The sequence below is a fragment of the Pectobacterium versatile genome, from assembly GCF_020166435.1.
GTDB classification, from domain to species: Bacteria; Pseudomonadota; Gammaproteobacteria; order Enterobacterales; family Enterobacteriaceae; genus Pectobacterium; species Pectobacterium versatile.
In genome coordinates this window covers 288,358-346,028 of the sequence record NZ_JAINZP010000003.1, presented here as the reverse complement: position 1 = coordinate 346,028, position 57,671 = coordinate 288,358, and the positions used below count along the sequence as shown (strand labels likewise).

Sequence of the window (57,671 nt, the reverse complement as noted above, 5' to 3'; positions counted from 1 at the left end):
CAAGGCGATAAAGAAATTTTTTCCCAGCGTGAAAACGAAATTCTCTACTGGGCAAGCATGGGGAAAACCTATCCGGAAATTGCACTGATTCTGGATATCAAAATCAGCACCGTGAAATTTCATATTGGCAATGTGGTAAAAAAATTGGGTGTGCTGAATGCCAAGCATGCCATAAGGCTGGGTGTGGAATTACAGCTCATCAAACCTGAACCCTTGTAATCGTCATCGTGTCTATTCCATCTTATATACCCGTCATCTTTCAAGCGCCTCGGGCGCCTGCCGGAGACCCGTCATGAAACGTAACACGATCCTGATCTTCACGATTTCTGCCATCATTTTACTCGCAGCAGCCACAACAATATGGTGGAAGGTTGGTCGAGGAAACAGCAATGCGCTGTGGGAGATCGTCAGCGAACAGTGCGTGCCCAACCAACAGCGCAACGGTAAACCCGCCCCCTGTCTGGACGTCAATCTGGCGAATGGCTATGTGCTTTTTGACGACAGAAACGGCCCTTATCACGACCTGCTACTCCCAATCGATAAAATCAGCGGCATCGAGAGTCCAACGCTGTTGCAGCAAGGCACGCCCAATTTCTTCGAACAGGCATGGACGAACCGCAGCCATCTGTCGCGCGAAGTCGGTAAGCCGATCAGAGATGATTATCTCTCGCTGGCGATTAACTCACGCTATGGCCGTACGCAAAACCAGCTGCATATCCACATTGCCTGCCTGCGCCCAGAGATTTATCAAACGTTGAACCAGCAGTTCCCGACGCTCTCTGGCGACTGGAAAACGCTGCCGGTAAAAATTAACGGGCACGTCTATCTGGCAAAAACGCTCGCGGTGAACGAACTGGCGCAAAGCGATCCGTTCAAAACGCTCGATCGCTACGCACAGCAGCAGAATGAATCTATCGGCAAATACGGCCTTGCAATGGTCTCCATGCCGACGGGCGAAAAGGTGCTGCTCGCCAGCAGTTTGGACGTGTTCAATATGAGTCTCGGATCCGTGGAAGAAATTCAGGATTTTTCCTGCGCGCTGGCGAAATAGCCACTGACCGCGCCAGACAGCGGCCTAAAGGTCGATATACCCTAAAGAATTCAAGTTTCAGGAAGGCGGCAATTGAGGGAGTCCCGATGAGCTTACTCAAGTAAGTGATTCGGGTGACCGAGTGAAGCCAACGCACATGCAACTTGAAGTATGACGGGTATAGTAATCAGTTCGCTATAACTTATAACGTTTTGTTCATTGCGTTGCTAGCCGACCTCCGCCTAAAAAGTGGGGAAAATCGATAGGGTAGGTAGCTGCAATATGCATCTGGATTTACGGCAATTACGCAATTTTCTTGCACTGGCCGAACATGGGAGTTTTGTACAGGCCGCTGAGGCCGTCTGCCTGTCACAATCGGCGTTCAGCCGCAGCATTCAGGCGCTGGAGCAAACGATGGGGCATCCGCTTATTGATCGCCAGAGCCGCCGCTTTGCGCTGACGTGGCAGGGCAATACGCTGCTGCCGTTTGCGCGGCGTATGCAGGAGCTGTCCTGGGAACTGATGACCGACATGCGGCAGATCAGCGAGGCACAGGAAGGCGAACTGACGTTTGGCTGCGGCCCGGCACCGTCTACCACGCTGATCCCCAAGGCGGTGGCGCATTTCCACGCCCTTCGTCCGCGAGCCAGAGTCACCTACAGCGTGGATAACTGGCAATCCCTGCGTGAACGGCTGCTAGCCGATGAGTGGCCTTTTATCGTTGCCGATACCTGGCAGGCCGAAATGGAAACCAACCTTCATGTCCAGCCATTAAGCCAGCAGCGCTGCTTTTTTATCTGCCACTCTTCGCACCCGCTGGTGCAGCAGGCAAACGTCACGCCGGACGATCTCCTGCGCTTTCCGCTCGCCTCCCCTTTTATGCCCGTCGGCATGCGCAAGGTGTTGGCCGCCTTAACGCGCCAGCCCGATTATCGGCCACAGATTCAGTGTGACCATATCTATTCTGTTTTCAGCATCCTACGGCATACGCAGGCCATCAGCTTTGCCAGCGAGGATGGCTTTGCGCTGGGTCGATTAAGCCATCAACTGGTAGAAATTCCGCTGACTGGCACGCCACCGGAATGGGCAAATATGCAAACCCGCTTCGGTATTGTCACCTGTTTGCAGAGAACGCTACCACCGCTGGCCGAGCTGATGATCGAAAGCATACTGGCGCAGGACAGGCTGCGCTCACCAGCTCCGGCACTGCCGACCCTGTGAGCGCATTCGTGATTATTTCGCAGGATTACCGCTGGCGTCATAGACTGCCCAGTTCGATTCCAACCCTTTGGCTTTCAGCGCCCGGTCAACAAATTGGCTGGCAAACCAGTCGCTGGCTGAGAACGTGCTGCGAATCAGCCCGGCGGCTTTCGCCCGCTCGATGCTGTCCTGCAAGCTGCTGAGCAGGAACGGATCGAGACGCGGCGAGCTTTGGAAAGGGAGATCCTCCGCTTTCAATTCTTCCTGAAAAATCGTCTGCGGAATCTGACTCTGCTCGGCCATCAGCGCGGTGTATTCTGGCAGGTGCTGCGCATCGCCAATCCACTGCGCATTGTCCACCAGCACATTCACCAGCTGCTGCGTCGTGCCCGGGTAGCGGTCGATAAAGTCCTGCGTCGCCAACACCGCGGCCTGTGTGGTATTCGGCCAGCCCAGCGCCCGACTGGTGGTCACAATATTGATGCCCTGCTTACGCAACGCCAGCAGAGAGACGCCGCCCCACACCGCATCCACGCGTCTGGCCGCCAGTGCGGCCTTGCCTGCCGTCCAGTCCAGATTGATGACTCGCACATCGCGCTCGTTTAGCCCGACGCTTTTAATCGCGCGCTCAAACGACAGCTGATCGGCCGTTCCCTTATAGACCGCAATCCGCTTGCCGCGTAAATCTTCAATGCGTTGAATACCGGATTCCGGCGTCGCCGCCAGATAAGAATTAGAGCCGCGCGACCCCACGAGCACCCGCGTTGGCAGACTACCCGCACGGCCGATAATAGCCGCCAGATCGCCCAGATACACTACATCCAGCTGTTTGTTTGCCAGCGCCTCATTCACCGCTGGTCCCGCCCCTTTAAAGAACGACCAGCGAATGTTGATGCCCTGCGGCTCAAATTCTTTCTCTAACTGTTGGCGAATATGCGCCAGCCCCAGCGGCCCACGAATAAAGGGTTTACTGCCTGCACTCTGATCCGGCAAACCAATACGAATCTCCGTCGGCTTCTGTGCATCCTGCGGGGCGGCGTCGTTTGCCTGAACGGTGGAAACGAGCGCGGCGCCCATCAACAAGGCCGTACTTAATACCTTCATCCCCCTGCGCCAGCGGGAAGATGCCGTTATCGGCGAGGCGGTGATCAACAGGGTGGCGTGCTGCATACGGTTTTTCCTTAATAATTCGTTTCATCTGTCATGAAACTAGCGAACCGTCGGCGTCAGTCTTAAATAACATTTACAGGTTTGTTCAGCGGAAAAAAGCATAAATCAGGGCTGGCGGGCTTGGGCTACGCGTATGCATTTATTGCACAACGACCATCGCTTTATTGCATTGGCGTTCAACGTCGAAACCTGTTTTTTATTCCCTATTCATCCAGCTGCGATGGTTTTCGGGAATAAAATGAATAAGTCGATACTGCTGAAAAAAAACGCGATCGTCTGGCCTGCTCTGCCGATAGCGCGGGTTTATTCTCTTGTCGTGTCAATAGTGGTGCCACTAATCGTGCCGCTGGCGCTGCTGGCGTTGTGGTCTATCAGCACCCATTACGGCTGGATGCCCGCCCAGATTCTCCCGGCTCCCGACATCGTCGCTAAAACCGCCGTCGAACTCTGGCACAACGATCTCCTGCCACAACTCTTTATCAGCCTGCAACGGTTAGCTAGCGGCCTGCTGGCAGGCGTACTGGCGGGGACGCTGCTTGGTGCGCTGATGGGAACCTCACGCCGTGCCGAACACCTGCTGCACCCGACGGTCTACGCACTGGCACAGATTCCAACGCTGGGCTGGATTCCGCTGTTTATGGTGCTGTTCGGCATCGATGACGGCCTGAAGCTCGCCGTCATCATCAAGGCCGTGATTATCCCCGTGACGCTGCATACGCAAACAGGCGTGCGCAACGTGCCGCATGCACTACAGGAAGTCGCTCGCACTCTGCGCCTGCCGTGGCATCAGCGCCTCATCAAATTGACGCTGCCCGCCGCGCTACCCACCTGGTTAACCGGCTTACGGCTGGCGCTCTCGCAGGCGTGGGTGTCGCTGATCGTGGTCGAACTGCTGGCATCATCGCAGGGCATTGGCTACCTGCTGGTATGGGGACGCCAGCTGTTTCAGTTGGATATTGTGTTTGTCTGTATCGCCATCATTGGGCTGGCAGGGCTGACGATGGAGTGGGCAATCAATCAACTGGAACGCCGTCTGGTTTTCTGGCCACATCTGCCGCTCAGCCGCTTAACCGCCGCACCGTCTCGTCGCTTATCGGCGTTGGTTTTGCCTTTTCTGCTTCTGCTGCTCTGGCAACAGGCCAGCCGTTTCGGCTGGATCGATCCGCTACTGCTGCCACCGCCCGCCGACGTGTGGCACATGCTGTTGCAAGGCGTGCGTGACGGCTCGCTCACCGAGGCGATGCAGGCCAGTCTGACCCGCGCGCTCGCCGGTGCGGTATGCGGGATTGTCGCGGGCCTCGTGTGCGGCGTGCTGCTGGGGCTGAATGCCACCAGCGACGCGCTCTTCACGCCTACGGTCGCGACGCTGCGTCAGATCGCGCTGTTTGCCTGGCTGCCGCTGCTGACCGCCTGGGTCGGCAACGATGAAACCGGGAAAATCACGTTTGTCGCGCTGGCCTCGTTCTTCCCCATGCTGGTGGCCAGCCATCGCGGTATTCGCCAGCGTTCACAAGCCTTACAAGAGATCGCGCAGGTGTTGCAGCTGCGTTTATCAACCCGTCTGCGGGTGCTGATCCTGCCGGGGGCCGCGCCCGCGATCTTCGCCGGTTTACGTCTGTCACTGATTTACGCCTGGCTTGGCACCATCGGTGCAGAATATTTCATGTCATCCGGCACCGGGATCGGCAGCCTGATGATCAACGCCCAACAGCTATTGGATATGCCCGTGATTATCAGCGGCATGCTGTTGATTGGATTAACGGGCGCGGTGCTCGACCGCGTCGGATTAGGTCTGGAACAGCGGATGACGCGCTGGCGTTCCGCAGGAGAAATCGCATGACGTCCACAACCCTTGAGGTATCACCGCCAGTCGTACAGTTCGATCAGCTGCGTAAACAGTTTCGTGTACAGGGCGAGTCGTTGACGGTAATCGATGATTTTTCACTGTCGATTCACAGCGGTGAACTGGTGGCGATTGTCGGCAGCAGCGGCTGCGGCAAATCCACGCTGTTGCGTATGCTGGTCGGGTTGGACAACGACTATCAGGGACGCGTGCTGGTTGAAGGAAAAACCGTGCGCGGCATCGGGCGTGAGCGTGGCATGGTGTTTCAGGAACCGCGCCTGTTTCCGTGGCTGACGGTGCGGCAAAACATCGCACTTGGACTGGCGAATGAAGCCATCGATAGCAAAGAGCGGAAGCGCCTGATCGATCATTTTATTCAGCTCGTCCATTTGCAGGATTTTGCCGATGCCCTGCCCGCCCAGCTTTCCGGCGGTATGGCGCAGCGTGTGGCTATCGCACGCGGGCTCGTCGCCAATCCACGCATCCTGATGCTGGATGAACCTTTTGGCGCACTGGATGCGTTGACCCGCCAGCAGATGCAGCAGGAGCTGCGCCGCATTCATCAGGCAGAAGGCACGACCACGCTGCTGGTCACTCACGACGTCGAGGAAGCCGTCTATCTCGCCGATCGCGTCGTCGTGCTGGCACCACGACCGGGACGTATCCGCCAGATTGCGACCATTTCGCTGCCGCATCCACGCCAGCGTGACAGTCAGGCCTTTCACCAGCAGTGCAGCGACTTGCTCGCACTGCTGACGCAGCCTGCCGATACGGCTGCCGACCCCTCTTATCTGAACACGTAAACACTGGAGCACCATTATGGGACACCCTTCCGTCTACCCGACCGGCACAACGATTTACAACCCGGAAAAAGCCTGGGGCGGCTACACCGTCTTTCAGGCGCTGGAACGTGGCGCGGTGCTGGTGGATATGAACGGCACCGAACTGCGCCTGTGGGAAGGTCTGCACGGCTTCCCTAACAAAATCCTGCCCGGCGGTTACATCCTCGGGCACAGCGGCGAACGTGATTCACGTTACGGCATGCAGGACATGGTCGATCTGATTCAGGTCGACTGGGACGGCAACGTCGTCTGGAAATTCAACGGCTATGAACACATTACCGATCCTGACCTTCCGCCAGAATGGATGGCACGCGTCCACCATGACTACCAGCGCAGCGGCAATCCGGTCGGCTATTACGCACCGGGTCAGGAACCGCAGTCGATTGGCGGCAACACATTATTGCTGGCGCATACCAACCTGCATAATGAACGGATCAGCGACAAACTGCTGCTCGACGACACCATCATCGAAGTGGACTGGGAGGGAAATATTTTATGGGAATGGCGTTGCAGCGACCATTTCGATGAACTCGGCTTTGATGACGACGCAAAAACCGCGCTGTACAACAATCCCAACCTGCGCAAAAGCGGCGGTGGGATGGGCGACTGGATGCACATCAACTCCATGTCGGCACTCGGTCCCAATCCGTGGTTCGATCAAGGCGATACCCGTTTCCACCCGGATAACATCATCTGGGACGCGCGCGAATCCAACATCATTGCCATCATCGACAAACAGAGCGGCAATATCGTCTGGCAGCTTGGCCCCAACTACAACACGCCTGAGCTCAAACACATCGGCTGGATTATCGGCCAGCACCACGCGCATATGATCCCGGCAGGCTTACCGGGCGCGGGCAATATTCTGGTGTTTGATAACGGCGGCTGGGCTGGCTACGGCGCGCCCAATCCGGCATCGGCTGACGGGGTGAAAAACGCCTGGCGTGACTATTCCCGCGTGCTGGAAATCAACCCAGTCACGCTGGATATTGTTTGGCGCTATTCACCCTACGAAGCGGGCATTCCGCACCCGACTGACGCCTTCCGTTTTTACAGCCCGTACATCAGTAATATCCAGCGCCTGCCGAACGGCAATACGCTGATTAACGAAGGGGCCAATGGTCGGTTGTTTGAAGTCACCACCGATCATGAAATTGTCTGGGAGTTTATTTCCCCCTATTGGGGTAAGACGGTGAACACCAACATGCTGTATCGCGCCTACCGCGTCCCCTATGAATGGGTGCCGCAGCTGCCGCGCCCACAGGAAACACCGGTGATTGCCCCTGATAATACTCAACTACGCCAGCCCGGAGCCGCCGCGCCCGGCTTCGCCAGCGTGATTCGTATTGACGGCACGCGCCCTTATAAAAAGAGCGGCGATGCCCTGTGTGTCGCGACCGACAGCGAAGATCTCAAGCGCAGTCCGAAGCTCTTTGCCGTCAACCGTGAGCGTTTTGCGCCACTCACCACCGACAGTTGGCCTGAACTGGCAGCGCAACCTGGCCCACAGCTGCTGCTGGTCGGCGCGGAGCGCTGCGTCCACTGCAAAAGCCTCTATCGCCAGTTAGAAGCGATTCTGGATAATGAGGAATACCGTCAATTACCAAGCCATTATCTGGACGCCGATCATCACATTGCCCTGGCGGAGAAATTGGCGGTGAGGACGCTGCCAACCCTGATCTGGATCGAAAACGGTGAAGAACAAGCACGCCTAAGCGGCGCCCAGCAGCCCGAACGCCTGCGCCAGTGGCTGACCACGCAACAGAGCTAACCCTCACACCTTAACGCGATCTCGCTCCCAGTGAGATCGCGTCTATCTGTACACTGCTCTTACACAAATGCCTCAACTTGCGGTGGTTTATATCTGGCTTAAAAAATTATGCAGCGGTGGGCGTGGCCGCCAAGTGAGCGGCATGGACGCCGCGAAAGTCAGTGCCGCGTCGGACAAAAACGTCAACGACGTTTTTGAACAGCACTTGTGCTGGCCCAAAGGGCGAGGTCCATTTATGGGGCGAGTAATCGCGTCACTGGCGGCTCGACTAGCGGTCATGTACACCGATGGCACCGCGCAGCGGCATAATTTAGCCGGAAGCCAGGGTTCTCAGGGCGACGGCAATTGAGCGCCCTGAGTCGGGCGCGTGTTCGGTATCACAAATGAGTAGCGGCAGTGCAGCGCACGAAACGACCTCTGAATCTTCATGGGAATGTGACTAAAAGGTAGCCATACGACTCGATATGCTGGAATTAGCACAGGATATCGGGCTATTATTTGAGCGCTGGCAGGTACCACTGCCGCAAAAAAGAGCGATACTGTTTTACATCGCACGAAGCGGCAACACCTCAAGGCCAGCAGAATTTATTGAGGCCGTCGCGCAGTCTCTGTCAACGGATCGGGAGGCGATCATGACCATCGCACAGCAGCTTGAGAAAATCGGGTTTGAAAAAGGCATACAGCAGGGGATACGGCGCGGCATGGAACAAGGAATACAGCATGGTATGGAGCAAGGTATGAAAGCCAGTGCTCGAAATATCGCTCGTCAGCTTCTGCTTAGCGGCATGGAACCTGCTCAGGTTTGTCAGATGACTCAGTTGAGCGCGGCGGAACTGGTGCAGCTTGCTGATTCATCGAATGAGTAAGCTCTAAAGATAGTCTGCACCTTCCTACAATTTATTCTCCCCCCTCTTTTTCATCATCGACGCGGTCAGCTAAGGCTGCGTCGCGGCGCCAATTTATAGGCTCTGGATCACATTTCCTTTGCATCACGCCGTTGTATTTTGTTATGTTATTACATATCGATTTACACTAACCCTATACGTTAACCATGATTAACTGGAACAGACACACAGATGCCATTCTTCAGGTAGAGAACCTGAGCCTGTCTATTGGTGGTGAAACCAAGGTCAGCGATATCAGCTTTACGCTGTTCGCGGGTGAACGTGTCTGTTTACTCGGTGCATCCGGTTCCGGTAAATCCCTCACCGCAAAAGCGGTCATCGGAACACCGCCGTCGGGCTGCCAGATTAGCGGCAGTATTCGGGTGAATGGCGAAGAAATCAGCCAGTTGAAAGCGCTGGCGCGCCCGCAGGTCAGCCGCGTCTCTGCCGTGTTCCAGGACTCCGCAACGGCACTTAATCCTCTCATGCCGTTGGGAAAACAGCTGTCTCTGGCGTTGAAAACCACCTCTTCCTCTGAGCTTTCTGCACTTTTGGCTGCCATGAAGCTGGATGATATTCCCAACCTCCTGCAACGCTATCCTGCCGAACTGTCCGGCGGCCAGCGCCAGCGCATTTGTATTACCCTCGCCCTACTCGGCAAGACACGCTTGCTGGTGGCGGACGAACCGACAACCGCGCTCGATGTCATTACCCAGAAGCAAGTATTGCAGGTCTTACAGGAACGTAGCGCGCAGCCGGATGCTCCTGCCCTGCTGTTTATTACGCATGATATCGCCGTTGCTGCCCAACTCTGCCAGCGTGGCCTGGTGATGGAAAACGGGCAAGTCATTGAATCCGGCAGTATGCAGCAACTACTGAATGCACCACAGCAGCCGTATACCCGCAGTCTGGTCGCTGCCGCACGTCGCGCCGACACGCTTTTATCTGACAATCTTTTTCCTGATAATCTTTTTCCTGACACGGTGTTACCCACCGCTGTTGCCGGAGCGCTTGCCGGATGAACCACCACCTGCACGCGGTTCCCTCACCGTTTTTAAGCCTTGAGCACGTCAGCCGCTATCGTCAGACGTCACGTTTGCCGTGGCAAAAGGCCGATCCTGCCAGTGCCATTTTTCACGACCTGTCGCTAAACCTGCAACAGCACGAACGCGTCGGGCTGGTCGGTGCTTCCGGCTGTGGTAAATCCACGCTGCTAAAAACCCTGCTCGCGCTTGAAGCGCCAGAAAGTGGCGCGGTGTACTGCGACGGCAACGTGATTAAACCCGGTTCGGTACGTTCGCTGCTCTGGTATCGCCGCCGCGTCCAATATATTCCGCAGGAGCCGGCAGGCTCGCTCGCGCCACATCAACGCGTCGCCGATCTCCTCATCGAGCCGCTGAAGCGACTCCGTCCCGATGAGAACCGTCACGCTAATGGAAATCATTCTGCCCGCCTGAACGAAGTCATGGATCAGGTAGGACTGAGCGTCACGCTTCTGGATAAGGTCGCGGGGCAGCTTTCCGGGGGACAGGCACAGCGTGTCGCGCTAGCACGAGCGCTGATTGTTCGACCCGAATTTTTACTGGCGGACGAGCCCGTCAGCGGTCTGGATTTACCGCTGCGCGAACAGATTAAAGCCCTGCTTCAGCAGGTCACCGAACAAAACAAAATGGGCTTGCTGATGGTCTCGCACGATATTTCCATGCTCGCCGGGCTGTGCGACAGGATGCTGGTCATGGACGGCGGACGCATTATTGAAGATCGCCCCACGACAGAGGTGCTGGCTTCACCGCAGCAGGCGCACACTGCTCATCTGTTACAGGCCGTCCCCGCGCTATCGACGTCAGGCTATTAGCTCGCTGAAAACGCGCTTTTTACAATAAAATATCGCATCAATAACACATTCCCCCCGTAACGGGCTTTTTATAACGGATCATGACATGTCAGACCTTACCGCCAACCGCTCACCACGGCCTTATCCCCCGTTACTTCTGGGTAGCCAGCTTGTTTTCAATATTGGCTTTTATGCCGTCGTGCCGTTTCTGGCGATTTTCCTGCGCGACGACATGCTGCTTTCCGGCTGGGCTATCGGGCTGGTGATTGGCCTACGCACCTTTTCTCAACAGGGCATGTTTTTAGTCGGCGGCGCGCTGGCTGACCGATTCGGCGCGCGCGTGATCATTCTGTGTGGCTGTGTCGTGCGTATCAGCGGCTATCTTCTGCTGGCGTTAGGCGACTCTCTGTGGCCGATCATCCTCGGTGCCTGTCTGACCGGCGTCGGCGGTGCCCTGTTCTCTCCCGCCATCGAAGCACTGATGGCACAGGCCGGTACGCAAAGTGAAAAAGAGGGAAAACGCAGCCGCTCCGAGTGGTTCGCCCTGTTTGCCATTTGCGGCGAGTTAGGCGCGGTGCTGGGGCCGTTGCTCGGCTCAGTGCTGGCCGGATACGGATTCCAGCGCGTGGCGCTCGCGGGCGCGGGCGTGTTTGTTATCGCGCTCATCGTCCTGTTTTTCAGCCTGCCACCGACGCAGCGCAATCGGGGAGAATTACAGATTGCCCCGTGGTGGGAAACGTTCCGCCAGCGCCGTTTTGTCGCGTTCATCATTGCCTACAGCGCTTATCTGTTCAGCTACAACCAGCTCTATCTGGCACTGCCGGTTGAACTGCATCGCTCCGGCAGCAGCGAGAAAGATCTCGGCCCGCTGTTTGTCCTGGCCTCCCTGCTGGTGATCGGGTTACAGCTTCCGCTGGCGCGTTTTGCTCGCCGGGTTGGCGCGGCACGCATGCTGCCACTGGGTTTCGCGCTGCTGGCAGCGTCGTTCTTTAGCGTCGCGCTGTTTGCTTCCAGCACGCCGCCTGACGGGTGGCAGCGCCTGCTTCCGGCTATCTCGTTAATTACGCTGCTGACGCTGGGGCAGATGTTAATCGTCCCCGTCGGGATGGACCTCATCCCACGCTTTGCCAACAACAAAAACCTGGGTGCGCACTATGGCGCGCTGGCATCGATGGGCGGCATCGCGGTACTGGTCGGCAACTTTATACTCGGCAGCCAGCTCGATCGCGCGCTAACGCCGTCGCCACAGGCCGCCATTCCGTGGGTGCTGCTCGCCGCCGTGCCGCTGTGCAGTTCGCTGGCCATGATGGTCATCTGCCGCCCGTTTAAATCCGCTTCAACCGTGAATGAATAAGGACAGACTGATGAATATGCGCAATCTCCTGTGGCCCGTTTCCGGCTTGCTATCAGCCACGCTGCTGCTTTCAGGCTGCTTCAATGAGCCCGAGGAAAACCACACCTCACATCATGACGGTCGAATCAAACTGGCAATGCTTCAGCCACCGCGCTCCGGCCTGACGCCGCTGAGCGATGATGCCTTTAAGCTGTCGCGCTGGAGCACGGCAGAAACGCTGGTGGTGCTCGACAAACTCGGCGAAGCTCAGCCTGCGCTGGCGACAAAATGGCAGCAGATCGATGATAAATCCTGGCATTTTGAACTGCGGCCAAACGTCCATTTTCACGATAACACCACCTTAAACGCCGCCACCGTAGTGAATGCGCTCACCGTGGCCTCCACCGCTGCCCCCAAACCGCGCATTCTGGACGGCGTGCAGTTAACGGTAAAAGCCGATGGCGATAACGCCGTCATTGTCTCCACCGCTAAAGCGGATCCACTGCTGCCACAGCGTTTATCCAGCCCGCAATTGGCGATTCTCTCCACCGCGGCATACGGTAAAAACGGCGTCGTCAATCCGATCAACACCGGAAGCGGCCCGTTCGTTCTGCGTACCGTCACCGGCACCAGCAGCGCGGTGTTGGATAGATTCGACGGTTATTGGGGTGATAAAGCACAGGCCAGCGGTATCGACGTCAGTTTTGTGTCCGACGGCGCGGCACGCGCTGCTGCATTACGTACCGGCACGGCAGACATTGTCGAAGCCATTCCGGTTTCTCAGGCACCGCTGCTGGATCAATCGTTGGTGCATGAAGTCCCCATGCCCCGCACCAATACGCTGTATCTGAATACGCGTCATGGCGTGATGCAAGATCCCGCGATGCGTGCTGCCGTGCGCGATGCAATTAATCGCCAGCAGCTGGTGGATAACGTCTATGAGAAACGTGCTGATATCGCGCAGGGTCTGTTAGGTCCCGCGCTGCCGTGGGCTGCGGAACTGCGTCAGCCGGTAGCGAATCCGGTCAAAGCCGGTACACCTGCGGGAGCCACCATCACGCTAGCAACGTTCAGCGATCGCGCCGAACTGCCTGAAGTCGCAGTCTATCTGGCACAGCAGCTCACCGCCGCTGGATTTACGGTGAAACAGGTGGTGCGTGAGTATGCGCAGATTGAGTCCGACGCGCTGGCAGGCAAGTTTGATGCCTTTATTTTATCCCGCGCCACCGTACTGGATTCCGGCGATCCGGTGGCTTATCTGTACAGCGACTTCGCCTGTGAAGGGTCGTTCAATATCGCTCAGCTGTGCCGCCCGGAAATCGATCAGGCGCTGCAAAAAGCGGCCGCGATTCCTGCGGGCGTTGCACGCCGTCAGGCCATCATGCAGGCAGAAAACCTGATCCTGGCCAGCGATGCCGCGATCCCGATGCTGCATGAGCGCGTAATTCAAGGTGAAAGCGCACAGGTCAAAGACGCACTGCGCGACCCGCGTGAACGCACACTGATTAACGCCGCCACGCATATTGCCACCAGCGCCAAGTAACGGATAGCGCACCCGCAACCAGAAAGATGACGAGTTTATGAGCGAATCGCTGTATTGCCGCACCTGTGCGACCATCAACCAGACGCAACGCCCGCGATACGGCGTGCTGATCCCGCTGTTTTCGCGGCTGCTGACGCTGGCGGGCATCGTGGTACTGATTGGCATGTTGCCGTGGCTATCCGGTCAGGATCCGGCGCTGGCGCTGCTGCGTGCCCGTTCAGGCGAGCAGGAAGCGACGGCAGAAACGCTAAACGCAATTCGTCACTCTCTTGGGCTGGATCAAGGCCCGTTGCAGCTGCTGTTGAACTGGCTGACGGGCCTATTGCACGGCGATGCGGGTAACTCCTGGGTTTCTGGTCGACCGGTTCTTCCGGGGATGTTGCAGGCGGCGGGCGTCTCGCTCACGCTGATGGCGTCTTCGGCGCTGGTGGCCTTTACGCTGGCTGCCGTACTGTGCGCCCCTACCTTTCGGCAAGGGTTACGCGGTCAGGTTCATCGGTCAGGTGGCCTGTTTGCCGCCTTGTTTACCGCACTGCCCGAATTCCTGCTGGCGTCATTTCTGCTGATCGTCGGCGCCGTCTGGCTACAGTGGTTCCCACCCTATGGCTGGCTAGGCTTGCACTACGCGGTACTGCCATCGCTGGCGCTCGGTATTCCAGCAGGCGGTTACCTTGGCCGAATTATTGCCGACGCGCTATCCGCCACTTTCAGTGAAAACTGGCTCACCACCTGGAGCGTGTCGGGCGTAAGCCGCCGTCATATCGCACTGGCAGTGCTGAAGCGCACGTTGCCCAGCGTGATGCCACTGGTCGGGCTGGTTCTGGTTTCGTTAACCGGCGGTGCTATCGCCGTCGAAAAAGTGTTCGCGATTCCCGGTCTGGGACGTGCAACGCTGGGGGCAGCGGCCGCGCAGGATCTGCCCGCCTTGCAGGTCGGCGTGCTGATTCTCTTACTCATCGCCTCGCTGGCTGGCATAGCCGCCAGCGGCGTGCGACTGCTGATTCTCGGACGCGCGCTGCGGAGCGGCGCTATGCCGGTGCCGGAAGAACACGGTAGCCCTGCATCTCGTCATGCTATCTGGCTGCCGATTATCTGCGTGCTGCTGCTGGCGCTTCTGCTGCTGGCTGGCCTGCCGCGCGATCCCTATACCTCCGCCTTTCTGCGCCTGCAACCGCCGTCGTTCCTGCTGCCTTTTGGCGCGGACGCGATGGGGCGCGATTTATTGGCGCGCGTCGCACACGGCACGCTAAATACCTGTCTGCTGGCGCTGGCGGTGTCACTGGCCTGTCTGGCGATTGGCCTGTTAGTTGGGCTGTTTCCGCGTCTGTTCAGCGGCCCTATCGAAGTGACTAACGCTCTGCCGCCAGTGATTGCCGGGCTGCTGGTTGCTGCGGTTAATGGTCCGACGGCAACGGGCGCGGCGATTGCCGTCATTGCCGTCAGTTGGGCTCCGCTCGCGGCCCACACGGCAGCACTGGTCGCCGAAATCAATGCGCGCCCTTATATTCGGATGTTGCCGATTCTCGGCGTCGGTCCAATACGGCGCAGCCTGTTCTATATTCTGCCCGCGCTGATTGGTCCGCTTTTCCGTCACGCCATGCTGAAACTGCCGGGCATCGCGCTGGCGCTAGCATCGCTCGGCTTTTTAGGTCTGGGCGCGTCACCACCGACGCCAGAATGGGGACGCGTTCTAGCCGAAGGCATGCCATATATCGAACGTGCCTTCTGGGGCGTGCTGGCACCAGCTACCGCACTCGGCGTGCTGTCGATACTGGCCGTGAGCGCAGCGAATCTCTCCAGTCGCCACAAACACTAATCTATCGAGAGACACCGCCTAAGCGTCCGTCTCTCTCCACGTTCACAGCCCTGCCAGATTTCACGATGGCGGGGCTGTGCATCTTCAGTTACGCTGTGAGCGAATCTCTGCCGAAGTACAGAATTGAATATGTGCAGAGCGTGATTAAAGGAGAGAATATGCATAACAGCGGATCCCACGTCAGTCTTACCGTCACTCAGACTCTGGATAAACTGGAAGCGCTGTATGATGACGCCGTCTCAGCGCTGCGCGACGCCATCAGTGACTTCATCAATGATGGCACACTGCCCGATGCCACCGCGCGTGCAGCAGGACTATTTGCCTACCCAGCCTTACGCGTCAGTTGGAGTGGCAATTCGACCGGTCATCCCCGCCATCGCGCCTATGGGCGTTTTACTCATCCCGGCAGCTACTCCACTACCGTTACCCGTCCGGCATTTTTGCGTGCTTATCTGGCGGAACAGTTGGCGCTGCTGGAAGGGGATTATGACGTCACCATCGAGGTCAGCCCGTCGCAGCAGGAAATCCCGTTCCCCTACGTGCTCGACGGTTCCGACCTGATTCTTGATCGTTCCATGAGCGCAGGCATCGCCAAGCATTTCCCTACGACAGAACTGTCGCAGATTGGGGACGAGACGGCAGATGGGCTGTTTCACGCCACCACGACATCGCCGCTGTCGCACTTCGACGCGCTGCGTACCGATTTCTCGCTGGCGCGACTTCGCCACTATACCGGCACGCCGGTAGAACATATTCAGCCGTTCATTCTCTTCACCAACTACACCCGCTATGTCGATGAGTTTGTGCGCTGGGCCTGTGCGCAAATTGCCGATCCCGATAGCCCGTATGAGGCGCTGTCCTGCGCGGGGGGGATTTATATCACCGCCGACACGCCTAATCCCGAACAGACGGTGTCCGATCTGGCCTGGAAGAACCACCAGATGCCCGCCTATCATCTGATTCCTCGTCAGGGTAAAGGGATTACGATGGTCAACATCGGCGTCGGGCCATCCAACGCTAAAACCATCTGCGATCACCTCGCGGTGATGCGTCCGCATGCCTGGCTGATGATCGGCCACTGCGGCGGCCTGCGCGAAAGCCAGTCCATTGGCGATTACGTGCTGGCGCACGCTTACCTGCGTGACGACCACGTACTGGACGCCGTGCTGCCGCCGGATATCCCGATTCCCAGCATCGCCGAGGTGCAGCGCGCGCTGTACGACGCGACCAAGATGGTCAGCGGGATGCCGGGGGAAGAAGTTAAACAGCGCCTGCGTACTGGCACGGTTGTGACCACCGATGATCGCAACTGGGAGCTACGCTATGCGGCCTCTGCCCTGCGGTTTAACCTCAGTCGCGCCGTGGCGGTAGATATGGAAAGTGCGACGATTGCCGCACAGGGGTATCGCTTCCGCGTACCTTACGGCACGCTGCTGTGCGTCTCGGACAAGCCGTTGCACGGTGAAATCAAGCTGCCGGGACAGGCGAACCGTTTCTATGAAGGGGCGATTTCAGAGCATTTGCAGATTGGCATCTGTGCCATCGATCTGCTGCGGGCGGAAAGCGACAAGCTGCACTCACGTAAGCTGCGCACCTTTAACGAGCCACCGTTCCGTTAATCGAACGGCGTTGTTCAGACAGCCGACCCTATTCAGGCGGTCGGCTGCTCTGGCGCGACTAAATACGTTATGTTATAACAGACCAAATTCCATAGCGGATGTGCCCAATGAAAAAAGGTCTGTCAGTTCTGTTTCTTTCCCTGGTGGCAGCACAAGCTTCCGCTTTTCAGGCGAAGATAGCCCAGTCCGATGATGCTGGGTTACGTAATATCGATGAGGCCAAGCGCACTTTCTCTGGCTTTACGCCAATGGGACTGGAAACCATTCACCCCGGTCAGTGCGATGCGACCTCTGTTAATGGCTGTGGTTGCCCATTTTGTACTCAGCTGCGGCTCGTGGGTCGCTAAGCATCGCACCTTTGGCATCGAAAATGCGGGCATCCCTGCCCGCATATCACTTCAACCCTGATTGGGCTTTTAGCGCTTACCCGCCAACTCGGTGGGTGCGCCATCAATTTTAATATCCAACCCCTGCTTCGCGCTGTTCAGGTAAAACTCACGAATTCGCTGATTCACTGGATCGCTGACGTACACGCTGCCGCCGACAATGGCGAGCGATGGTGTTGGCGTTTTCGCACCGTAAGCGCAGTCAAACGGCTCAACCGCATCAAAGCTGGCGATTTGTTTCCAGTTCGGTGCTACGTCATACAACCGCAGCTTGCCATCCGGCGTCAGGTTGGCGACCCGCTTGCCATCAGCAGAGACTTCAAATTTGCACACGGCCTGAGCGTCTGGGATAGCAAACGTATCCTGTGCCGTGAGCTTTTTCGCCTGAGGATCGATGCGAATGAGAGCATTAAACGGTTGCCCACCCAGCCCACCGTAATTACCAACCACATAAGTGCCTTGCAGGCCGGATTTCAGCGTGCTGGTACGGCGATCGTCAGGGTACGCAAGCTTATGCGATACCCATTTCCCGCTCTGCTGTTTTACGACCAAAACACCGCCGTCGCTTTTCGCATCGCCATCCGATAATTTCGCGTTACAGCCAAAAACGTGGACGTGATTTAGCGCGCTGTGCCCATGAAACTCTTTACAAGAACGCTGGAGATCCTGCTCCTGATTAAAGTCCGCTATCGCTTTCCAGTCCTTGTCTTGCTGATAAACAACAAAACCGTTAGGACGCGATGTCACCGTTTTATCATCCCCTTTGGCATAGGCTGCTTTCGGCACGGAAATCAGCCACTGATTATTCCCCAACGGTGCGGTGATGCCGTGCTGCGGTGCCGGACTTTTGCGCTTCTCAACAACAGGATTCGCGCTATCCAGATCCGACAAGCGGATCATGACCGATTCTGGCTTGCTGGGGCCGTCCCACGGACGTAAGCCATCGTACGACCAGGCCACCCAGCCATTCTCCGAGGTAATATGTGAGGGTTTGTCTCCCGTTACCCGCAGCGGTAGAAGTCGCGGTTCACCTTTATGCACATCCAGATGGTCATCGTGCGATTCATAGGTCAGGCCGGTATCAAGAAAAGCGATAGTGCCTGCATCATCATAAAGGTTGACGATTGTGAATCGCCCATCCTCTGTAGGCACCAACGCCGCATTCGCCCGGCCCACGTCAAAGGTATGCGTAACCTTGAAGGTATCCAGATCCAGCACGCTGAGCGTCGGTTTCTGGTGATCGGAAAAGATTAACCGCCCGCGCAATACCTCATGATCGTGCGCCTGAACGCTCGCACTCCCCGCCCCCATCAACAGCGCCAGAGTCGCTGCGATTGTCGTTTTCTGCATCTTTCTCTCCGTGATGTTATTGTGATTTATAGTTATGTTATAACATAACAATTAAAGATACCAGAATTGGGCAGGAAGGGGCATAGCAAAAGCGCCACATCTGTGGCGCTTGCTTAAGACAGTAAAATTGAGGCTAATTAATCTCAGGATGCTGCTCGGTCAGCCGTTTTCTTTTCTTCTCCAGTTCGGCAATTTGCTCATCAATTTCTTCTATTTTCTGCTCGATATTGTCGTACTGTTCCTGCAACAGCTCTTTGGCTTCCGTCCGATCCGATGCCGCTGGCGTTGCGCCTTTCAGCGGCTGGTTAGCGGTTTCCCGCATCGACATCCCCGTAATCAGGCCGATCAGTCCAATCACCATCAGGTAATACGCCGGCATATATAAATTACCGGTAGACTCCACCAGCCACGCCGCCGCCGTTGGCGTAAAGCCCGCAACCAGCACGGAAACGTTAAATGACGTCGCCAGCGCGCTATAACGAATATGCGTGGGGAACAGCGCAGGAAGCGTTGAAGCCATCACCCCCGTGAAGGAATTCAGCAGCACGGCCAGCATCAACAATCCGCAGAAGATCAGCCCAATCACATCGCTGTTAATCAAGACAAAGCTGGGCACCGACAGCAACAGCAGCCCAATACTGCCGCAAATAATAAATGGTTTACGCCCGTAGCGGTCGCTCATTAGTCCCATCACTGGCTGCACAAACAGCATCCCGATCATGACGGCAATAATAATCATCACCCCATGATCTTCCGAGTAATTCAGGCTGTGTGAAAGATAGCTCGGCATATAGGTCAGCAGCATGTAATAGGTGACATTGGTGGTAATCACCATCCCGATACAGATCAACAAACCTTTCCATTGTTTGGTCACAATTTCACGCAGGGAGATCTTCGGCGGGGATTGGATGCTGTCTTTTGATTCTTTATCAATCTTGTCAACGTGCTGTTGGAACGTCGGCGTTTCTTCCAGCGCATGGCGCAAATAAATCCCGATTAATCCGAGCGGTGCGGCAATAAAGAACGGGATACGCCATCCCCAGTCCAGAAAGCTTTCTTCTCCCACGATGGAAGAAATGAGCACCACGACACCTGCCCCCATTACGAACCCGGCAATAGAGCCGAAATCCAGCCAACTCCCTAAAAAGCCGCGTCGTCTGTCCGGGGAATATTCAGCAACGAAAATCGCCGCACCGGTATATTCTCCCCCGACGGAGAATCCCTGCGCCAGTTTCGCCAACAGCAGTAATATCGGTGCCCAAATACCAATCGATTCATAGGACGGAATCAAGCCGATACAGAATGTACTCACCGACATGATAATAATGGTGATCGACAAGACTTTCTGGCGACCAAATTTATCCCCCATCGCACCAAAGAATATCCCGCCAAGTGGCCGAACCAAAAAGGGAACCGAGAACGTCGCCAGCGCGGCAATCATTTGTACGCCAGGATCGGCGCCGGGGAAAAAGACCTGTCCGAGTGCATATGCCACAAAGCCATATACGCCAAAATCAAACCACTCCATCGCATTACCCAATGCGGCGGCGGTAATGGCTTTTTTGAGTCTGGCATTATCAATAATGGTAATGTCCTGAATTTTCATCGGTTCGATTTTTTTCTTTTTTAATCTCATCCTTTTTTCCTTTGCTTAAAAAGCGACCCTTTATTAAAAATAAAATGCTCTCTTTCATGCACAGGGAACCACCCGACTGTGCGCTGAAAAATGAACAGTTTATTGGCCGTAATATTCATTACACGTTGATACTGCTGGATGAAGTATAGAAGAATTTGGACAAAAGCTCGGATTCAAACACCGCATGCCGAAATAACGCACGGGAATATAATAAAAGGAAAATAACGGTAAATAGTTATGACAACATCATCACATTAATATCAGTGGGGTATTTTTACTTACGTGAAGCAATCATTTTCGGGTTACGGTTAAAATAGCGCGTAAATGCCAGACTGAAATTAGCGGGATGTCGATAGCCAACTTGCCAGGCAGTCTGCGCCACCTGAAATCCCTGTTCCAGTAGCTGATGCGCCCGTTCCATCCGCATCTGCAATAGCATCTGACCCGGCGTGGTCGCAAAGCAGCGATGAAACCCAAGCTTGAGTCTGGATTCGCTCATTCCTGCCTGTGCCGCAATGCAGGCCAGCGTCAGCGGTTCAGCCAGATGTTCACGCATCCAGCAGCATACTTGATCTATTTGCTGCCGTTCCTGTGGATGAATACCGCTTCGTTTCTCTTCCGGTTGCAGGACGTGCCGATACTGCGCCAGCAGGCTTAAGACATGGATATGGCGATTTAACGGATCGGCGTCAGCGCACAGCGCATTGACATGAACCTGACTTGCCGCAGATAGGGGCGTAAACGCACGCTGTTCTACCCCAACGTCACTGAATAGCTGCTCCGCACAGTTCGCGCCAAAATAGCGAGTCACTGCCGTTTTTCCCACCAGCAGCCGTAGCTGATCGACCTGCTGTTGAGCCTGATAATGGCGTTCGCCCACGCTGGTGCCAAACGTTGTGATAGTGACATGCTGTTGACGAAACCAGATCGATGAGCCGCCACAATCGTAATAAGCAGACTCCCCTGCCAGCGCAAACGTCATGACCAGCATCGGCTGCGAATGCGGGTTCTGTGTTTCTTCCACCAAGTCGCGGCGCGGGCGATATTGCGAACGAGCCAGCGACAGATCTGCATCAATACGGCTGAAATCCGACCAACATTCACCGATAACGCCCGGCAGTGTTCGACGCGAATCAGAACGATTCACCTCACCCACACGACATCGATCGCCTGATGATAATCCCTCTCGCCCCTGCGGCTGCCTTTGCGCCATCTTCCCCCCGCCGTTTCGCATATGAAAAACGCCGTCTTGCATAACAATGAACATAATAACGATTCTCATTTATAGATAGCATATTCCCTATCGACTGACCATCAATGAGAAAGACCGTTTATGAATCCATTAGAGACGTTATGGCAGCTTGCCGCCAGCAGCGTGAAGGCTGACGCCTTACATCTGGCGCTGGAACAGCAGATTTTCGACCGGCTGGAAGAGGTCACCACACCGGAACAGCTGGCAGAAGCGCTGGGCTGGCAGCCGGAGAAAACCGGGTTTCTGCTTGAGATCCTGTGGAGCATGCAGCTATTGACGCGTCATCACGACGGTTATCGCACCGCTCCGGCCTGTGCCGCCGTGCTCTGTCGCAGCAGTACACGTTTTCTGGGCGACGCCTGGCGTTTTCGCCTGACCAGCCTGCGTCAGTTTGGTCAGGGACTCGGCGACGGTATGCCTCAGCCGCTGCAAACGCAGTTGAGCGAGTTACCGCGTGATGCAGCGTGGGCCAACGCAGCAGAACAGCAGATCGCACAAGAGCAGCGGGCAGTGACGGCCGACCGTGCTGAGCAGTTGATCTCCAGCCTGCCGGATTTTCCGCAAATCAGGCACGTTCTCGATCTGGGCGGTGGCCCCGGCTGGGTGGCGATTACGCTGGCGCTGCGTCACCCTCAGATCTCCGGCACGGTGTATGACCTACCGCAGACCGCCGCCGTGGCCCAACGCAATATCGACAGTACCGGGTTATCCGCTCGTCTGTCAGCGCAAAGCGGTTCGTTTCCCAGCGAAAAATACGATCTGATTTGGAGCTCTTCTTTCCTGCATTTTGTCGAAGACATTCCCGCCATGCTGAGCACACTCCACGACGCGCTAACATCGGAGGGCACGCTGATTCTGGCACAGGCGGAGATCGCTGAAGCACCGGAGGATGCCGCACCGGTTCTGCCGTTTTATCTGCCGATGCAAATGAGTGGACGCCACGTCACGCGGGAAGGCCAACTGACGCAGTGGTTACTGGCTGCGGGCTTTACCTCTGTCGAAACTCATCGTCATCAGGCATTCCCCATGGCACCGCTGAATGTGCTGATCGCCCGTAAACACCGATAACCGCGCATTCGCAAGTCATGCTTCCTGAATGTAAACAGCCTCCAGAATGCAAAAAGCCAGTCAGCAAAAACTGACTGGCAAATAAAACTTTCAATAACACTATCTGCTTTATGATTCCCTATTTTCACTCTATCCCTGACGTGCTGGCGGCCATACTATTTTCATTATCAGAAACGGGTCCAGTCAGACGCACTAGGGGCATGTGCTTTGGAAGAGACTGGAAGCATAGCAACAAGCGACAGCGTCTCCGTTACTGGCTGCTTTGGCGCCGATCGTTCATATCCCGCAATCCTGAACACCGAGACTTCTCTGACAAGCTGATCCGCTTGCTCCTTGAGGCTTTGTGCTGCCGCAGCGGATTCTTCCACTAACGCGGCATTTTGTTGTGTTGTCTGATCCATTTGGCTGACAGCGATACCGACCTGCTCAACCCCTGTCGATTGTTCAGCACTTGCGGAGCTAATCTCTAATACGGTATCGCTCAACTGGCGGATGGACATCACCACCTGCTGCATCGTTTCCCCCGCTTTATTCACTAATACCGAACCAAGCTCGACACGTTCAACGCTCGCAGTAATCAGTTTTTTGATCTCTTTAGCGGCTTCTGCGCTACGCTGTGCCAGATTACGCACTTCCCCCGCCACAACAGCGAATCCTCGCCCTTGTTCGCCAGCTCGGGCAGCCTCAACGGCGGCGTTAAGCGCCAAAATATTCGTCTGGAACGCAATGCTGTCGATGACATTGATAATGTCCGCAATACTGCGCGAACTTTCATTAATGGACTTCATCGTGTCCACCACGTCATTGACAACATTCCCTCCCTGAAGGGCAACGGTACTCGCATTTTGCGCCAGCACATTAGCCTGACGGGCATTGTCGGCATTGTTTTTTACCGTCATCCCTAATTGCGTCATGGTTGAAGAAGTTTCTTCGAGTGCGCTCGCCTGTTCTTCGGTTCGTGATGACAAATCAGCGTTACCCTGAGCAATCTGCATGCTGGCCGTCGCGACACTCTCCGCATTATTTCTGACGCCAATAACCATCCGCGTCAGCGCAGCCTGCATCTCTTTCATTTCTTCCAACAGCAGGCCCGTTTCATCACGGCTATTCACATCAATTGAACCACTCAGGTCGCCTGCACTAATACGTTTCGCAGAGGAAAGTGCCGTGGATAACGGTATGGTGACGCTACGGGTTAATGACCAGGCAGTAAGGCACCCTAAAGCAGTTGAGAAAATGGAGAGCACCAGCATCCACAACAGCGCATTAGTAATATACGTTCTCGTCACCTGTTTGGCATGATCAACAAACGATACCTGTAGTTCGGTAAATTCACTTAATTTGGCAAAATAAACGGCCTGAATGTTTGCTATATCACCAAATACCAATTCTGTTGCCAGCGCATCTTCATCTTCCATCGCATAGCCAATCGCTTTATTAATGCTCAGGCTATACTGTTTTCTGATATCGATAAGCTGATTAAATAACTCCCGCGCATGTTCCGAATTGACCATACCATCAAGCTTTTTATATATATCACTTGCCGTATCAGTCGTTTTTACTATGGTCGCCTTTAGTTCCTGTTTTTCTTGCGTTCTGTCTGCGGGGAGGAGAATAATATCACGCAGCGTGCGAACATTGGTGTTCAACACGTCCTGAATATCGCGCAGCATGTCGACCTTAACCATTCTATCTTCAGTCACCTCATCAAATTCAGCGCCAATATTTTTCATGAAATAATAGCTGATGGATGACAAAGTCAGTGTCAATAAAATTAATAAGCCAAACCCCAAAAAAAGCCGACTGCCAATTTTTATGTTTTTAAAAAAAATCATGTTAGCACCAGAATATTACATTTTAAAAATCGTTACCCAACCACGATTGATGACATAGTCAGCCGCTGTCTGTTTAACGAAAAAACAGTACAGACGGTAAAGCGAACCGCTATCGCACCGGGCTCCCTGGCTTCTCTAAATCTCTTATTTTCTGATGCATGTAACAGAATACTGGCATAAGAAATCCATTTGGCCATATATTGTTATATCTCACACTGCATGTATCTTTGTGATATTTGCTTACTGAAACGGTTTACTTGATAAAGTAATTTAACTCTCCTTTTTTATTCCTCGCTGAAATTCACATTATTTATTGCATAATAAAAAGCAAGCTATTGCTCAAAGAAAGCTAAAAGCTTTAGCCCTCACCTACCGAATTCGAGTTAGTGTTACGCTTAATTATTGAGAGTCTGTATAAATAAAAAACAACGTCAGATCGAAGCAAGCTACATTCTATAACCATACACTATCACAAATGGAATATCGATCGGAAATAACGATCATTAAACCGTTCAATTTTCTTTGTTCGATCGTTTTTTTCTATCAAAAAATAATAATGGGAAAAATCTGAGTTTCATTAATTAAATCAGACTTATAAGTTAGAACACTAATAGTTAATATTAAGTAACAATACCGTCCATATCATTACGCTTTGTGACACTCAATATAGTGTAACGTGACTGAATTAATTAGATTTAAAGCATAATGGCAGGTCCCCGCGTCTCGCAGGAAGATAAAAAAAGCCAGTCAATAAGGGCTGACTGGCTTTCGGAGTGAACATAATCGGGTGCTGCGTGTTTCCGTCTCGTTTTTCACTCTACCGCATATTCCTTCATTTTATTTTCGTCAGGCATTGTGTCATTGAGTTTCTTGAGCACTTCCTTCGCTTCTTTCAGCACTCGGGCACATTGCTCGCGCGTGATGGTAAGCGGTGGCTCAATCCTGACCGATTTAGCATTATTCAAAGTGCCCGCAACCAGAACATTACGTTGAAACAGCTCTTTCGCGAAGGCATACCCGATCTCGTTTTTCCTGAACTCGATAGCCTGCAACAGCCCCATTCCTCGTGCTTCGATAATCAATTGAGGATATTCGGCTGCCAGCTGCTGTAAGCCCTGCAACAAAAATTCCCCCTGTATCGTCGCCTGTTCCGGCAGATTCTTCGTCAGCAACTCATTAACCGTCGCCAGCGCCGCCGCGCAGGCCAGCGGATTGCCGCCAAACGTGGTGGTATGCAGGAATGGATTTTCAAACAGCACGGAGAAAACTTCTTCCGTTGCCACCGTTGCGCCAATCGGCATCACGCCGCCGCCCAGCGCCTTCGCCAGACACAGAATGTCGGGCTGCACGCCATAATGCTCACAGGCGAACATCTTGCCCGTGCGCCCCATGCCAGTTTGTACCTCATCCAGAATCAGCAATGCCCCAACCTCATCGCATAATGCTCTGACCGCAGGCAAGTAATTTTCCGGAGGCACAATCACACCGCCTTCCCCCTGAATAGGTTCAAGGATGATGGCAGCAACGTCATCGCCGGTCTTCTGGCATTGCTGAACCTGCTTGCGCATGGCGTTGATGTCGCCAAAAGCAACATGATGAAAGCCGGGTAACAGCGGCATAAAAGGACGACGAAACGCGGGTTTGGCGGTGGCGGAAAGCGCGCCCAGCGATTTCCCGTGGAATGCGCCTGTCGCGGCGATAAAGGTATATTTACCGCGTGGTGACTGGTAAGCCTTTGCCAGCTTTAACGCAGCCTCAACCGATTCCGTTCCACTATTGCAGAAGAAGCTGTATTTCAGATCGCCCGGCGTCAGCGCCGCCAGCGTTTTCGCTAACAGCCCCCGCAGCGGATCGAGCAGTTCCTGACTGTGCAGCGGTTGTCTGGCGAGCTGGCGCTCAACGGCAGCAATGACGTTAGGGTTACGATGCCCAACGTTAAAAATGCCGTAACCGCCGAGGCAGTCCAGATATTCATTCCCTTGGGTATCAATCAGCGTATTCGGGCCGCTGGCGCGCCATTCGACTGCGCCGTAGTCGCCGCCGGTAGTGACAGATTTTCGGTACTCCAGAAAACCCGGGTTGACGTATTCGCGAAAACAACTCAAAACTTCTCGATTCAGTGCCGCCATGTCATCGTGGGATAGCGTGTCACTATGAATCCAATGCAGTGCCTGCTGAGTACACTCTAGCGGGTTAAGGTGGGCGTTTGATCTGGACAAAATGCGCTCCTTGAAAACGGACATCACGCGATGCCACTTTAATTAATGCACATAACACGCCAGTCGCCCGCCCCAAATCAGAATAAAATACAAAAACGCGATCTAATCCAAAAATTCAGCAGATGATTTGAACTAAATAAGAATGAACGGAATTAATAACCAACAAGAATGGCGAATGCCAGTATGAAGAAAATCAAAGCATCTTGTGATGCCCTACTTTTGTCCAGCGCGCCCTTTTTTGGGGCACGCCGGGGCTGGATAAACGTGCTATGTCATTACCCGCTTGTCGTTCAGGATAAACAGAACCCTGCGGCAGACAGAAGATCATCAGTGCCGGATCATGATATGGCGCACGATGGTGTAGTCCTCCAGACCGTACATCGACATATCCTTGCCGTAGCCAGAGAGCTTCTGCCCACCGTGCGGCATTTCACTCACCAGCATGAAGTGGGTATTCACCCAGGTACAACCGTACTGAAGGCACGCGGCTAGACGGTGCGCCCGCCCGATATCGCGCGTCCAAACCGACGAGGCCAGCCCGTAATGTGAGGCATTCGCCCAGCCAATCACCTGTGCTTCATCGTCAAACGGTGTGATGGATATCACCGGGCCAAACACCTCTTTCTGAACGATTTCGTCTTCCTGCTTTGCCCCCGCCAGCACCGTAGGCTGGAAGTAAAATCCCTGCCCTTTCACCCGTTCGCCACCAGTCACCACCGTAATGTGCGGCAGCGCTTTGGCACGTTCGACAAAGCCAATCACGCGTTCCAACTGTGGCTCGGTAATCAATGGCCCCAGCTCGGTCGTTTCATCATGTGGATCGCCTATTTTCAGCGTCGCTACCGCTTTTCCTAATGCTTCTACGACCTCATCGTAGATCCCTCGCTGCACATACAGCCGACAGGCCGCGGTACAGTCCTGCCCCGCATTGTAAAAACCGAAACTGCGGATTCCATCAACCACCTGATCGATATCAGCATCATCGAAGACAATCACTGGCGCTTTGCCGCCCAGCTCCATATGGGTTCGTTTTACGCTCGCGGCGGTATGCGACAGAATATGCGCCCCGGTCGCAATCGAACCAGTCAGCGATACCATATTGACTTTCTCATGCCCCGTCAGCGCATCGCCGATATCCGCCCCGCGCCCGAACACGATATTCACCACGCCCGCCGGCAGGATCTCCGCCAGCAGATGCGCCAGATAGAACGTGGTCAGCGGGGTTTGTTCCGCCGGTTTCAGCACCACGCAGTTTCCCGCCGCCAGCGCGGGTGCCAGCTTCCACGACGCCATCATCAACGGGTAATTCCACGGTGCGATGGACGCCACCACGCCAACCGGATCGCGCCGGATCATCGAGGTGTGTCCTTCAAGATACTCTCCCGCCGCCGAACCGCTCAGGCAGCGTGCCGCACCGGCAAAAAAGCGAAACACATCGGCGACCGCAGGCACTTCATCATTCAGCGCCGCATGGTAGGGCTTACCGCAGTTCAGCGATTCAAGCTCGGCAAACGCCTCAGCATTTTCCTCGATGGCATCGGCAATTTGTAGCAACAGCGTCGCGCGCGTTTTCGGTGTGGTCTGGCCCCAGTGTGCAAAAGCGGACTCTGCAGCCAGAACGGCTGCATCAACCTGGTGCAGATCGGCCTGCGCAATGGCGGCAATTTGCTCTCCTGTGGCAGGATTAAATACCGCTAACGCCTCGCCTTTCCCCGCGACCAGCTTGCCTTCTATCAGTAATTTATCGTGCATACATTTTCCTTACAGAGAGAAAACCATCTTGTTTTTCATCACTATCTGCAAAATGTCTGTGCAAAAAACCTGCCACGTTGTACTTAGCTGTCGCTCCATTCTGCAACCGTGGCATTACACTAGGGCGCGTTGCCTGATTCTTTCTGCGTCTGCGTGGCGGCCTGTCTGGCTTCCTCAGCCAGCGCTTCAATCTCTTCTTCCGTCAACTGCTCTGATGCCTCATGCACCTTTGCCAGCCCTTCGCTGACCGTCACCTCTTTAGGATCCTGCGTTGAGTCCTTCGTGGTCATCTCTGTATCTCCTGATTAAATAATAAGCCAGCAAAGATAAGTGTAGTCGATGGCGAGAATCCGCCAATCTGAAGAAGATTTAACTCTGCTTTCCGGTTCGTCATATGTGATAATAATTATCAATTACACATATTTATTATTCAGGGCCTTACCCCGTCAACGGACAGTGCATTGCTATGGATAGCGCCGTGACAAGGGAAGCGGTTCTGTTGCCGCAGAGTCGGCGGGAAGGTCACCTGACGGGACGTTGGCATGTCAGAGTCTGAACTCAGGATGCTGTTCAACCACTATGCAGAACGGTTGGAACGCTATCTCAATCATAAACTGCGCGACCCTCAGGCAGCGGCAGATCTGGTGCAAGAGAGTTTTTTACGGTTGGCACAACGGCTGGAACAGCAAGATAATGTAGACGACAAGAAGGCGTATCTCTATAAGACAGCAAATAATTTGCTGCTTGATCATGTCCGTCACCAGCAGCGCTGGCAGATGGCGGCGTCCGTTGACGACGTGGAGGCGACACTGGAATACCTGCCGGATGCCGCCCCCCAACTCGATCAAACGGCCATCGCGCAACAGGAGCTGGAGCGTCTGGCAAAGGTACTGGCGACGCTGCCGGAGCGCACACAGCTGATATTTCATCTGCACCGGTTTGAACACATGACGCAGGCGCAAATTGCTCAGCAGTTGGAGATTTCCCTCAGCACCGTTGAGAAGCATCTTGCCATGACGCTGAACGCGATGATGACGATCCGCTCCTCGTGAAACGCGTCGCCCATCGTGAAATAATCACAAATTATTTACGGGTTTATTGCCGTCAAACGTCTACGTATTTAGAGACCCTACATATTCCAGGCCTACAACATGAACGATTATCCTCCTGAAATCCAACAGCAGGCAGCGCGCTGGGCCATCCGTTTGGCCGAAGCGCCGCTGGACGATGAACAGGAACTGACATTCCAACATTGGCTGGCACAGGATCCGCGCCATCACCACGCGCTGGAACAGGCAGGGATGCTCTGGCATGGGCTTGGGTCGCTCAGCGCCGAGCAACGGCAGGAGCTGCAACCACAACCGCCAGCCACATTGCCTGTCAGACGCGTTAACCGTATGACGCAGTGGAAAATCGCGGCCTTATTGCTGCTGGGTTTCAGTCTCGGCACGACGTGGATTTCCGAAGGCATCCTCATGCTGCGCTCGGATTATCATGCGGCACATCAGGTCAAACACGTTACGCTGCCGGATGGCAGTGAGGTTGATATGGATGCAGGCAGCGCCATTTCGCTCGCCTATACGCCACAAGAACGGCGCGTCACGCTGCTGCAAGGCTCGGCCTGGTTCACCGTCGCACCGACGACGACACAGGAAAAACGGCCTTTTCTGGTCGATGCGGCATCGGGCACCACACAGGCACTAGGCACGCAGTTCATCGTGCAAAATTCATCACAGACCACGACCGTCGGCGTGGTGGAGCACAGCGTTCAGGTAACGGCAAACGGGCAAGCGCTACGACTTGATGAGCAACAGGCGGCACGCTATACCGAACAAGGGATGACTCGCCTCCCCGGCTGGAATAGCCGCGAGCGCGGCGACTGGCGACGCGGCCTGCTCATTTTTGATCAACAGCCTCTGGCTATTGTGATCGCGCGTATCAATCAGTACCGCGCGGGGACGATCGTCATCCCCACATCAGCACTGCGTCAGCGTCAGGTCAGCGGCATTTTTTCGCTGAACGAGCTGGATGCCGCATTGCAAACCATCGCAACCGAACTGGGTGCCAAAACGGTTTCGCTCCCCGGCGTCACCCTTCTGTACTGATCCTTTCTCTTCTGCCTTACCCACTCCTGCCATGCTGCTCAGGAGTGGTAATCACGCATAAATTCCCTTTACGTTCACAAGGCCGCAACGCACCGGAGAAAAAAATTTAAATATTTTTTTACGGGTTCTGTCATCTCAGCCGTCTTCATATTTAGGTAATGATTTTTATTATCATTTTCATTAAGAAAAAGAGGGTTAATTATCCCTTTGTTTATTAATGCTTATTGATGATTTAACGGATGGCAGACCAGGCGAAAAATGTTTAAAAAAACACAACAGCAAGACAACCGCTTGTTACAACGTAATCCACTTTCTCTCGCCGTCGGCATCGCACTGTCGTTGTCTGGCTCGCTCCACTATGCGCAAGCAGAAACGCAGGCCGCCAGCGTTCAGGAAGCGGCCCGTCAGAGCACCGCCTTTTCCATCAACTCGCAGCCGTTGAGCAGCGCGTTGCTGCGTTTCGCCGAACAGGCGGGGCTACAGGTGTTTTTTGCTGACGTCAAACTGGAAAATATGCAGGCCGCCGCGCTTCAAGGGCGCTTCACGCCAGAGCAAGGGCTGCGCCAGTTGATCGGTGCCAACCCAGTCGACTTTCAGATCGGCAGCAATGGCGTCATTACCCTGCGCCCTCGCTCAATCAACGTCGATACGGCAAAAATAGACGACGTGATGACGGTACGCGCGTTTACCGTCGCCAATCCGGGCGACTGGATCTATGAACAACCGCGCGCCATCAGCGTCATTTCACGCGAGCAGATGGATAACCGCCCTTCCCGCCACGCCGCTGATATGCTGGAGCAGTCCGCTGGCGTTTACTCCAGCGTCAGCCAGCAGGACCCTTCGCTATCGGTCAACATTCGCGGAATACAGGACTTCGGTCGCGTGAATATGAACATTGACGGCGTGCGGCAGAATTTTCAAAAAACCGGCTACGGTCAGCGCAACGGGCAGATGTATATCGATTCAGAGTTGCTCTCCGGCGCGACGATTGAAAAAGGCGCGACAAACGTGATGGGCAGCGCGGGTACGCTGGGCGGTGTCGCCACATTTAATACCGTCAACGCCCACGATTTTCTCGCTCCGGGTAAAGAGCTGGGCGGAAAACTGCACGCCAGCACGGGCGACAATGGAACGCATTTTATCGGCAGCGGCGTACTCGCACTGGGTAACGAACGCGGCGACATTCTAGTCGGTGCCAGCGAGCGTCATCTGGGCAATTACTGGCCGGGCAATGATGGCAACCTCGGTAATATCCGTATCCCAGGCAATTCAAGTAATTACGAAGAGTGGGCGAATAACTTAAAGCATCAGAAAGTGACCAGCTCAGCTTACACCATGCGCTCGCGGCTGGCGAAAATCGGCTGGAACCTTCCTGCTAACCAGCGCTTCCAGCTCAGCTATATGCAAACGCAAACCTCTTCTGAAAACGCCGGGACGTTGTCCAACCTTTCCAATACCGAACTGGGTTGGAAAGCCAGCGGACACAGCGAGATTATGGCGCGCAGTACCGCGCTGGATTACAGCCTGAAGCCAGACAATCAGCGCTGGCTGGATTTTAAGGCCAAGATTTATTACGCCGATACCAATAACGACACCAATAACTATGCCCTCTCTAATACCAGCGCGTATCACGAGAGCACGCGGTTACGCACGTACGGGGCGCAGGCGCAAAATACCTCAACGCTGTGGCAGCAGGGCGCGCACGATCTGAAAGCCGACTACGGGCTGGACTTCTATTACGACAAAATCACCACGGACAGCACCAATAGCACAGCCAGTAACGCCACTCCGGAAGGAAACCGTGCGATGGCCAGTCTGTTCGCGAATCTGAATTACGCATACGACGAATGGGTAACACTGCAAGGCGGCCTGCGTTACGATCGCTACCGGTTACGCGGCACCACCAGCATCAGCTATCGGGAAATCCCCTATACCGTCACCAATCCCTGCACTGCACGGTCGATCGCGCTCTGCCCGCCGTTTGTGACCACCACGCAGGATTGGAATGTCGATGACGAACACGGCAAGCTGTCCCCCACGCTGTTTGCGGGCGTCCGCCCCGGCGTTGAATGGCTACAGCTGTACACCAGCTATGGCCTATCCTGGCGACCACCGTCAGTCAGCGAAACCTTTGCCAACGGCACTTACAGCGCAGGCAACTATTACCTGTATCCGAACCCCAACCTTAAGCCGGAGCGTTCCCGCGCCTGGGAGGTCGGGTTCAATATTCAGAAACCAGAATTGTTCACTGACGGCGACAGGCTGGTCACCAAGGTGTCCTATTTCGACACTCGGATAAATAACTACATCAGTCTGAACGGCGCGCGCAATAAACCGGGCTATAACGGCTATTCCCTCAGTAATTCCGTGTTCCAGAACAATCTGGCAAAGAGCCGCTTCCGTGGTATGGAATACCAGCTTAATTACGACGCGGGCTTTTTATATGTCGATGCCACCTACACCCACATGATCGGCAATAACGACTTCTGTGCGCCGGTGGCCTGGATGGGCGGCGTCACAACCGTCGGTGGTTCCCGAGGCAACTACTACTCCACGCCTGTCGATACCACAGCCAGCGATGCCTCTTGCCAGAAAACGCTGTTATTCAGCAACGCCGCCTATCTGCCGGGCGACCGCGGTTCCGTCACGCTGGGGACGCGCGTCTTCGACCGCAAGCTGGATATGGGGGTCACGATGCGTTTTGCTCCCGGCTATCAGGATGCTGCCGCACCGGCCAACTCCGCCTATTTAGCCGACTGGCCCAAATATGAAGTTTACGATCTGTACGCCAGCTATCGTCTGACCGACAGCCTGACGGTGCGCGGTTCCGTTGAGAATATCGCTAACCGTACTTACGTCGTGAGCTATGGCGAATCACTGGGTTACACGCCAAGCCGGGGAAGAACGGTGCAGGCTGGCGTGGAGTATCGATTCTAATTTCTCTGTTTCCCCACGCGGGAGGCAGGAAAACAAAGGGGATGGGATGGCTCATCCTCTTTCACGACAGACACGGATGACCGTGCCTGTAGATCGCTAGTTAATGAGGAATCTATTATGAGTTTTGCAATTACCTACGATGCCTACTATGCCAATTACAGCATTGCCAGCTACCTGACTGAATGGTCGGCAGCGTTTGGTGACGTTAATCATACCGCGGGTAACACACAAGTCGGTGGCAATAATACCGGGGGCTTTTACGGCGGCGACACCTTTATAGACGGTACTCAATATGCGATCACGAGTACGCAGAACGACTTCTCTGCACTTATTGCAGGCGGCGATCTGACCTATAGCCTCTTCTCCCCTCCTGCCCACACGCTGTGGGGTCAGTTGGACAGCCTGTCATTCGGTAATGTCCTGCAAGGCGGCACCACGGCTGGTACCACGTATTCTCTTGCTGAACCGGAAGTGACCTTCAGCGGGCTGGATCTCTCCACTGATATTGCCAACCAGACCGTTAGCGATCGCGGCGTGGTGCATGACGTGATTTACGGTCTGATGAGCGGACAGGTTCAGCCGCTGCTGACTGCGCTGACCAATGCGGGTATCGATATTAACGCGAGCCTGGATAGCCTGAGCTTCGCCACGGCGACCGCCGATGCCGCACTTTCTGCCGATACAGTGGTTGACGTTGTGGGCGTCGCAGAGACCGCCGATCTGCTGGCGGCATAAGAAAACGGCTAAAAGATGACGCTTTTAGCCGTTTGAGTGAACACCGTCGCGGTACGGAGAGAGTATATACCCTCAATATTTCGCGTTGCACGGATGCAGCGTGAAGTATGGCGGGCACGGCACCGCGACGGTCTAGTGAGTGTAATAACCGTTGGCAAACCGCGTCAATAGCGGTACGTCTAACCGCCTCCCTCTTCCACCTTGTGGGTAAACCACGGTGAGAACGATGGCACTTTATTGAAAAAGGAACATCCCATGCCCGCATCCCATCCGGCTTCATCAGGCCGGGAGATTATTGACGCGCTGGCCGCCTACCGTCAGGGATTCTGGGGAATTGGCCTGTTCAGCGCCGTCATCAACCTGCTGATGTTGGCACCGGCGATTTATATGCTCCAAGTTTATGACCGCGTACTGCCGTCCAGCAGCACGATGACACTGGCGATGCTGACGATCATTATGCTGGGCCTGTTTTTACTGATGGGATTACTGGAATGGATACGCAGCACCGTGGTGATCCGCCTCGGTACGCAGATGGACATGCGCCTAAATCAGCGCATCTACAATGCGGCGTTTGAAAGCAATCTCAAGAACGGGACGGCGGGAGCCGGACAAGCCTTAAACGATCTTACCGCCCTGCGCCAGTTCGCCACCGGAAACGCACTGTTCGCCTTCTTTGATGCGCCGTGGTTTCCGATCTACCTTCTGGTGATCTTCTTACTTCATCCCTGGCTGGGCGTGATGGCGCTGGCAGGGGCGATCATCCTGATTGTGCTGGCCTGGCTGAATCAAAAACTCACGCGCGAACCCTTGGCCTTAGCCGCACAAAACACCGTTCAGGCAACGCAGCAGGCCAACGCTAACCTGCGCAATGCCGATGCCATCGAAGCGATGGGAATGCTGCCCGCCATGCGCGAACGCTGGCTAACGCAGCACAAATCTTTTCTCTATTATCAGAATGTTGCCAGCGAAAAGAGCGCCAACATTACTTCACTGACGAAAAGCACCCGATTGGCGCTTCAGTCGCTGATGCTGGGTCTGGGCGCACTGCTGGCCGTCAAGGGCGATATCACGCCCGGCATGATGATTGCGGGCTCCATTCTGGTGGGTCGCGTACTCAGCCCGATCGATCAGATCATTGGCGTCTGGAAACAGTGGATGCAGGCGCGTCTCGCCTGGCAGCGTGTCAATCTCTTACTCGATAATCACCCGGCACGTCCCGCTGGCATGGCGCTGCCCGCACCAGAAGGCAAGCTTCAGGTGGAACAGCTCAGCGCCAACGCCCCCAACACGCGTACGCCCATACTCGCTAATATCACGTTTGAACTGGCTCCTGGCGATGTGCTCGGCGTATTAGGGCCTTCCGGTTCAGGTAAATCCACCCTCGCCCGTCTGCTGGTTGCCGCCATGCCCGCCCTCGGTGGCAAAGTCAGGCTGGACGGCGCAGACATGCACCAGTGGGACAAAGCCGATTTGGGCCGCTTCGTCGGCTATCTGCCGCAGGATGTTCAACTTTTCAGCGGGACGATTGTCGAAAACATCGCCCGCTTCACTCAGCCAGATCCAGAAAAGATCGTTTCCGCCGCCGTCACAGCGGGCGTTCACGAGATGATTCTGCGGCTGCCGCAGGGCTACGATACGCTGCTGGGTGAAGGCGGTGCCGGGCTGTCCGGTGGTCAGAAGCAACGTGTCGCCCTGGCCAGAACTATTTACAACCAGCCGCGCCTGATTGTGATGGACGAACCGAATGCCAGCCTGGATGACGACGGCGAGAAAGCCTTATTGGCCGCGATTGCCGCCCAACAGGAAGCCAAAAGCACACAGGTGCTGATCACGCACAAACCCGCACTACTTTCCTGCGCCAACAAGCTGTTAGTCCTACGCGCCGGACAAATCCAGTATTTCGGTGCAACAGAGCAGGTGCTGAAAGAACTACAGCGCGCCAAACCCGCCAAGGCTCCTATCGCCACATCACCCAGCGTGAAACCTGCGCCAGTTAAGACAGCCGACGCCGCAAATGCCTTTATCCCAAAGGAACCGAGTTCAGCCGGGCTAAGTATGGTGTACAGCGCACCGGCGTCTCGCCGCGCCGTACCGGATAAATGAAATTCAGCCCACTGATAGCAAACGTCTGTCGTCAGAACAGCATCACGGAAAGAAGAGGATAACCATGTCCGCGTTACGCGAAGTCACATCACAGCCGACAACGCCCCTCCCTCAGGTGGCGGATAACGTCGCGGCGATGCCGTTACACACCGACGCCGGACGCTATTTGAAGTACGGCCTCTGGCTGGTTCTGGCAGGCTTTGGTGGCCTGCTCCTCTGGGCCGGCATGGCACCGCTGGATAAAGGAGTCGCCGTATCCGGCCGGGTCGTCGTCGCGGATAACCGCAAAACCGTGCAGCCCGTCAGTAGCGGACGCATTGCCTCGCTCACCGTACGGGATGGTGACCACGTGCAGGCAGGGCAAATCCTTGCCACGCTGGACCAAACGCCCGCTCAGGCGCAACGCGATAATCTCGTCACGCAGCTTCAGGAAGCGCACGCGGGCGAAGCACGTCTGCTGGCGGAACGCGACGATCTCAGTACGATCGCCTTCCCTGCTCCCACAGAGCAACACAGCACCGTCACGCAACAAATTCAGATCGCCCAGCAGCAGCTCTTCATCAGCCGTCGCGCTGCGCTACAACAGGAACGCGCGGCGATGCAGGCCGCCATCATCGGGGCAAAAGCGCAGTCGCAGGGATCACAAGCGCTGTTGGCCAGCAGCCAGACGCAATTCCAGATTATCAGCGAACAGCTACGCGGGTTGCATCCGCTGGCGCAAGAAGGCTATATCGCCCGTAATCGCCTGCTGGACGTCGAACGGCAGGCCGCCCAGTTAGCGGGCGCGATGGCGCAGGAACGGAATAATCAGATACAGCTCCAGCAGCAGGTCGTCGAGCTGGAGCAAAAGATCCAGCAGCGCCAGAACGAATATCAGAAAGAGGTGCGCGCCCAGCTCGCCGATACCCAGCGTTCCATTCAGGATCTCACCCAGCGGCTGAAAACGGCGGAGTATGAACTTCAGCACACGCACATTCGCGCCCCTGCCAGCGGCACGGTAGTCGGGCTGGCGCTGCACACCGAAGGCGCCGTGGTGAATAGCGGGCAGATGCTGATGGAGATTGTTCCTGATGGGCAACCGCTATTGATTGACGCACAGCTGCCTATCGAACTGGTAGACAGAGTCAGCAACGGGCTACCCGTCGAGCTGCTGTTTTCTGCGTTCAACCAAAGCACCACGCCGCGTATTTCCGGCGTTGTCGCGCTGATCGGCGCCGATCAGTTAGTCGAACAGCAGACAGGAAAACCTTATTACACCTTACGCATTCACGTCGATGAACAGGGTAAGCAGCAACTCGCCGGGCTGGACGTTCGTCCCGGCATGCCAGTGGAAGCCTTCATTCGTACTGGTGAACGCTCCCTGCTCAACTACCTGTTCAAACCGCTTTCTGACCGCCTGCATCTGGCGCTGACCGAGGAGTAATCATGCTGCGCTTTTCATCCGTTTATCGCGCGGCGATCCGCTCCAGTTATGCCGTCCCGCTTTTTCTCACGCTGATCTACAGCGCACCGAGTCAGGCACTGGGATTAATGGAAGCCTGGCAGCAGGCGCTGACGCACGATCCGGCTTTTCAGGCCGCCGTGCATGCGCGTAATGCCGACAGCGAAGAGAAGAACATCGGGCGCGCCGGGCTGCTGCCAAAAGTCACCTATGACTACAGCCAGTCCCGTAACGATTCCACGGTGACGGCGGGTGGTCAGCAGTCGGAGCGTGATTACACCAGCCGCGCTTCCAGCTTTTCCCTGCAACAGCCGTTGATCGACTACGCGGCGTGGTCGCGCTATCAACAGGGTGAAGCCAGCGCCGTGCTGGCAGATGAACAGCTGCGCGATGCCAGCCAGCAGCTATTGGTGCGCCTGTTTCAGGCCTACACCAACGTGCTGTTTAGCCGCGAGCAGATCGCCTTGGTTCAGGCACAGCAGCGCGCATATCGCGAGCAATATCAACTGAATCAACGTCTCTTCCAGCAGGGAGAAGGCACTCGCACCGATATGCTGGAAACCGAAGCGCGCGTTAATCTGACGGAAGCGCAGCTTATCGAAGCACAGGACAATTTGGATATCAGCCTGCGTGAACTGGAAACGCTACTGGGGATGCCCGTTGGCGTGGATCAGCTTGCGGCGTTAACGCTACGCTTTACGCCGCAGGCGCTTCAGCCTGCTGGCTATCAGCACTGGCAATCGCTGGCGCTCCGCCACAACGCGCAGCTATTGGCGCTAAACCAATCGCTGGCCGTGGCGAAATACGGCATTGAACGTAACCGGGCGGGTCACCTGCCGCAGGTCACGCTGGTTGCCAGCACGCGCAATACGCAGTCGGATACCGAAAACAGCTACAACCAGAAATACGATACGCGGTCGATTGGTATCCGCGTCAGCGTACCGATTTTTGCTGGCGGCGGTGTCTCTGCCGCGACGCGTCAGGCAAAGGAGCGCTATCAGCAAACCGCGCGGGAAAAGGACGAACAGACGGCGACAATCCAGACGGAACTGCGTCGCCAGTTTAATCTGGTCACCAGCAGTCAGGCGAAAATTCGCGCCTATGAGCTGACGGAAAAGTCGGCGCTGGCGCTGGTCACCGCCACACAGAAGAGCGTTCAGGGCGGGGAGCGCGTGAATCTTGACGTGCTAAATGCCGAACAGCAGCTCTACGGCGCACGGCGCGATCTGACCGAAGCGCGTTATACCTGGCTGACGGCCTGGTTACAGTTGCGGTACTACGCCGGTACGCTCGATGAACAGACGCTGCGTCAGTTAGCGACCTATTTCGTGCACCTCTAAGAACGTGAATTCAGAACACAAACGCTGATGTGCGGCTATATCCTATTTAGGAAGGAAAATAAGCCGCATCCATATATTCTAAAATATTTATAAAATAAATATATTAATAACCAATAAAACTATAAAGTGCCTCCCTCTTCGCATCCAATGTAAAAACAGCAGGAAACCCGTCAGCTATACCCTAAATAATTCGAGTTTCAGGAAGGCGGCAAGCGAGGGAATCCCGATGAGCTTACTTGAGTAAGTGATTCGGGTGACTGAACGCAGCCAACGCACATGCAACTTAAAGTATGACGGGTATATATTTCTGACGTGAATAACGACAACATGGCGACTATTTTTATTTTTCGGCCATGACTCGGCGGTCTGACGTTGACTTCATTACCAAAAAGGGATTCATTTTATTATTTTTTAAACTAATCATTTAAAAACAATACAATATGCAAAAATACCTCGTTGGAGGTAGAAAAAGAGGTGTTAGGGTATGGTTTTTTGCGGTTAACGTTAACGAGAATAAAAAGTAAAAGAACACAAAGTACAACAAAATAAGAACAAGAATTTAATCACTTTTGAAAACCACCTGTCATTCATTAACAACCACATCGATAGACACTCACTTGAATCATTAATAAATTAAACTTACACTTAAAAAACTAAAGAAACCAAAAAGACGCAATTATTGCGAGCGAGATCTTTTATTTTCAGGAAATAGCGCAAAGATAAAAATTAATAGATTTAGATCAAGAAAATAAATAACAACCCGTCCATATAGTAGCCGCAGTAAAAACTCACTAATTTTAATTCTAACTAATCAGTTCATTACTTACTCTAAATAATTCAAGTTTCAGGAAGGCGGCAAGCGAAGGAATCCCGATGAGCTTACTCAAGTAAGTGATTCGGGTGAATGAACGCAGCCAACGCACATGCAACTTGAAGTATGACGAGTATATTGAGCAATGTAATGGGGCTACTATGGATTTCATCATTCAATTAGTCATTGTCCTGATCTGCCTTTTTTACGGGGCAAGAAAAGGCGGGATCGCGCTGGGTTTATTAGGCGGGATTGGACTTGTTATTCTGGTCTTTATTTTTAAACTACAACCGGGTAAACCGCCCGTTGACGTCATGCTGGTCATCATTGCCGTGGTAGCTGCATCGGCAACGCTTCAGGCATCGGGCGGGCTGGATGTCATGCTACAAATCGCGGAACGTATGCTGCGGCGTAACCCGAAATACGTTTCGATTATCGCGCCGTTTGTTACCTGTATTCTGACTATCCTGTGCGGTACAGGCCACGTGGTGTATACCATTCTGCCGATTATTTATGATGTCGCCATCAAGAATAATATCCGTCCTGAAAGACCGATGGCCGCCAGCTCGATCGGCGCTCAGATGGGGATTATCGCCAGTCCGGTCTCTGTTGCGGTGGTATCGCTGGTTGCCATGTTGGCTAATTTCACGTTCCAGGGCAAACATCTGGGATTCCTCGATCTGCTATCTATTACCATTCCCTCTACCCTGCTGGGTATTCTGGCGATTGGGATTTTCAGCTGGTTCCGTGGCAAGGATCTGGACAAGGATGAAGACTTTCAGAAATTCATCGCCGATCCAGAAAACAAACAGTATGTGTATGGCGATACAGCCACTCTGCTGGACAGAAAACTGCCGCGCAGTAACTGGGTTGCCATGTGGATCTTTCTGGCAACCATCGCTGCGGTAGCGATTCTGGGTGCCGTTGAAGAGCTGCGTCCGGTCTTTGCCGGTAAGCCGCTGTCGATGGTGCTGGTCATTCAGATGTTTATGCTGCTTTCCGGCGCCATCATCATTATCGCGACCAAAACCAATCCGTCTTCGATTTCGAAGAATGAAGTGTTCCGTTCGGGGATGATTGCCATCGTCGCGGTATACGGTATCGCCTGGATGGCGGAAACCATGTTCGGCGCACATCTGGAAGAGATCAAAGGCACACTCGGCTCAATGGTGAAGGTCTACCCGTGGGCTTACGCCATTATCCTGCTGATTGTGTCCAAGTTCGTTAACTCGCAGGCAGCGGCGCTGGCGGCGATTGTCCCCGTTGCGCTAGCCATCGGGGTGGATCCTGCGTATATCGTGGCGTCTGCGCCAGCCTGTTATGGTTACTACATTCTGCCGACCTACCCAAGCGATCTGGCGGCTATCCAGTTTGACCGTTCCGGTACCACCAAAATCGGCCGTTTCGTTATCAACCACAGCTTCATTCTGCCGGGTCTGATCGGCGTGAGCACATCCTGCGTCTTTGGCTGGGTGTTCGCTGCAATGTACGGCTTCCTGTAATTCGGTTCTCTCTACCTAAAAGCCGTCCAATAATGGGCGGCTTTTATTTTTGTTGCCAGAGGCGAACGCAGGCCTGCGCCAGCGCACGTGTCGGATCGATACTGATGTCCCGCCAGCGTGACGACACCGCCTCCAGCGCAGGCGGGACTTCCGTGCAGGCTAGCACCAGACGTTCTGCTCCCCGTTCCACCAGCTGTGCCGCTAACTGATCCAGCAACCGCCCACCATGTTGTAGCTCGCCACGCTTTACCGCATAGCACCCCGGCACGAAGAGCGTTGTCATTTCCTGTTCATTCGGCACCACGGTTTCCGCACCTAACTGCGCGGCAAAACGCTGCTGATACCATCCTGCATTGAGCGTCCCGTGAGTCGCAATCAGCCCGATTTTACGCGGTGATGCCTTTGCCTCATCGGCCTGTGTCAGCGCGTGCAGCGTGGCATCGGCAATATGCAGCAGCAGTGCATCACTGGCCTCCGTCAACGCGTCAAACCAGTGGTGCGCCGTATTGCACGGCACCACAATATGGCTGACCGACAGGCGATTAAGCTGCCGGATAGCGTGCAACAGCGTCGGCAGTGGCGATTCACCGGTGCCTGCCAGCGCCTGTTGGCGATCGGGAATCTGCGGTACGTTCCAGACCACCACCGGCACATGATCCTGATCGCGACTGGCGGGCGTTTCTTCAACAATTTTATGCAACAGATCGACCGTCGCCAGCGGCCCCATCCCGCCCAGCACGCCAATCAGTGGCGTACTCATTGCGCGGCCGTTTGTTCGAACAGTTGACGGTAGCCAAACAACCCCGCCGAACCGCCGGTATGGATGAAAACAATGTTTTCATCGGCGCGAAAATGCCCTTGGCGAATCAGATCGATCAGCCCCGCCATTCCTTTGCCGGAATAGACCGGATCGAGCAAAATTCCTTCCAACTGTGCCAATAGCCTGAGCGCTTCCAGCGTTCCTTCGGTTGGAATGCCGTACCCTTTACCGACATAGTCGCTATTCACCTGCACCGCGCTACGCGGCAGTTCGCCCGGAATCCCCAGCAGCTGCCAGGTACGCTGTGCTAACGCGTAAACATTCTCTTCCTGCTTCGCTTTCGGCGCTCTAACGCTGATGCCTAATAGTGGAATCTGGCTGTTCGTCGCCACCAGCCCGGTCACCAATCCTGCCTGCGTGCCGGTGCTGCCCGTTGCATGGACAATATGATCGATACGCAGACGCTGCTGGCTGGACTGAAATAACAGCTCTTCCGCACAGGCAACATAGCCCAACGCGCCTACTGGGCTGGAACCGCCGCCGGGGATGACATAAGGTTTCAATCCTTCTTTGCGCAGTGATTCCGCTAACGTTTCCATCGCCTGCTGCATATCTGTGCCGGCGGGCAGATGATCGATAATTTCACCGCCGAGCAGGTTATCCAGCAGCACGTTACCGGAGCGCTGGTAGTCTTCACCGTAGTCCTCCACGCGTTTTTCCAGCAGCACCTTAGTTTTCAAGCCCAGCTTTGCCGCCGCCGCAATAGTTTGTCGCACATGGTTAGACTGCGTCGCGCCCTGCGTGATGATGACATCCGCGCCCTGCTGCTGCGCATCGGCAAGCAGGAACTCCAGCTTGCGGGTTTTATTGCCGCCGGTCGCCAGCCCTGTGGCGTCGTCACGTTTGATGTAAATCGTCGGACCGCCCAGATAGGCAGACAGGTTCGGTAACGCCTCCAGCGGCGTGGGAAAATGGCCCAGTGATAAACGGGGGAATCGAGCAAGGTGCATAATATTCTCCTGAAATACGGATTACAGATTGAGGTGACGATAGATGCCTTCACGAACGCGATACAAAATATGTAGCGTCAACGCGCGTATTTATGGCATGACCTTATGGCGCGATTTCATGGCACTACGTCGGATCTCTTTTTCTGTATTGAGATAAATTAAAACCAGTTAAATAAGTTAATAAATTATTAATTAATTCCTCAAGCCACTTTGTTATTTAAATAAGATAACTGCCCCCAACTGACATCATCGACAAAAATACCGTTCTCCAGCCGCTGATGATAAGTTTGCTTTTCTTTATCGCCGGGCAGCAATAACGCGTCGTCATCACGGGATTGGCGCACCCATTCTAATAAGGCCGGAATTTCCTGCTGATAGGTTGCCGCACCGCCTAATTTCTGCGGATCGATTAAAATCGACAGCATGCTATTAATAATCTGCTTACCCTCGCCTTTCGCCGTGCGTTCGGTTTTCCCACCGGTCAGCGCTGCGCCAAGCAGCGAACAAACCAGCGAAAGCCCCGATCCCTTATGTTCGCCAAACGGCAGTAGCGCCCCCAGAGGTTGTTCCATCAGCCAGCGGGGAGCCACCGTCGGATTGCCTTCGTTATCAACGATACAGCCGGGTGCAACCTGTTTACCCTCATTCCACGCAATACGGGCTTTGTTACCGGCAATCACGCTAGTAGCAAAATCCAGAATCACCGGATCGTCATGCTCAACTGGAATCCCGGCGCAGAATGGATTCGTTCCGAAACGCGCCTGCTGGCCCTGCCACGGCAGCACCACCGGTTTGGTATACACGTTGGCAAAATGCAGCGACACCAGCCCGACCTCCGCGGCCTGTTCTGCCCACGCGCCGATGCGTCCCAGATGGTGAGCATTAGCTAAACTCACCACCGCCAGACCATGCTTTTGTGCACGCGCAATGCCTTCTGCCACGGCCTGTTTTGCCACCACCTGACCAAAGCCCTGCTGGCCGTCGAACGAAATCAGCGGGCCAAAATCCAGCGTTTTTTCCGCCTGTGCGTGGGGTGAAAGTCCACCTTCCCGAATCGCATCGATATAGCGCAGCAGCATGCTCACACCGTGCGAGTCATGCCCTTTCAGGCTGGATTCGACGAGGTTATCCGCCACAATCTCTGCAATTGACGCGTCCACGTCATTCTCTGTCAACCGATCGCGTAAATAATCGCGTAAATAATGATGAGTAAAAACAGGCATATTTTTTCTGTATACCACAATAGACATTTATATATTGCCCACTATAACGCGCAGATTTTTATCCATAAGTGACAAATAAGACTATCTATAGCAAATATTTAGCTAAATAGGTTATTTATTTGTTTTATCACACGCAAGGATATTTAAAATCTCATTTATTCTAACTTATTCCAAAAAACACTTTAGCTGCAACGCGCTAAGAAAATAGGATGCCTTCTTTAATATATTATTTACGACGAATAATTTATTGAAATAATATCTTGTGATTATTCTCTATTTTATTTTCGACCCTATTATTAATAATGAGACAACGATAATGAATCCCTCACTACCCGCGAAAAAATCGACGCGTTTCACACGCCTTGCCGCCATGATTGGCCTGACGTTAACGGCATTTGGCGCGCATGCTGAAGGCACCATCAGCATCGCGCAGCAGTTTGGCATTGGTTACCTGATTCTGGATGTGGTGCGCGACCAAAACCTGATAGAGAAACACGGTAAACAGCAAGGGCTGGATATCAAGGTAGATTGGCGCACGCTTTCTGGCGCGACAGCAATCAACGAAGCCCTGCTGTCCGGTGCGCTGGATGTGGCCTCCGCCGGTGTTCCGCCGATGCTAACCGTGTGGGACCGCACGCAGGGCCGCCAAAATGTGAAAGCCATTGCCTCACTCGGCTCCATGCCCAACTATTTGCTCAGCAATAACCCGGCGGTGAAATCCGTCCGTGATCTGATCGATAAAGATCGTATCGCCGTGCCTGCTGCTGGCGTTGGCTTCCAGTCACGCACGCTGCAAATTGAAACTGCGAAGCTCTACGGCGCGGAGGATTTCAAACGCTTCGACAAGATTTCCGTCAGCCTGCCGCATCCCGATGCCAGCGCGGCCCTTATCGCTGGCGGTTCCGAGATCAACGCCCACTTCTCCAGCCCGCCTTTCCAATATCAGGCGTTAGAACATGCCAATGTGCACAAAATTTTGAGTTCTTATGACGTGCTGGGCGGTCAGGCAACGTTCAACGTGCTTTATACCACGCAGAAATTTCATGATGAGAACCCAAAAACCTACCGTGCCTTCTACGACGCACTGAAGGAAGCCTCGCAGATCGTCAAAGCAGATAAAGCAGCAGCGGCCGACACCTACATTCGGGTAGAGAAATCGAAACTGGATCCTGAACTGGTGAAACGCATCGTCGCCGATCCCGAGATCGATTTCACGATCACCCCTGAACGCACCTACGTTTATGCCGAAAAGCTGCACCAGCTTGGCGTACTGAAAAACAAAGCCGCCTCCTGGAAAGACTATTTCTTTGCAGAAATTCACGAACAGCCGGGCAGCTGAATGCTCAGAGTCGCGCTCATTCGACGAGAACCTCGTCGCTACGCAGGAGAACACGCATGACACACCACACTCACGACACGATTGACCAGCCGCTGTTGCAGGTTGACGGCGTCGGATTGGAATACCGAACGCGGCGCAGTCTGGTACGCGCCACCCATGATGTGAGTTTTGACGTCTTTCCCGCCGAGCGCTTTGTGCTATTAGGGCCTTCCGGCTGTGGTAAATCCAGCTTGCTCAAATCTATCGGCGGCTTTCTGTCGCCAGTAGACGGTGAAATCCGCCTCGACGGCGAGCGCGTCACAAAACCGGGGCCAGATCGCATCATGGTATTTCAGGAATTTGACCAGTTGCCACCGTGGAAAACCGTGCTGGAGAATACGCTGTTTCCGCTGGTTGCCAGCCGTCAGGCGACGCGAGTCGACGCAGAAGAACGCGCCCGCTATTTTCTCGATAAGGTCGGGCTGGCGAAATTTGCCGATGCTTATCCGCATACGTTATCCGGTGGGATGAAGCAACGCGTCGCCATCGCGCGGGCGCTGACCATGCAGCCGAAAGTGCTGCTGATGGATGAGCCGTTCGCCGCGCTGGATGCACTGACTCGCCGCAAAATGCAGGAAGAATTGCTGGCGCTGTGGGAAGAGGTGCGCTTCACGCTGCTGTTTGTCACCCACTCGATTGAGGAAGCACTGATCGTCGGCAGCCGGGTTTTGCTGCTCTCACCGCATCCGGGCCGCGTGCGGGCGGAAATCAACTGCCATCAGTTTGTGCTAAACGATCAGGGCAGCGAAGCCTTTCAGAGCACCGCGCAACGCATTCACCATCTTCTTTTTCCGACCGATGTTGACGCACCTTCACCCGTCACATCCACGCAAGGTAAACCCTATGAGCATTCAGCCCCCCGTGCGGCCCGAGTATCAGCGTGAACTCACACCGCTGAAAGATTTTACCCTCACCCAGCCTCTGCCGCTGACGACGCGCCTGTGGAATCAGACCTGGCTGCGCAAGCTGGTACTGCTGGCTGGGCTGCTCATCCTATGGGAGTTCGCCGCGCGCTGGCAAAACAATGACCTGATGCTGCCGAGCTTCCTGCAAACCTTTCAGGCTTTCCACGACGATCTCGCTAGCGGTGAACTGCCGCAGAAGATGGTGGTTTCACTCGGCACGCTGCTGAAAGGCTATGTCATTGGCAGCCTGCTGGCACTCGCCCTCAGCGCGTTGGCGGTTTCCACCCGTTTCGGACGTGATCTCTTAGGCACATTAACCTCCATGTTCAATCCGCTGCCTGCGATTGCATTACTGCCGTTGGCGCTGCTGTGGTTTGGGCTGGGAGAAAAGAGTCTGGTATTCGTGCTCGTTCATTCCGTGATGTGGCCGATGGCGCTGAATACCTACTCCGGCTTTCTCGGCGTTTCGGAAACGCTGCGCATGGCAGGCCGCAACTACGGCCTGACCGGATTTCGCTACATTAGCGCGATCCTAATACCTGCCGCGCTGCCGTCGATTATCTCCGGCCTGAAGATCGGCTGGGCGTTTGCCTGGCGCACCCTGATTGCCGCTGAACTGGTTTTCGGCGCATCCAGCGGCAACGGCGGGTTGGGCTGGTACATCTTCCAGAACCGTAACGAGCTTTACACCGACCGCGTTTTTGCCGGGCTGGCTTCCGTCATCATCATCGGGCTGCTGGTCGAAGGGCTGGTATTTTCCACCATCGAAAAGGTCACGGTAAAACGCTGGGGAATGCAGCGCTAGCTTGCGCGTTACACCCATTCTGGTTATGCGAAATCTGTCCATTCATAGCCAGAATTGTTCTTTTGCGGCGTTCTGCATCGCTGCTACAACTGATTTATCTTTCCCCACAGAGATGAGAGATCGCGCACATGATTGCAATACAAGCGCCACAAACCTATCTGAATCGTGATGGCGTCATTCGTTCTGTCGGCGAATATGCAGCGCCCTACGCCAGCACAGTATTGATTATTACCAGCCCACAGGCATGGAAAACGACGTCGGATGCCGTCGAACGCAGCCTCAGTGATTACGGCTTACGGTATCAGGTCGAATTTTTGCCGGGCGATTGCACCAAGCCAGCGATAGAAGCGCTGACCGCACAGGCACGAACATTCAGCGCAGAACTGATTTTAGGCATCGGTGGCGGGCGCGTGCTGGATGTCGCCAAAGCTGTCGGCGATATTCTGGGGCAAATTCCCGTCATCGCTGTCCCCACCATTGCCGCGACCTGCGCCGCCTGGTCACCTATCAGCGTGATATACAGTGACAGCGGCGCACACAACGGGGCATTTCCGCTAACGCGCTTACCCGTGTGGGTGCTGGTAGACAGCGAGATCATCGCCCGCAGCCCTTCACGCTACCTCAAAGCTGGTATCGTGGATGCACTGGCGAAATGGTACGAATTTCAACCCTATTTGCGTCACGGCGATAGCGGATTGGCATTGGCGCTAAAAGCGCAGGCCGCACGGCTGGCCGTAGAGACATTTAATACGTATGGCGAGCAGGCCATCGCGGATAATGAGCAAGGTCTGGTCACGCCAGCCCTGCGCAGCGTGATCGACGCCGTCATCGCATTGGCGGGTCTGGCAAACAGCATGAAAGATGAGGTGCCACGCATTGGTGTCGCCCATGCGATTCACAACAGCATGACGCGCCTGCCGGAACTGCATGACTGGCTGCACGGCGAGAAAGTGGGCTTTGGGCTAGCTGCACAGGCGTTTCTGGAACACGATAACGATGCCGACCGCGAAGAGCTGTTCGCTCAACTGCGCCGCTACGGTAGCCCGATCACGCTAAGAGCCCTCGGCCTGAACGAACGTCCACAGCGGGTTGAAAGTATCGCACAGAACGTCAAAATCACGCCGAAAATTGCCGCTCTTCTGCCTTTTGCAACGGATGCCGAACGTATTGAACAGGCGCTATGGCGCACACAAACCTTAGAAACCAGCGTGATAGATAGCCACGCAGCATGACGGTCGATCAATAAAATAAACGGGCACCTCGATCACTCGACGCGCCCGTTCATAAGCTATTCAAACTATATCGGGATTATCCCTGTTGGGCTGGTTCCGTGCTTATCCCTTTAAGCTCACGCTCATAGGCCAGTGCTTTCTGTTCATCAAACTGGTTTTCCCACTTGGCAATGACCAGCACCGCCAGCGCATTTCCCACCACGTTCAGTGCCGTACGTGCCATGTCGAGGATACGGTCAACGCCCGCAATGAACGCCAGACCTTCCAGCGGAATACCGACGCTGCCCAGCGTCGCCAGCAGCACGACAAACGACACGCCCGGCACGCCAGCAATGCCTTTGGACGTCAGCATCAGCGTTAACACCAGCACGATTTCCTGCCCAATCGACAGCTCGATGCCGTAGAGCTGTGCGATGAAGATCGCCGCAATACTTTGGTACAGCGTAGAGCCATCGAGGTTAAAGGAGTAACCGGTCGGCACCACGAAGCTGGTAATCGACTTCGGGGCGCCATAGGCTTCCATTTTTTCGATGATACGCGGCAGCACGGTTTCGGAACTGGCGGTGGAGTATGCGAGGATCAGCTCATCTTTCAGGATACGGATTAACAGGGTAATACGCAGCTTACACAGACGTGCAACGATACCGAGCACCACCAGCCCAAAGAAGAAAATCGCGGCATAAACAAGCATAACCAGCTTGGCTAACGGCCACAGCGACGCAAAACCGAAGTTGGCAACCGTGACAGAAATCAGCGCAAACACCCCAACTGGCGCATAACGCATGATCATGTGCGTCACCTTGAACATGGTTTCCGACACGCCGCGGAAGACGTTCAGCAGCGGTTCGCGGTGATCTTTCGGCAACGAAGATAGCCCCAAACCAAACAGCACCGAGAAGAAGATGATCGGCAGCATTTCGCCGTGTGCCATTGCCGCAAAGATATTCGGCGGAATCAGCGACAGCACCGTCCCCACCAGACTGTGCGAACTGCTCTGCACCTGCTCGGTGGTCTTTTGATACTGCGAGATATCAACGGCGGTCAGCGTCGACATATCGATGCCGTGACCCGGCTGGAAGACATTAGCCAGCGTGATGCCAAGAATAATCGCCACTGTCGTGATGATTTCAAAATAGAGGATGGTTTTGAAACCGATGCGTCCGAGCTTTTTGGCATCCCCTACGCCCGCAATCCCGACAATCAGCGTGGCGATCACGATCGGGACAACAATCATTTTGATCAAGCGGATAAAGATGTCGCCCGCGGGGCTAAGAATATTACTGATGAGCCACTGGCGGCTTTCTTGCTGTTCATGCAGCACGGCCCCGAGTGCAATACCCAGAACCAATGCGATAAGGATTTGCCAGGCAAGGCTGATTTTTTGTGTTTTCATCGTCATTTTCCGTTTTAAACTCCCCGCCATCATAAACATGGCGCTAGCGCGACTCCGGCGCAATGCGAACCGAAAAAATCAACGTGGAGGTGACTGACTAGTGAGAAGGATGTCTGATGGATTAACCCGCCATACTTCAAGCTGCATATGTGTTGTTCAAAACGCACACGTTTTGTCCTGCAACTCGAATTATTTAGGGTGAATTTTTTATTGTGATGCCAAAACCGTTAACATAATTATTCAATAAAAATGCACAAGTATTTGTATCACTTAACAAAAATACAGACATAAGTTATTGTTATAGCAGGAATGCTACTATTGCAGCACGATCAGATCAAGCAGATTATCGGCACGATAAACCATATTTATGCTGAATCAAGTACAGTAAACGGCGGGCATCGCGGCACAAAAAATCGCGACGAAATCGAAAGGAAAAGACCTGCCCAGTCAGAAAAAATGCTGGCTGGGCATCGGGTTAGGAAACGGTTATGTCATTCAGATTTGGTAATCAATCACCGCTTCATCGTTATCCGAGAACACCTTATCTTTAATGTCATCCAGCGACAGTTCTGTATTACATAGCTGAATAAATTTCCAGGCATAGTTACGCTGTAACTGTCCCTTTTTTAACCCCAGCCAGACCGTGTTAGCTTCAAACAGGTGCTCAGCATTCAACCGTACCAGCCCTTTGTCACGCACCGGATCGAATGACATATCGGCCACAATCCCCACCCCAAGCCCCAGCTCAACATAGGTTTTAATCACATCCGAATCCTGCGCACTCAACGTAATATCCGGCGACATACCTACCGCCTGAAACGCACGATCCAAACGTGAACGCCCCGTAATCCCCTGGCGATAGGTAATCAACGGCTCCGCATTCAGCATCTCCAGCGTAATAACGGGTTCCTGCGCCAGCGGATGGTACTCCGGCACAATCACCGAATGGTGCCAACGATAGTAGGAAAACGCCGCTAGCGAGGGATCGTTAATCAACTGCTCACTGGCAATACCGATATCGGCTTCACCGGAATGGAGCATCGCCACAATTTCATCCGGCGTGCCCTGATTCAGTACCAGACGCACCTGCGGATACAGCGAGCGGAAGGCTTTAATCACTGGCGGTAGGCTGTAACGTGCCTGTGTATGCGTCGTCGCGATCACCAGTTGACCAGTGTCGTTATTGGTGAAAACATTCGCCAGCCGCCGGATATTGCTGGCGTCATTCAGGATGCGCTCAGCCACCACCAGCAGTTCTTTCCCTGGCTCGGTCATACCTAACAGGCGCTTGCCGCGACGGATGAAGATTTCAATTCCCAGCTCTTCTTCCAGCTCGCGGATGTGGCGACTCACGCCGGATTGAGAGGTAAACAGCGTATTCGCCACCTCGGTCAGGTTGTAATTGCACCGTGCTGATTCACGAATAATCTTCAGTTGCTGAAAGTTCACCTTTCACTCCCTTGTTCTTTATTACAGATAGCAATATTGATGCAAGTAATGAGAGTCAGAACAAATAAGCAAATGGAGTTGATTATATTTTTTTATACTAACGGTATGTCTGCCGCGCAGCCTTACCTAACAAGGAATAGACATAAACATTAAAATCAAACAGTTATATGGAATCATTTTTGTCACATGCGCACCGTCAATCAACCATTTCGCTATGATTTATTCCTTTCTGGTCTATTTATCTCCGCGCTTTTATTCCCTTTTTCGCGTATTTCTTCTCAAGCTAAATAGGACACACGACTTCAAGCTGATGTGCTATCACTGCTATGATGACGGTCAGAATCAGAGAAAAGGTGGCAGCATGCAGGGCGTACCGGAACACTTTACCGATGAGAGAGACTATGCCCAATTCCGGCACTTGCCAGCGCTGCCCGGCATCGAGCTTTATCACGCGCACATCTGCCGTTATGCCTTTGAGCCACACACGCATGAGGCGTTTGGCATCGGCACTATTGACGACGGTGCGGAGCGGTTCCGCTATCGTGGAGCCAAGCACATTGCGCCTGTCGATTCGTTAGTGTTGATGAACCCTGATGAGCTGCACACGGGGGAATCCGCGACGGAAGATGGCTGGCGCTATCGCATGATCTATATCCCGCCCGATGTGCTGGAGAACGTCTCCGGCGAGAAAGGTTGGTGGTTTACCGACGTCGTACGCCACGATCCCGCTACTGCGCGTCAACTGGCGATGACGCTGGCCGCCATGTGGCAGACGACCGATCCCTTGGCGAGTGAAAGCCTGCTGCTGTCGCTGATTGCGCTTTTCCGGCCTCACGCGCGTATTGCACAACGTCAGATTATTGAACCGTTCCATCGCTTTGATGTGGTGAAGGCTTACTTACGGGAAAACTTCGCCCACACGATTACCTTAAAAGAGCTGGCGGCGCTGGTTTCCCTGAGTCCATATCATTTCCTGCGCCAGTTCAAAGCCCAGTTTCATGTCACGCCGCACCAGATGCTGATGGCGATTCGACTGTATGAGGCCAAGCAGTTGCTGACGCACGGTATGGCGGCCGCCCATGTCGCCGTCGCCGTCGGGTTAACCGATCAGGCGCATCTGACTCGCACCTTTGCCCAGCGCTATGGCGTCACGCCCATTCGCTACCAAAAGCAGGTGTATCCAGTTCGCCGCTAACGCTTTCAGCACGCATGCTTTCACCGCTTCCCCACAGATGATATACCCTAAATAATTCGAGTTGCGTGAAGGCGGCAACCGAGCGAATCCCCAGGAGCTTACACAAGTAAGTGACTGGGGTGAGTAAGGGCAGCCAACGCACAAGCAGCTTGAAGTATGACGGGAATAAACAGCAATATCCTACAATAATTTGCCGCTGACTCTCCCTAGACTGGCGCGATGCACTATTGTGAAAAAACGGGTTTATTATGCTGATTGGTGTTTTATTTGCGCTTGCCGCCGGACTGATGTGGGGGCTGATTTTCGTTGGGCCAGTGCTCGTACCGGACTACTCTGCCGCCTTGCAGTCCACTGGACGCTATCTGGCTTTTGGATTGATTGCCTTACCGCTGGCGTGGCTCGATCGCCGTCGTCTGCGCCAGCTAACCCGTAGCGACTGGCTGGAGGCCACGAAGCTCACGATTATCGGTAATCTGCTGTACTACTTTCTGCTCGCCAGTGCGATTCAGCGCACGGGCGCACCGATCTCGACGATGATTATCGGCACCCTGCCCGTGGTGATTTCTGTCACCGCGAATGTGTTGTATAGCAAGCACGATGGCCGCGTAGCCTGGCGTCGGCTGCTGCCGTCGCTGCTGCTGATTGCGGCGGGGTTGGTCTGCGTCAATATTGCAGAGCTGAAGGCAAGTACGGCCACATTCGATTTATGGCGTTATGCCAGCGGCATTGCGATGGCCTTTCTCGCCGTAGTCTGCTGGACCTGGTATCCACTACGCAACGCCCGCTGGTTGCGCGACCACAAAGGCAATACGCCGACCACCTGGGCCACGGCGCAAGGGCTGGTTACGCTACCGCTGGCGCTGTTGGGGTATATCGTGGTCTGTGGCCATCTGGCGCTAACGGATAGCACCTTTACGCAGCCGTTCGGCCCACGGCCTGAGGTCTTCATCCCACTGATGCTGGCGATTGGGCTGTTTTGTTCGTGGATCGGTACGCTGTTCTGGAATGAAGCCAGCCAGCGTCTGCCGACGGTGCTGGTGGGGCCGTTAATTGTGTTTGAAACGCTGGCGGGGCTTGCCTATGCCTTCATCATCCGGCAATCCTGGCCGCCGCTGTTGACGCTCTGTGGCATCACCTGCCTGATTATCGGAGTGATCTACGCCATGCGGGTGAAACCGGAACCAGTGATTGTGGAAGTTCAGGTGCCGATTTCACGAACAGAGTAAACGCACGCTTGACATGCTGTGGAAATAAGCCGGTCTTTATGTCCGGCTTGCCAGCTTCTGAAACAGTTCGGTCAGTTGCGCTTCATCCCTCGCGCCCTGATGCTGATCGATCACTTTGCCGTTCGCATCAATAATAAATGAAGTCGGCGTACCGCTGACCTGATAGCGCTCTTTGGTAATGCCTAACTGATCGCGCACCACCGGATAGGTCACCTTATGATGCGCCAGCATTGAGGTGACATCCACGCCGTCAGGATCGGTGTTAACCGCCACCACCACCACTTTATCGCCATATTCCTGACTCAGTTTCTCCAGCGCGCCCATTTCGATCATGCAGCCACCACAGCCCGACGACCAGAAATTCAGGTACACGCTTTTCCCCTGCCAGCGTGATAGATCCACCTGCTGCCCTGACAGATCGTAGGCCGCCAGCGCCGGTGCTTGCGCGCCGACGCTAACCTGTTCTTCCTTACAGCCGCTCAGTGCCGCTGCGCCCAGCAGACACAGCGCGGTAATCACGTTACGCCATTTCATGATGATTCACCTCTTCACCAAAATACTTGCCGTGTTGCAGGCGGATAATGCGGTCAGCAAACCGACCTAACTCAGGATTGTGCGTCACCATCACAATGGTGCGCCCCTGCCGATGCAGATCTTTCAGCAGATCCAGCACCCGCTGTTCATTCTCTTCATCCAGATTCCCCGTCGGTTCATCGGCGAAAATCACCGGAGGCTCATTCACCAGCGCACGAGCGATACACACGCGCTGTTGCTCACCACCGGAAAGCTGGCTCGGTAAGTGATCGACGCGATGCGCCAGCCCAACCTGTTCCAGCACGCGCTGCGCCGCCGCTTCATCCACCACGCTATGGTAGTGCTGCGCCAACATTACGTTTTCTAGCGCGGTCAAAAATGGAATCAGGTGGAACTGCTGGAATACCAGCCCAATCTTATCGGCACGGAACTGGCGCCGCCCTTCTTCATCCAGCCCAGCGGCATCGACGCCGTCCAGCAATACCTGTCCTTCACTCACCGTATCCAGACAGGTGAGAATATTCATCAGCGTGGTTTTACCCGAACCGGACGCGCCCATGATGGCGACAAACTCGCCGCGCGCGATACGAATATTGATGTTCTCCAGCGCGGTCACCTGACCAAAGCGTTTATAGAGCTGGCGAGTTTCAATCACCGCCTCCGCGGCCTGCGCCCCTTCCTGCGCGTTCACCTCTACAGACATCGAGCTACTCTCCTTTCAAGACTTTGGCTGGTTCGACGTAGATCGCCCGCCGAGTGGGAACCACCGCCGCAACGGCAGCAACCAATAACGATAGCACCAGCGTGAGCGGGAACACCGGTAACCGCAGCGAGATCGTCGCGTTGAATACGGCCATCCCCAGCACCTGAGCCAGCAGATACCCCAGCAGCGAACCGCACACCACGGCCGCCAGTGCGATGATGCCGGTTTCAGCCAGCATCTGCCGGATGATGTCTCGTCCGCTCGCGCCCAGCGCCTTCTGTAGCGCAAATTCGCGGGCACGTTCACCGACAATCGCCATCAGCGTCGTGTTTACACACAGGGAAGACAGTACGAGGATCACCGCCGATACCAGCCCCATCAGCCCTTTGATTTTATTCAGCACCTGACCTTCCGACGCCGACACCTTCAGGATCGGGCGGATCTCCAACTGCGGATACTGCTGCTGAAGTTGGGCAGCGAAGCGATCGACCTGCCCCAGATCGTTGCTGACGCTCAGCAGCGCATTACTGATCGCGCCCTCTTTATCCAACCACTTTTGCGCCAGACCCAGATTTACAATCAGCATGTTGTCTGTCGCATCGCCGGATTCTACGATGCCTTTGATCTGCAACCGTTGCTTCCCGCCGTCGCCCACCAACGTGATGCTGTCGCCGACTTTGACGTTCAACCGCTCCGCCAGCTTCACCCCGATCATGGCATTACGGTCATCGAAGCTGACGCCAATCCAGTTACCCGTGACCTGCCAGTACGGTGCCAGCTGCCGCAGCGATTCGAACCACACGCCCATCAGCACCACTTTTTCCAGCTCCGTACGCGCCATACCGTACAGATAAGGACTGGACGCATTGATCAACCCAGCAGGTGCGTTGTCGATAATCGGCTGAAACGTGCTTTGTGGAATCGTATTGCCCCGCGCTGGCCCGATGTAAAAATTCGCACCGAAGGTGCGCAGTTCCTGACTCATCTTGGCGTTGATATCGAAATAGACGGCGGACATCGCCGTCACAATCGCCGCTCCCACTGTCAGCGCGGCGAACACTACGCTGACGCGCTGCATACGCAGTCGCAGTGCGCGAAACACCAGCCGCCAGAACATGCTGTTCATCCAGCCATTAGCGCCCATACAGCACCTCCACCGGATACAGTTTGGCGATCCGGCGCGCCGGGAACCACGTTCCGATGATGGCAATCTGCATCGAGATCACCAACACACAGGGGATAACGATCCACGCAAAACTCAGCGGTACGCCGAACAGCATCAGGCCAATGGCTTTCGCCAGCCCCCAGCCTGCAACACAGCCCGCGATACCACCAGCCAGACCGCTCAGCGCGGCTTCGAGATAAAACAGCAGCATGATCTGCCACTGGCGCGCGCCTAGCGCTTTCATCAGCCCGATCTCTTTTGCTCGTTCCATAATGGTGCTCGTCATCAGCGAGGCAATCCCCATCGCTGCCGCCACCAGCGCGGCGAAGGTCACCACTGCCAGAAGCAGTTGGATCTTGTCGATCACCACGCCTTCCGACGCGGCGACCTGCCAGATAGGACGTACCACCGAGCCAGAAATCGCTTCTTCCAACTGGTGCGCAATCGAAGAGACATACGCGGTGCAGTACCAGAGGTCATACTCTTCGGCATTCAGCGCTTCCAGATTTTCCCGCGCCCGCCGCGACAGTTCATTTTCCGGCACGGTCAGCGCCGACACGCGGATGGCCTGAATTTTACCAGCAAGCCCCAGCAGCGATTGCACCGTTGCCAGCGGCATCACCAGACGGCTTTCTTCATCACCGCCGCTGCTCAGAATGCCGCTGACCTCTACCGTTGCGTCTCCTTTTGCGCCGTGCAAGGCGAGTTTATCCCCGACTTTCCAGCCCGTTTGCGCCGCCAGCTGTTTTCCTACCAGCGTCTGCGCCACATTTTCCGTCGTCACCGGTTCCTGCGGCCACTGTCCCGCCACCTGCCAGTAGGGGCTAACGGTCATTTGTCCCGAGCGATAGTCTTCTTCATCCGGCACCGCAACAGGCTGAGAAAAGAAGGTGCCCAGCACGGCAACCGACTGACCCTTGATCTCGACATCGCCGCTCAGCAGCGGCGCAAAGCCGACAATGTTATTGCGCCAGAAGATATCTTTGATGTTCGGCAGCTCAGCCTCATCGAGGAAATCCTGCCCTTCCAGCGGATTACTGCGTTCGCCAAACAGCGCGGGTAGCGCCGCTTGCCCTGCTGGCTCAATCAAAATATTCGCGCCGTAGGACTTCAGCTCACGCGCCATTTTGTCGCCGATGTCGATAGACACCGCCAGCAGCGCAGAGATCAACCCCGCCGCCAAAAACACGGTCAGCACCGCCAGCGATTTACGCCGAATATTTCTGCGCCAGGACTGACGTAACAGTCGCCACAGCATGATTATTCCTCCTCAGCCTGCTCGCCAGCCGCCGCTTTGGCAGTGGCAAATTTCGCGGGACTTTCGCGGAAGCGGTTG

Annotated in this window: 47 protein-coding genes and 1 pseudogene (2 of these 48 only partly in view); 30 read left to right on the top strand and 18 right to left on the bottom strand. The window is 54.8% G+C overall.

Translation table 11 applies throughout. The features are described 5' to 3' along the window. The 3 genes from K7X24_RS06355 to K7X24_RS06345 form a co-directional block, all read left to right on the top strand. A protein-coding gene (locus K7X24_RS06355) for a helix-turn-helix transcriptional regulator (protein ID WP_224553748.1) crosses the window boundary here: on the top strand, positions 1-219 show its final stretch. It extends 519 nt beyond the left edge of the window; 219 of the gene's 738 nt are visible here — the last part of the coding sequence; its start codon lies off the left edge, out of view; its stop codon occupies positions 217-219. 73 nt (positions 220-292) lie between these two features. Next, the gene (locus K7X24_RS06350) at positions 293-1,051 is read left to right on the top strand and encodes a CDP-diacylglycerol diphosphatase (protein WP_224553746.1); all 759 of its coding nucleotides are present in this window, start codon (positions 293-295) and stop codon (positions 1,049-1,051) included. 261 nt (positions 1,052-1,312) lie between these two features. Beyond that, on the top strand, positions 1,313-2,251 hold the full coding sequence (locus K7X24_RS06345; RefSeq protein ID WP_039473546.1) for a LysR family transcriptional regulator: 939 nt from the start codon (positions 1,313-1,315) through the stop codon (positions 2,249-2,251). Between the two features lie 12 nt (positions 2,252-2,263). Here the strand turns inward: K7X24_RS06345 and K7X24_RS06340 are convergent, their stop codons facing one another. Next, on the bottom strand, positions 2,264-3,400 hold the full coding sequence (locus K7X24_RS06340) for an ABC transporter substrate-binding protein (RefSeq protein WP_224553744.1): 1,137 nt from the start codon (positions 3,398-3,400) through the stop codon (positions 2,264-2,266). Between the two features lie 238 nt (positions 3,401-3,638). Between K7X24_RS06340 and K7X24_RS06335 the strand changes: the two genes are divergently transcribed. The 12 genes and pseudogenes from K7X24_RS06335 to K7X24_RS06280 all read left to right on the top strand — a co-directional run bounded on the left by K7X24_RS06335 (position 3,639) and on the right by K7X24_RS06280 (position 17,232). Beyond that, positions 3,639-5,240: an ABC transporter permease gene (locus K7X24_RS06335; RefSeq protein WP_224553743.1), complete on the top strand. Its 1,602-nt coding sequence runs from the start codon at positions 3,639-3,641 to the stop codon at positions 5,238-5,240. Continuing rightward, positions 5,237-6,046 carry an ABC transporter ATP-binding protein gene (locus K7X24_RS06330; RefSeq protein WP_224553741.1) on the top strand — a complete coding sequence of 270 codons (810 nt, stop codon included), beginning with the start codon at positions 5,237-5,239 and terminating at the stop codon, positions 6,044-6,046. The genes K7X24_RS06335 and K7X24_RS06330 overlap by 4 nt, the downstream gene beginning before the upstream one ends. Positions 6,047-6,062: 16 nt before the next feature. Beyond that, positions 6,063-7,856, top strand: coding sequence for an aryl-sulfate sulfotransferase (locus tag K7X24_RS06325; protein WP_224553740.1), 1,794 nt, complete (start codon positions 6,063-6,065; stop codon positions 7,854-7,856). 142 nt (positions 7,857-7,998) lie between these two features. Then, positions 7,999-8,205, top strand: a complete 207-nt coding sequence (locus K7X24_RS06320) for a hypothetical protein (RefSeq protein ID WP_224553738.1) — start codon at positions 7,999-8,001, stop codon at positions 8,203-8,205. Between the two features lie 112 nt (positions 8,206-8,317). Continuing rightward, positions 8,318-8,722, top strand: a pseudogene (locus tag K7X24_RS06315) (transposase); the annotation flags it as partial. 185 nt (positions 8,723-8,907) lie between these two features. Beyond that, positions 8,908-9,762 carry an ABC transporter ATP-binding protein gene (locus tag K7X24_RS06310; RefSeq protein ID WP_224553736.1) on the top strand — a complete coding sequence of 285 codons (855 nt, stop codon included), beginning with the start codon at positions 8,908-8,910 and terminating at the stop codon, positions 9,760-9,762. Continuing rightward, a complete protein-coding gene (locus K7X24_RS06305) occupies positions 9,759-10,595 on the top strand; it encodes an ABC transporter ATP-binding protein (RefSeq protein WP_224553734.1) in 837 nt (278 codons plus the stop codon). Before K7X24_RS06310 ends, K7X24_RS06305 begins: the two co-directional genes overlap by 4 nt. An 85-nt stretch (positions 10,596-10,680) precedes the next feature. Next, positions 10,681-11,928 carry an MDR family MFS transporter gene (locus K7X24_RS06300; RefSeq protein ID WP_224553731.1) on the top strand — a complete coding sequence of 416 codons (1,248 nt, stop codon included), beginning with the start codon at positions 10,681-10,683 and terminating at the stop codon, positions 11,926-11,928. A gap of 10 nt (positions 11,929-11,938) precedes the next feature. After that, complete coding sequence (locus K7X24_RS06295; protein WP_224553730.1) at positions 11,939-13,450, top strand: ABC transporter substrate-binding protein; 1,512 nt, start codon at positions 11,939-11,941, stop codon at positions 13,448-13,450. A gap of 37 nt (positions 13,451-13,487) precedes the next feature. Next, a complete protein-coding gene (locus K7X24_RS06290; RefSeq protein ID WP_224553728.1) occupies positions 13,488-15,266 on the top strand; it encodes an ABC transporter permease subunit in 1,779 nt (592 codons plus the stop codon). Between the two features lie 158 nt (positions 15,267-15,424). Next, the gene (locus K7X24_RS06285) at positions 15,425-16,885 is read left to right on the top strand and encodes an AMP nucleosidase (RefSeq protein WP_224553726.1); all 1,461 of its coding nucleotides are present in this window, start codon (positions 15,425-15,427) and stop codon (positions 16,883-16,885) included. Positions 16,886-16,992: 107 nt separating this feature from the next. Continuing rightward, positions 16,993-17,232 carry a hypothetical protein gene (locus tag K7X24_RS06280; RefSeq protein ID WP_010302100.1) on the top strand — a complete coding sequence of 80 codons (240 nt, stop codon included), beginning with the start codon at positions 16,993-16,995 and terminating at the stop codon, positions 17,230-17,232. Positions 17,233-17,301: 69 nt separating this feature from the next. On the opposite strand, the gene K7X24_RS06275 is transcribed toward K7X24_RS06280, so the two are convergent. The 3 genes from K7X24_RS06275 to K7X24_RS06265 all read right to left on the bottom strand — a co-directional run bounded on the left by K7X24_RS06275 (position 17,302) and on the right by K7X24_RS06265 (position 21,524). Further along, positions 17,302-18,621 carry a hypothetical protein gene (locus K7X24_RS06275; protein WP_224553724.1) on the bottom strand — a complete coding sequence of 440 codons (1,320 nt, stop codon included), beginning with the start codon at positions 18,619-18,621 and terminating at the stop codon, positions 17,302-17,304. Between the two features lie 133 nt (positions 18,622-18,754). Further along, positions 18,755-20,257, bottom strand: a complete 1,503-nt coding sequence (proP, locus tag K7X24_RS06270; protein ID WP_224553722.1) for a glycine betaine/L-proline transporter ProP — start codon at positions 20,255-20,257, stop codon at positions 18,755-18,757. 274 nt (positions 20,258-20,531) lie between these two features. Continuing rightward, positions 20,532-21,524, bottom strand: a complete 993-nt coding sequence (locus tag K7X24_RS06265) for a helix-turn-helix domain-containing protein (protein WP_411961337.1) — start codon at positions 21,522-21,524, stop codon at positions 20,532-20,534. 66 nt (positions 21,525-21,590) lie between these two features. Between K7X24_RS06265 and K7X24_RS06260 the strand changes: the two genes are divergently transcribed. Continuing rightward, positions 21,591-22,577 carry a methyltransferase gene (locus K7X24_RS06260; protein WP_224553718.1) on the top strand — a complete coding sequence of 329 codons (987 nt, stop codon included), beginning with the start codon at positions 21,591-21,593 and terminating at the stop codon, positions 22,575-22,577. A 167-nt stretch (positions 22,578-22,744) separates the two neighbouring features. Here K7X24_RS06260 and K7X24_RS06255 read toward each other — a convergent pair whose 3' ends face one another. The 4 genes from K7X24_RS06255 to K7X24_RS06240 form a co-directional block, all read right to left on the bottom strand. Next, on the bottom strand, positions 22,745-24,412 hold the full coding sequence (locus K7X24_RS06255) for a methyl-accepting chemotaxis protein (protein ID WP_224553716.1): 1,668 nt from the start codon (positions 24,410-24,412) through the stop codon (positions 22,745-22,747). A gap of 812 nt (positions 24,413-25,224) precedes the next feature. Then, positions 25,225-26,631 (bottom strand): putrescine aminotransferase, encoded by a 1,407-nt coding sequence (ygjG, locus tag K7X24_RS06250; protein ID WP_224553714.1) that lies wholly within the window; start codon positions 26,629-26,631, stop codon positions 25,225-25,227. 327 nt (positions 26,632-26,958) lie between these two features. Further along, positions 26,959-28,383 carry an aminobutyraldehyde dehydrogenase gene (patD, locus tag K7X24_RS06245; RefSeq protein ID WP_127031523.1) on the bottom strand — a complete coding sequence of 475 codons (1,425 nt, stop codon included), beginning with the start codon at positions 28,381-28,383 and terminating at the stop codon, positions 26,959-26,961. A gap of 119 nt (positions 28,384-28,502) precedes the next feature. Next, on the bottom strand, positions 28,503-28,673 hold the full coding sequence (locus K7X24_RS06240; RefSeq protein ID WP_162847959.1) for a hypothetical protein: 171 nt from the start codon (positions 28,671-28,673) through the stop codon (positions 28,503-28,505). Between the two features lie 252 nt (positions 28,674-28,925). On the opposite strand from K7X24_RS06240, the gene K7X24_RS06235 reads away from it, so the two are divergent. The 8 genes from K7X24_RS06235 to K7X24_RS06200 all read left to right on the top strand — a co-directional run bounded on the left by K7X24_RS06235 (position 28,926) and on the right by K7X24_RS06200 (position 41,357). After that, positions 28,926-29,435, top strand: coding sequence for an RNA polymerase sigma factor (locus K7X24_RS06235; protein WP_224553712.1), 510 nt, complete (start codon positions 28,926-28,928; stop codon positions 29,433-29,435). A gap of 99 nt (positions 29,436-29,534) precedes the next feature. Further along, positions 29,535-30,488: a FecR family protein gene (locus tag K7X24_RS06230; RefSeq protein ID WP_224553710.1), complete on the top strand. Its 954-nt coding sequence runs from the start codon at positions 29,535-29,537 to the stop codon at positions 30,486-30,488. Between the two features lie 258 nt (positions 30,489-30,746). Beyond that, entirely contained in the window at positions 30,747-33,425 is a 2,679-nt protein-coding gene (locus K7X24_RS06225) for a TonB-dependent receptor (protein ID WP_224553709.1), read from the top strand. Between the two features lie 117 nt (positions 33,426-33,542). Next, the gene (locus K7X24_RS06220; protein WP_010309465.1) at positions 33,543-34,160 is read left to right on the top strand and encodes a heme acquisition protein HasA; all 618 of its coding nucleotides are present in this window, start codon (positions 33,543-33,545) and stop codon (positions 34,158-34,160) included. 255 nt (positions 34,161-34,415) lie between these two features. After that, complete coding sequence (locus K7X24_RS06215) at positions 34,416-36,263, top strand: type I secretion system permease/ATPase (RefSeq protein WP_224553707.1); 1,848 nt, start codon at positions 34,416-34,418, stop codon at positions 36,261-36,263. A 64-nt stretch (positions 36,264-36,327) separates the two neighbouring features. After that, complete coding sequence (locus K7X24_RS06210; protein WP_224553705.1) at positions 36,328-37,686, top strand: HlyD family type I secretion periplasmic adaptor subunit; 1,359 nt, start codon at positions 36,328-36,330, stop codon at positions 37,684-37,686. A 2-nt stretch (positions 37,687-37,688) separates the two neighbouring features. Further along, a complete protein-coding gene (locus tag K7X24_RS06205) occupies positions 37,689-39,044 on the top strand; it encodes a TolC family outer membrane protein (RefSeq protein WP_224553702.1) in 1,356 nt (451 codons plus the stop codon). A 972-nt stretch (positions 39,045-40,016) separates the two neighbouring features. Then, a complete protein-coding gene (locus K7X24_RS06200; RefSeq protein ID WP_039535534.1) occupies positions 40,017-41,357 on the top strand; it encodes an anaerobic C4-dicarboxylate transporter in 1,341 nt (446 codons plus the stop codon). Between the two features lie 43 nt (positions 41,358-41,400). Here the strand turns inward: K7X24_RS06200 and K7X24_RS06195 are convergent, their stop codons facing one another. The 3 genes from K7X24_RS06195 to K7X24_RS06185 form a co-directional block, all read right to left on the bottom strand. Next, positions 41,401-42,117: an aspartate/glutamate racemase family protein gene (locus tag K7X24_RS06195; protein WP_224553700.1), complete on the bottom strand. Its 717-nt coding sequence runs from the start codon at positions 42,115-42,117 to the stop codon at positions 41,401-41,403. Then, the gene (locus K7X24_RS06190; protein WP_130621990.1) at positions 42,114-43,127 is read right to left on the bottom strand and encodes a D-cysteine desulfhydrase; all 1,014 of its coding nucleotides are present in this window, start codon (positions 43,125-43,127) and stop codon (positions 42,114-42,116) included. The genes K7X24_RS06195 and K7X24_RS06190 overlap by 4 nt, the downstream gene beginning before the upstream one ends. Positions 43,128-43,327: 200 nt before the next feature. Continuing rightward, positions 43,328-44,350, bottom strand: a complete 1,023-nt coding sequence (locus K7X24_RS06185; RefSeq protein ID WP_224553698.1) for a malate/lactate/ureidoglycolate dehydrogenase — start codon at positions 44,348-44,350, stop codon at positions 43,328-43,330. Positions 44,351-44,666: 316 nt separating this feature from the next. On the opposite strand from K7X24_RS06185, the gene K7X24_RS06180 reads away from it, so the two are divergent. The 4 genes from K7X24_RS06180 to K7X24_RS06165 all read left to right on the top strand — a co-directional run bounded on the left by K7X24_RS06180 (position 44,667) and on the right by K7X24_RS06165 (position 48,670). Beyond that, positions 44,667-45,689, top strand: coding sequence for an ABC transporter substrate-binding protein (locus K7X24_RS06180; protein WP_224553696.1), 1,023 nt, complete (start codon positions 44,667-44,669; stop codon positions 45,687-45,689). A gap of 56 nt (positions 45,690-45,745) precedes the next feature. After that, on the top strand, positions 45,746-46,612 hold the full coding sequence (locus tag K7X24_RS06175; RefSeq protein WP_224553693.1) for an ABC transporter ATP-binding protein: 867 nt from the start codon (positions 45,746-45,748) through the stop codon (positions 46,610-46,612). Beyond that, positions 46,572-47,438: an ABC transporter permease gene (locus K7X24_RS06170; protein WP_224553691.1), complete on the top strand. Its 867-nt coding sequence runs from the start codon at positions 46,572-46,574 to the stop codon at positions 47,436-47,438. The genes K7X24_RS06175 and K7X24_RS06170 overlap by 41 nt, the downstream gene beginning before the upstream one ends. A gap of 128 nt (positions 47,439-47,566) precedes the next feature. Continuing rightward, positions 47,567-48,670, top strand: a complete 1,104-nt coding sequence (locus K7X24_RS06165; protein ID WP_224553689.1) for an iron-containing alcohol dehydrogenase family protein — start codon at positions 47,567-47,569, stop codon at positions 48,668-48,670. Between the two features lie 76 nt (positions 48,671-48,746). Here K7X24_RS06165 and gltP read toward each other — a convergent pair whose 3' ends face one another. After that, positions 48,747-50,063: a glutamate/aspartate:proton symporter GltP gene (gene gltP / locus K7X24_RS06160; protein WP_224553687.1), complete on the bottom strand. Its 1,317-nt coding sequence runs from the start codon at positions 50,061-50,063 to the stop codon at positions 48,747-48,749. 495 nt (positions 50,064-50,558) lie between these two features. After that, a complete protein-coding gene (cbl, locus tag K7X24_RS06155) occupies positions 50,559-51,512 on the bottom strand; it encodes an HTH-type transcriptional regulator Cbl (RefSeq protein WP_224553685.1) in 954 nt (317 codons plus the stop codon). 361 nt (positions 51,513-51,873) lie between these two features. On the opposite strand from cbl, the gene K7X24_RS06150 reads away from it, so the two are divergent. Continuing rightward, positions 51,874-52,707 carry an AraC family transcriptional regulator gene (locus K7X24_RS06150; protein WP_224553683.1) on the top strand — a complete coding sequence of 278 codons (834 nt, stop codon included), beginning with the start codon at positions 51,874-51,876 and terminating at the stop codon, positions 52,705-52,707. 248 nt (positions 52,708-52,955) lie between these two features. Then, positions 52,956-53,933: a DMT family transporter gene (locus tag K7X24_RS06145; protein ID WP_224553680.1), complete on the top strand. Its 978-nt coding sequence runs from the start codon at positions 52,956-52,958 to the stop codon at positions 53,931-53,933. Positions 53,934-53,969: 36 nt separating this feature from the next. Here K7X24_RS06145 and K7X24_RS06140 read toward each other — a convergent pair whose 3' ends face one another. The 5 genes in view from K7X24_RS06140 to K7X24_RS06120 are tightly spaced (at most 4 nt apart) and all read right to left on the bottom strand, a layout consistent with a single transcriptional unit that may run on beyond the window. Continuing rightward, positions 53,970-54,467, bottom strand: coding sequence for a TlpA family protein disulfide reductase (locus K7X24_RS06140; RefSeq protein ID WP_103862064.1), 498 nt, complete (start codon positions 54,465-54,467; stop codon positions 53,970-53,972). Beyond that, on the bottom strand, positions 54,454-55,170 hold the full coding sequence (locus K7X24_RS06135; protein WP_103862065.1) for an ABC transporter ATP-binding protein: 717 nt from the start codon (positions 55,168-55,170) through the stop codon (positions 54,454-54,456). The genes K7X24_RS06140 and K7X24_RS06135 overlap by 14 nt, the downstream gene beginning before the upstream one ends. Positions 55,171-55,174: 4 nt before the next feature. Then, positions 55,175-56,314: an ABC transporter permease gene (locus K7X24_RS06130; protein WP_318013128.1), complete on the bottom strand. Its 1,140-nt coding sequence runs from the start codon at positions 56,312-56,314 to the stop codon at positions 55,175-55,177. Next, complete coding sequence (locus tag K7X24_RS06125; RefSeq protein WP_224553678.1) at positions 56,304-57,593, bottom strand: ABC transporter permease; 1,290 nt, start codon at positions 57,591-57,593, stop codon at positions 56,304-56,306. The genes K7X24_RS06130 and K7X24_RS06125 overlap by 11 nt, the downstream gene beginning before the upstream one ends. 2 nt (positions 57,594-57,595) lie before the next feature. After that, positions 57,596-57,671 carry the final stretch of a Fe-S-containing protein gene (locus K7X24_RS06120; protein WP_224553676.1) on the bottom strand. It continues 1,319 nt past the right edge of the window, so the window shows 76 of its 1,395 coding nt (coding positions 1,320-1,395); the start codon falls outside the window, past its right edge — the gene reads right to left on this strand; it ends in the stop codon at positions 57,596-57,598.

Coding starts and splice junctions, on each gene's coding strand:
- K7X24_RS06350 (WP_224553746.1), top strand. CDS start 293: ATGAAACGTAACACGATCCTGATCTTCACGATTTCTGCCATCATTTTA.
- K7X24_RS06345 (WP_039473546.1), top strand. CDS start 1,313: ATGCATCTGGATTTACGGCAATTACGCAATTTTCTTGCACTGGCCGAA.
- K7X24_RS06340 (WP_224553744.1), bottom strand. CDS start 3,400: ATGCAGCACGCCACCCTGTTGATCACCGCCTCGCCGATAACGGCATCT.
- K7X24_RS06335 (WP_224553743.1), top strand. CDS start 3,639: ATGAATAAGTCGATACTGCTGAAAAAAAACGCGATCGTCTGGCCTGCT.
- K7X24_RS06330 (WP_224553741.1), top strand. CDS start 5,237: ATGACGTCCACAACCCTTGAGGTATCACCGCCAGTCGTACAGTTCGAT.
- K7X24_RS06325 (WP_224553740.1), top strand. CDS start 6,063: ATGGGACACCCTTCCGTCTACCCGACCGGCACAACGATTTACAACCCG.
- K7X24_RS06320 (WP_224553738.1), top strand. CDS start 7,999: ATGGACGCCGCGAAAGTCAGTGCCGCGTCGGACAAAAACGTCAACGAC.
- K7X24_RS06310 (WP_224553736.1), top strand. CDS start 8,908: ATGATTAACTGGAACAGACACACAGATGCCATTCTTCAGGTAGAGAAC.
- K7X24_RS06305 (WP_224553734.1), top strand. CDS start 9,759: ATGAACCACCACCTGCACGCGGTTCCCTCACCGTTTTTAAGCCTTGAG.
- K7X24_RS06300 (WP_224553731.1), top strand. CDS start 10,681: ATGTCAGACCTTACCGCCAACCGCTCACCACGGCCTTATCCCCCGTTA.
- K7X24_RS06295 (WP_224553730.1), top strand. CDS start 11,939: ATGAATATGCGCAATCTCCTGTGGCCCGTTTCCGGCTTGCTATCAGCC.
- K7X24_RS06290 (WP_224553728.1), top strand. CDS start 13,488: ATGAGCGAATCGCTGTATTGCCGCACCTGTGCGACCATCAACCAGACG.
- K7X24_RS06285 (WP_224553726.1), top strand. CDS start 15,425: ATGCATAACAGCGGATCCCACGTCAGTCTTACCGTCACTCAGACTCTG.
- K7X24_RS06280 (WP_010302100.1), top strand. CDS start 16,993: ATGAAAAAAGGTCTGTCAGTTCTGTTTCTTTCCCTGGTGGCAGCACAA.
- K7X24_RS06275 (WP_224553724.1), bottom strand. CDS start 18,621: ATGCAGAAAACGACAATCGCAGCGACTCTGGCGCTGTTGATGGGGGCG.
- proP (WP_224553722.1), bottom strand. CDS start 20,257: ATGAGATTAAAAAAGAAAAAAATCGAACCGATGAAAATTCAGGACATT.
- K7X24_RS06265 (WP_411961337.1), bottom strand. CDS start 21,524: ATGTTCATTGTTATGCAAGACGGCGTTTTTCATATGCGAAACGGCGGG.
- K7X24_RS06260 (WP_224553718.1), top strand. CDS start 21,591: ATGAATCCATTAGAGACGTTATGGCAGCTTGCCGCCAGCAGCGTGAAG.
- K7X24_RS06255 (WP_224553716.1), bottom strand. CDS start 24,412: ATGATTTTTTTTAAAAACATAAAAATTGGCAGTCGGCTTTTTTTGGGG.
- patD (WP_127031523.1), bottom strand. CDS start 28,383: ATGCACGATAAATTACTGATAGAAGGCAAGCTGGTCGCGGGGAAAGGC.
- K7X24_RS06240 (WP_162847959.1), bottom strand. CDS start 28,673: ATGACCACGAAGGACTCAACGCAGGATCCTAAAGAGGTGACGGTCAGC.
- K7X24_RS06235 (WP_224553712.1), top strand. CDS start 28,926: ATGTCAGAGTCTGAACTCAGGATGCTGTTCAACCACTATGCAGAACGG.
- K7X24_RS06230 (WP_224553710.1), top strand. CDS start 29,535: ATGAACGATTATCCTCCTGAAATCCAACAGCAGGCAGCGCGCTGGGCC.
- K7X24_RS06225 (WP_224553709.1), top strand. CDS start 30,747: ATGTTTAAAAAAACACAACAGCAAGACAACCGCTTGTTACAACGTAAT.
- K7X24_RS06220 (WP_010309465.1), top strand. CDS start 33,543: ATGAGTTTTGCAATTACCTACGATGCCTACTATGCCAATTACAGCATT.
- K7X24_RS06215 (WP_224553707.1), top strand. CDS start 34,416: ATGCCCGCATCCCATCCGGCTTCATCAGGCCGGGAGATTATTGACGCG.
- K7X24_RS06210 (WP_224553705.1), top strand. CDS start 36,328: ATGTCCGCGTTACGCGAAGTCACATCACAGCCGACAACGCCCCTCCCT.
- K7X24_RS06205 (WP_224553702.1), top strand. CDS start 37,689: ATGCTGCGCTTTTCATCCGTTTATCGCGCGGCGATCCGCTCCAGTTAT.
- K7X24_RS06200 (WP_039535534.1), top strand. CDS start 40,017: ATGGATTTCATCATTCAATTAGTCATTGTCCTGATCTGCCTTTTTTAC.
- K7X24_RS06195 (WP_224553700.1), bottom strand. CDS start 42,117: ATGAGTACGCCACTGATTGGCGTGCTGGGCGGGATGGGGCCGCTGGCG.
- K7X24_RS06190 (WP_130621990.1), bottom strand. CDS start 43,127: ATGCACCTTGCTCGATTCCCCCGTTTATCACTGGGCCATTTTCCCACG.
- K7X24_RS06185 (WP_224553698.1), bottom strand. CDS start 44,350: ATGCCTGTTTTTACTCATCATTATTTACGCGATTATTTACGCGATCGG.
- K7X24_RS06180 (WP_224553696.1), top strand. CDS start 44,667: ATGAATCCCTCACTACCCGCGAAAAAATCGACGCGTTTCACACGCCTT.
- K7X24_RS06175 (WP_224553693.1), top strand. CDS start 45,746: ATGACACACCACACTCACGACACGATTGACCAGCCGCTGTTGCAGGTT.
- K7X24_RS06170 (WP_224553691.1), top strand. CDS start 46,572: ATGAGCATTCAGCCCCCCGTGCGGCCCGAGTATCAGCGTGAACTCACA.
- K7X24_RS06165 (WP_224553689.1), top strand. CDS start 47,567: ATGATTGCAATACAAGCGCCACAAACCTATCTGAATCGTGATGGCGTC.
- gltP (WP_224553687.1), bottom strand. CDS start 50,063: ATGAAAACACAAAAAATCAGCCTTGCCTGGCAAATCCTTATCGCATTG.
- K7X24_RS06150 (WP_224553683.1), top strand. CDS start 51,874: ATGCAGGGCGTACCGGAACACTTTACCGATGAGAGAGACTATGCCCAA.
- K7X24_RS06145 (WP_224553680.1), top strand. CDS start 52,956: ATGCTGATTGGTGTTTTATTTGCGCTTGCCGCCGGACTGATGTGGGGG.
- K7X24_RS06140 (WP_103862064.1), bottom strand. CDS start 54,467: ATGAAATGGCGTAACGTGATTACCGCGCTGTGTCTGCTGGGCGCAGCG.
- K7X24_RS06135 (WP_103862065.1), bottom strand. CDS start 55,170: ATGTCTGTAGAGGTGAACGCGCAGGAAGGGGCGCAGGCCGCGGAGGCG.
- K7X24_RS06130 (WP_318013128.1), bottom strand. CDS start 56,314: ATGGGCGCTAATGGCTGGATGAACAGCATGTTCTGGCGGCTGGTGTTT.
- K7X24_RS06125 (WP_224553678.1), bottom strand. CDS start 57,593: ATGCTGTGGCGACTGTTACGTCAGTCCTGGCGCAGAAATATTCGGCGT.